Below are 57,155 nucleotides of genomic sequence, written 5' to 3' on the forward strand. Positions count from 1 at the left end.
GCGGGTTCCTCTGGAGGGTGGCGGCCGCCTTGTCGTCGAGCTCTCGGCGGACGAGGCAAGTGCCCTCGGTGAGGAACTGAAGAAAATCGTCGGTTGATCTCGATCTAAGACAGAAGTGGTGGAGCCGGGCCCTATTTGAGCTTGCTCGGGGAGCATGACACCTGCGATGGCCCGCGCGACCGACGACGAACACGGCCCTGGCCGCCGGACCGCCTCACGGCGGCTCGCGCCAGGGCCGCGGTGTTCTCCCCGGTGTTCTCCACTAGGCCGGGCCTGATGACTGGAGTTACCCCTATGCCCATCTCCCCCTACCTGCTCCTGCCTCGCGTTCCGTACGCGCAGGGGCTCTCCGCCGCGTCCCACGGGGGCGCGGAGCCCGCCGCCGGGGAGGAAGCCGGAGCGGTGCTCCCCGGCGACGCCGAACTGCTGGCCGTCCCCTTCGCCGAGGACCTCGCGCCCGAGATCGAGCTGCCGGTGCCCGCGGCGGCGCTGCTCGCCCACCACAAGGCCAAGGGCGAGGCGGGCGAGATCGTCGAGGTTCCCGTCACGAACGGCGACGCCGTCGGCCGGGTGCTCCTCTACGGGGTCGGCGACGGCTCGGCGACCGCCCTGCGAAAGGCGGGCGCGGCGGTGGCGCGGCGCGGCAAGGGCAGGGACGCCATCAGGATCGTGCTCCCGGACGGGCCGGTGGCCGCGTTCGTGGAGGGCGCGTTGCTGGCCACGTACACCTTCAGGGTCGGCGAGGCGAAGTCCGCCCCGGTGACGCTCGAACTCGTCGGCGAGGGGGTCGGGAAGGAGGTCGCCGAGGCCGAGGTCGTCGCCCGGGCCGTGGCGCTCGCCAGGGACCTGGCCAACACGCCCTCCTCGGTGAAGACCCCCGCCTGGCTCGCCGAGCGCGCCGCCGAGCAGGGGGTCGCGGTGCGGGTGTGGGACGAGCAGGAACTGCGCTCCGGCGGGTTCGGCGGCATCCTCGCCGTCGGGCAGGGCTCGGCGAGCCCGCCCCGGCTGATCCAGCTCTCCTACGAGCCCGAGGACGCGACCGGCCACGTGGTCCTGGTCGGCAAGGGCATCACCTACGACACCGGCGGCATCTCGCTCAAGCCCACGAGCAACATGGTGTTCATGAAGACCGACATGGCCGGCGGAGCCGTCGTCATCGCGGTCCTGGGCGCGCTGGCCGCGCTCGGCGTGCGGGTGCGGGTCACCGGTCTCGTCGCCGCGGCCGAGAACGCCTTCTCCGGCACGGCCCAGCGCCCCTCCGACGTGATCACGCAGTACGGCGGCCGGACCGTGGAGGTGCTCAACACCGACGCCGAGGGGCGCCTGGTCCTGGCCGACGCGCTGGCCTACGCCGACGCGGAGCTGGACCCGGACGTCATGGTCGACATCGCCACGCTGACCGGGGCGATCGGCGTCGCCCTGGGCAAGGACCTCGGCGCGGTCTTCGCCTCCGACGACGAGCTGGCCGAGGCGCTGATCGGGGCGGGGCGGAGCAGTGGGGAGCGGCTCTGGCGGATGCCGCTGATCGACGACTACGTTCCCGCGCTCGACTCCTCCGTGGCCGACCTGGCCAACGTCGAGACAGGATCGACCTACGGCGCCGGCTCCGTCACCGCGGCGCTGTTCCTGCGCGAGTTCACCGGCAAGCGGCCGTGGGCGCACCTGGACATCGCGAACGTCGGCCGCAGCGGCGCGGACGAGGGCATCCTCAGCAAGGGGGCCACGGGATACGGCGTGCGCCTGCTGCTCGAATGGCTGTCGGGGCTCGACGACGGCGACCAGGACGGTGACCGGGGGGCGACGGCCGGAAAGCGGTGATCGGGGGGAGATGGCGACCGGGGAGACGGTGACCGGGGGAGACGGTGACCAGGGGGAGACGGTGACCAGGGAGGCGGTGACCGGCGCCGGGCCCGCGAGCCTGGCGCCCGCCCGGTGCGCGGGCCGCCGCCCGGCGCCCGCTACCTGTTCACCTGTTCGCCTCGGAGAGGCTGACGATGGCCTCCGCGGCCCGGAAGTGCTTGTTGCGGCCGAGGTCGCCGATGGTCTTGATACCGAACGCCTTGGCCAGATCCCTGGCGTCGCTCTCGCTGATCCCGGAGAGCGCGCTGACCGGGGCGTTGAGAAGCGCGCCGAGGTCGGTCCCCTCGTACTCCTTGTCGAGCAGCTTGTCCAGTTTGGCGGCAACCGTCATGGTGCACCCCTGTATATCGATGATCACGGAAAAGGGCCGCGTTGCGGCCTCACCGGCATCGTTTCCGGCCGATAGGGGGTCGACCCGCCTCTTTCGGGATCCTGGTGATCGCTTGCCGGAGCCGTGTGAACGGCATTGCCCGATCCTGGGGGCGTGTCGCGGACGGTGTCAGTCGGCGAGCTTGACGGCCGCCAGGATGCCGTCGCCCAGGGGCATCATCAGCGGGCGGAGCCGCTCGTCGGAGCGGACCAGCTTGCCCAGCTCCCTGATGGCGACCGTGTCGGGGTCACGCTGCACGGGGTCGGCCACCCTGTTGCCCCAGAGGGCGTTGTCGAAGACGACGATGCCGCCGACCCGCAGCAGCCGGACGGACTCGGCCAGGTAGTCGGCGTACTCGTGCATGGCGCCGTCGCAGAAGACGAGGTCGTAGCCGCCGTCGGAGAGGCGGGGGAGCACGTCGAGGGCGCGGCCGGTGATGAGGCGGATCCGGCCGCCGGAGAACCCGGCCTGGGCGAAGCTCTGCCTGGCCAGGCGCTGGTGCTCGGGCTCCACGTCCACGCTGGTGAGCGTGCCGTCCTGGCGCATCCCCCGGAGCAGCCACAGCCCCGAGACGCCGCAGCCGGTGCCGATCTCCACGACGGCGCGGGCGTTGATGGCGGTGGCGAGGAAGCAGAGAGCGGCGCCGCCACCGGGCAGGATCGGGGGCGCCCCCACCTCCGCGCCGCGCATGCGCGCGGCCCGCAGGATGTCGTCCTCCCTGTGGAACTCGTCGGCATAGGCCAGAGTGGCCTCCAACGGACTTGTCGGCGTCTCTGCCATCGGCCTCTCCTCCCGCTTTCTCCGTACACAGTCATATAGGCGCTGGGTCGCAGCCTAAGGGAGGCAGGCCCGATCGGGAACTCATGTCACCCCCGGTGCGTTGCACGGTTTAAGCGGCCTTTGCCGGTCCTGAAGGTAGTCAGTGCGCACGAAGGGGCGAAACCAGGCACTATGGCGATAGCGGTGGTCCCGGAGAGAGGAGTGCTGGTGGAGGAGTCCGACCACCAGGCCGAAGCTCCCGTGTCTGATTGGACACCTCCTACATGGGAGGAGGTGGTCCGGACGCACTCGGCGCGCGTCTACCGGCTGGCCTATCGGCTGACCGGCAACGTGCACGATGCGGAAGATCTCACACAGGAGGTCTTCGTCCGGGTCTTCAGGTCATTGTCGAACTACACGCCAGGCACTTTCGAGGGCTGGCTGCACCGCATCACCACCAACCTGTTCCTCGACATGGCGCGGCGCAAGCAGCGCATCAGGTTCGAGGGGCTCGCCGACGACGCCGCCGAGAGGCTGCGCGGGCGCGAGCCTTCTCCCGCACAGGTGTACGACGACACCCATCTGGAGCCCGACATCCAGGCGGCACTCGACGCCCTGGCGCCCGAGTTCCGCGCGGCCGTCGTTCTGTGTGACATCGAGGGGCTGTCCTACGAGGAGATCGCGGCGACGCTGGGCGTGAAGCTCGGCACGGTACGCAGCCGCATCCATCGCGGGCGGGCGCAGCTGCGTGAGGCGCTGGAGCATCGCGCGCCGCGGAACGATCAATTCCCCCCGAGCGTTACCCACGGGGAGGAATTCGCATGAGAAACCACAGTCATGACGAATGTCACGACGAGCCACTTGGCAAGGAGTGCGCATGAGTCACCTTGGAGAACGCGTTTCCGCGCTGGTCGACGGTGAGCTGAACCACCACGAGCGCGACCGTGCCCTGTCGCATCTGACCTTCTGCGCCCCCTGCAGGGCCGAGGTCGACGCCATGCGGGCGCTGAAGAGCCGGTTGCGCTCCCTCGACGGTCCCGCGATGCCGACGGACCTGACCATGTCCCTGCTGCGGATGGCGGAGCCCGGCGGCCCGCTGCCCCCGCGTGAGCGCCCCTTTCCGGCCTCACGCACCTTCGGCGGCGCGCCCATTCCGAGCATGCACAGCGTCGCTCCCCCCGACAACCGGCCCAGGGGCCGTGCCGGGGGCCCCCGCCGCGCGCGGAGGGCGGGATACGTCGCGGTGGGCGTCGCCTCGGCGGCCGTGGCGATCGGGACCCTGTTCGTGGTAGGCGGGACCGACCCCAACCCCCGTGTCGTGCCACCGGTCGACATGTTCGCCAACCAGCACAGGAACACCGTGCCCTACGGCGGTTCGGCGACGCCGATTCTCTCTCCCTCTCCGTGATCCGGCTGCCCGCCACGGTCATCCTGGCCGCCATGTTGCTGCTGGGGCTGGTGGCGGGCGGTCCGGCGCACGCCGTCCGGTCCCCGCACTCCGTGCCGCCGGACGACGTCGAGAGCGAGGACACCGGCCTGCACCTGCTCCGTGAGGCGGCGATCGCGGGCCGCTCCCGCGGATACTCCGGCACCCAGTACGTCACCGCCTGGGGCGCCTTGGGCGCCTCCTCCTCGGTGCTGGAGGTGCGCAACGTCCCGGGAAAGGGGCTGACGGTCCGCGCCGAGCCCTCGGGCTCCGTACGGCACGCCGACCCCGGCACCCCGGCGGGGGGCATGTCCAGCCCGTCGGAGGTGATGCTGGAGGTGCTGGCCCGCAACTACCGGGTCGTGGCCGCGGGGGAGGGCTTCGCCTGCGGGCGCCCCGCCCGCCTCGTGGACGTCCTGCGGGCCGACGGCACGGCCGCCGCCCGATACTGGCTCGACGAGTCCGGGGGCCCGGTGCTGCGCCGCGAGCTCATGGACGCCGGGGGCCGGGTCGTCAGCGCCGGGGCCTTCGTCGACCTGACGCTCGACCCGGTGCTGAGGGGGACGATGCCCGTGATGGCCGCCGGCGGCCTCGACCTGGCCGCGATCCCCCGGCTCGAGGCCGAGGGCTGGCGGTTCCCACGGGCCCTGCCGGGGCGTCTGGAACTGTTCGCCGCTCACGACACCCCTCCCGGATACTTGTATCTGGGCTACTCAGACGGCCTGTCGGTCGTGTCGGTTTTTGTCCAGTCTGGGATGCTTGACGAAGAACGTCTCCGCGGTTGGCATGCGGAGCAGCGCAAGGGGCATACGATCTGGGTTCGAGACCCAGCTGGGCAGGAGACGATCTGGGCGAGTGGGGGTCATGTCTACACCGTCTTTGCCGACGCGCCGGCTGACATGGTCGACGCCGCTGTCGCGGCGTTGCCGCACGAGCCCGTTCCCGATCTCTGGACGCGGCTCGGCCGAGGCGCGAGCCGTCTGCTCTCCTGGGTCAATCCCTTCGGATAAGGCCTGCTTTACACATCTCGTATGCCGCTCAGGGGAAGATTGCCGGGTTGACTCGGTGAGTGGCCGCCCGCGAGGCAAGGAGTGGTGAGTATTCGATGACCGACGATGCCCGTACTTCCCATGAGGCGAACGATGCTGAGGGGCGTACGCCGTCGGACTTCACCGACGGCGGACACGGCACTCCCGAGTCCCGTCGGGCCGACTCCCCCGGCCCCGAGTTCTCCCGCCCGGAGTTCCTGCCCGCGGGGGAGGGGCCCATCCCGGCCGAGCGTCCCCGCGACGACGGCTGGAGCCAGCTGGGCGCCCCGCCCGCCCGGTGGGGCGGGCGCCAGGACCAGCCCGAGCTGATCCGCCACGACGACAGATACGACGGCGGGTACGACGACAGGGACGTGCCGCCCGGCGAGGGCGGCCAGGATCCCGGCCTCGCGGGCGAGCGCTGGGGCGACCCCTCGGGCAGGCCCAGGCACGACACGGCGGTCTTCGCCTCCCAGTCCGCTCCGCCCCCGCCGCCCGCCCAGGCGTTCGGCATGGGACCGGGCTGGGCGCCGCCTCCCGGCAGCCTGGCGGGGCCGGGGAGTTTCGGCGGCCCGCCGCCCGCACCCGCGCCCGTCCGGCGCGGGCCGCGCACCGGCATGCTGGTGGCCCTCGCCCTGGTGATCGCGCTGCTGGCCTCCACGCTGGGCAGCGTCGGCACCTACCTCCTGACCAAGCCGTCGGGCTCGGGGCGCGACCCCTCCTTCAGCCTGGGAGGGGCGCCGACGGGCTCCAACGTCCGGCCCCCGGACTCCGTCGCGGGCGTGGCCTCCAAGGTCCTGCCCAGCGTGGTGTCGCTGGCCGTCGAGGGCGGGGCGAGTTCCAGCACCGGCTCCGGCTTCCTGATCAAGGGCGGCTACGTGGTGACCAACAACCACGTGGTGGCCAACGCGCAGCCGAGCGGCCAGATCCAGATCCAGTTCAACAACCGCAAGTCCACCTCCGCCACCGTCGTGGGCACCGACCCCGAGTCGGACCTGGCCGTGGTCAAGCCGGCCGAGACCTTCGGCGCCCCCGAGATCACCCTCGGCAACTCCGACAACGTGGTCGTGGGCGATCCGGTCATCGCCATCGGATCGCCGCTGGGCCTGACCGGCACCGTCACCTCCGGGATCGTGAGCTCGCTCAACCGTCCCGTCCAGGCGGGCGAGGAGAACAGCTCCGAGGCGACCTGGCTCAGCGCCGTGCAGACCGACGCCGCCATCAACCCCGGCAACTCGGGGGGCCCGCTGGTCAACGTCAACGGCGAGGTCATCGGCGTCAACTCGGCGATCGCCACGCTCGGCAGGTCGGTCGGTGGCCAGAGCGGCAGCATCGGCCTCGGGTTCGCCATCCCGGTGAACCACGCCCGGCGGGTCGCCCAGGAGCTGATCACCACGGGCAAGGCCAAGAAGTCACGCATCGGCGTCGCCATCGACCCGACGTACCAGGGCGTCGGGGTGCGCATCGCCACCGAGTCCAGGCAGGGCACCGAGCCGGTCGAGCCGAACGGCCCGGCCGCCCAGGCGGGTCTCAAGCCCGGAGACGTCATCCTGGAGGTCGAGGGCGTCGTGCTCCAGGACGGCAACGAGCTGATCGCCATGATCCGCAACCGGGCCCCCGGCGAGAAGCTCTCGATCAAGTACCAGCGCGGCGGTCAGGAGAACACCGCGATGGTGACCGTCGGCGCCGCTCCCGATCTGCCCTCTCCCAAACCCTCCTGAGCGTGAGGGCGGGGCGCGTGCTCACCAGCGGGGGCATTAGTGTGGAACCTCTCCGGTGTACGGCCGGAGAGGAGCTTCTGGCATCCTCCCGGTAGGAGATCACCGTGTTCGGACTCGGCTGGCCTGAGATCGTGGCGCTGGTGGTGATCGCCCTTCTCGTCTTCGGCCCGGAGAAGCTTCCCCAGGCCGCCTCGCAGGCGGGCAAGACGCTGCGCAACCTGCGCCGGATGGCCAACAACGCGAGAGACGACCTGCGGACGGGCCTCGGGCCCGAGTTCGCCGACTTCGACCCGGCCGACCTCAACCCGAAGAACTTCGTCCGCAAGCACCTCACCGCCGACCTCGAGGACGACTGGAACGCCACCTCGGCGACCACCGCCACCGCCGAGCCGGCCGCCCACGCGATGAGCGGCGCCGACGAGCTGGGCTATGGCGAGATTCCCCCGTACGACTCCGACGCGACCTGATTTGCGGGTTTTGCGTAGTTTTTACGTTCCATCTGGCTGACAGAGCTCACGCATGACGACGGCGGCGCCCCGGTGAAGGGGGCGCCGCCGTCGTGTCGTGCGGGTGGGCTCGCTCAGCCGGTCGGACGAAGCTCAGCCGGTCGGGTGGGTTCGGGCCCCGGTCGGACGAAGCTCAGCCGGTCGGATGAGGCTCAGCCGGTCGGGTGGGTTCAGCCGCGCCGGGTGGGCGAGATGCCGAGCTGGAGGCCCTTGATGCTGTTCGACCTCTTGCTCAGTGAGGCGGCGATGCGGCTCAGCTCGGTCGCGGCGGGGGCGTCCGGGTCGGTCAGCACCAGCGGCTTGCCCTCGTCGCCGCCCTCGCGCAGGCGCATGTCGATGGGCACCTGGCCCAGGAGCGGCACGCGGGCGCCGAGGGTGCGGGTCAGCGCGTCGGCCACGGTCTGGCCGCCGCCCTCGCCGAAGACCGAGATCCGCTCGTCGCAGTGCGGGCAGGGCAGCCACGACATGTTCTCGATGACACCGGCGATCTGCTGGTGGGTCTGGACGGCGATCGATCCGGCGCGCTCGGCGACCTCGGCGGCGGCCTGCTGCGGGGTGGTCACCACCAGGAGCTCCGCCGACGGCATCCGCTGCGCCACGGAGATCGCGATGTCGCCGGTGCCCGGGGGCAGGTCCATCAGCAGCACGTCCAGGTCGCCCCAGTAGACGTCGGCGAGGAACTGGTGCAGGGCCCGGTCGAGCATCGGACCGCGCCACACGACCGGGGTGTTGCCCTCCGGCTTGAACATGCCGACCGAGATGACCTTGATGTCATGCGCCACCGGCGGCATGATCATGTCCTCGACCTTGGTGGGGCGCTCGGAGACGCCGAGCATGCGGGGCACGCTGTGACCGTAGATGTCGGCGTCGACGACGCCGACCTTCAGGCCGCTCGCGGCCATCGCGGCGGCGAGGTTGACGGTGACGGACGACTTGCCGACGCCGCCCTTGCCGGAGGCGACCGCGAAGACGCGGGTCAGCGAGCCGGGCTGGGCGAAGGGGATCTCCTTCTCGGGCCCCTTGTTGCCGCGCAGCTTGGTCTGCAGCGTCTTGCGCTGCTCGGTGCTCATGACGTCCATCTCGACGGAGACGCCGGTCACACCGTCGATCTTGGAGACCGCGCCGGTGACGTCGCGGGTGATGGTGTCCTTCATCGGACAACCCGACACCGTCAGGAAGATCGCGACACGTACGGCCCCCTCGGGGGAGATGTCGACGCTCTTGACCATGTCGAGTTCGGTGATCGGCCGACGGATCTCAGGGTCGTTGACGGTCGCGAGGGCGGCCATCACCAGTTCCGGGGTAGGTGCCATCGAAGTGTCGGCAATCACGCCACCCTGGGGCGACGGGGGATGCCGTCCCTCCTTGTCTGTTATCGATGAGGCGTCTCACCGGCGGGACCTGCCCGTCGTGGCGCCCATATGGCTTGGCAGGAGGCCGATCCCGTCAGGGAACGGTCGGAGTCGTGAGCCCATGGTATGAAACCCGAGGACACCAGGAGGAATTCCGAATCCGGTGATGATCACTGAATTCGGACAATTCGCTGTGTAGATGCGCGTGCAACGTTCTAAGGTTACTCCGTGACCCTCACGGCGGGCGAGTCAAGAGAGAGTGTCGGCTCGGCGGAGCTGATGGTCTGGCGCATGCTCCAGCGGGCCCAGGTTCGCATCACCCGGGCGCTGGAGGCCGACCTGCTGGTCGAGCACGACCTGGCCCTGGCCTCGTACGAGGTCCTGTCGCAGCTGTCCGAGGCGCCCGAGCGGCGGCTGAGGATGAACGACCTGGCCGACCGGGTGCTGCTCTCGCGCAGCGGCCTGACCCGGCTCATCGACCGCCTCCAGCGCGACGGCCTGGTCGAGCGCGAGGCCTGCGCCAGCGACGCGCGCGGCCTGTTCGCGGTCCTGACGGACGCGGGCGCCGCGCGGCTGGCCGAGGCCGGTCCCACCTACCTGCGCGGGGTCCGCGCCCAGTTCCTGGACATGCTCGACGCCGACGAGCTGAGGCAGTGCGCGGCGATGCTCGACAAGCTCTTCCCCGACCCCCGTACCGACACAGACCCGTACTGATCCGTAGGGCCCGTCCCGGGCTCTTCACGGCTCTTCCGGGCGTCCTGAGGGCTCCGCCTGTCGGTCGTCGAACGCGCCCCTGCTCTCTTTGTCGCGATACGCCGTGACATGCCGTGACATGCTCCGGCCGTTCTGACCCCTTCTTCGGACAAGACTGTCGGGCGCCATGTCACATGCCAGCGCCAGAGTGATGTCGAACGCATAAAGGATCTTGCCGGATATACGGACACTCATTGAGATTGCGGATATTCACGACTAATGCGGAGGCTCGATGCCGAAGTTACGAGCAGCCCTCACCGCCCTCATCGTGGTCGCGGCGGGTGTCACCCCGGCCCACGCGGCCGCCCAACCCTCTCTCACCGTCGAGCGGGGACGGACCCAGCCGGTCTTCTCGTACGCCGACGCCGTCCGTGAGCACGTCTACGTCGAGTCGAGCATCGACAGCGACTCCGACGGGAAGCTGGACCGGGTCCGTGTGGACATCATCAGGCCGAAGGAGTCCGGCCCCGGGCTCAAGGTGCCGGTGATCATCGACGAGAGCCCGTACTACGACAACTCCGGTAGGGGGAACGAGGCCGAGCGGAAGGTCTACGACGCGGCCGGGAACGTCACGAAGTTCCCGCTGTACTACGACAACTACTTCGTGCCGCGCGGCTACGCCGTCCTCAACGTCGACATGATCGGGACCACCAGGTCCGACGGCTGCCCCGACGTCGGCGGGCGGGCCGACGTGCTGGGCGGCAAGGCCGTCATCGACTGGCTGAACGGCCGCGCCACCGCCTACCGCCCCGACGGCACGCCCGCGGTCGCGGACTGGACCACCGGCAAGTCCGCGATGATCGGCAAGTCGTACGACGGCACGCTGGCCAACGCCGTGGCGGCGACCGGGGTGCGGGGGCTGGAGACGATCGTCCCCATCTCGGCGATCAGCTCCTGGTACAAGTACCAGCGCTCCAACGGGGTGATCTACAACTACGACTACATGTCGTGGCTGGGCAACTACGTCGACAGCGACCCCACGGCCAAGTGCGCGGCCACGTGGGCGCGCCTGGACGCCCAGGACGGCGACGACACCGGTAACTACAACGACTTCTGGGCCGAGCGCGACTACATCGCGGGCTCGCTGGCCGACGTCTCCAAGGTGCGCGCCAGCGTCTTCGCCGTGCACACGGTCAACGACCTCAACGTCATGCCCGACAACTTCTCCAAGTGGTGGAAGGCCCTGGCCGACCGGAACGTGCCCCGCAAGATCTGGGTCGGGCAGTACCAGCACGTGGACCCCTTCGACTTCGAGGGGCGCCGCGACCTCTGGGTCGACACGCTGCACCGCTGGTTCGACCACTGGCTGCTCGGCGTGCGGAACGGCATCATGTACGAGCCCCGCGCGGACGTGCAGAGCAGCCTCGACCGCTGGACCACCCAGTACGACTGGCCCGCCCCGCTCGCCCTGAAGGTGCCCTTCCGTCCCGCGGCCGACGGCTCGTTCGGCCTCGTACCGGCGAGGAGGGGACAGACCGCCACGTTCACCGACATCCGCCAGTCGGAGGAGGCGATGGTGGCCGACGTCGGCACGGCCAAGCCGGGGAGGGTGGCGTTCACCACCGGCGAGCTGCCGCTGGACCTGCGCCTGTCCGGCACGCCCGTGGTGGACCTGCGCGTCGCGCTCGACAAGCCCACCTCGAACCTGACCGCGCTCCTCGTCGACTTCGGCGAGGACACCCGGATCGACTGGCGGCGCGGCCAGGGCATCACCACGGTCACCGAGGAGAGCTGCCACGGCGAGAGCACGGCCTCCGACGACGCCTGCTACCGGCAGGTCGTCACCAACCGGGCCACCCGCCCGCTGGAGATCGTCGCCCGGGGCTGGATCGACGTGCAGAACCGCGACTCGCTCAGGACGTCCTCGCCGCTGCCCGCGGGCACCTACGGCAGGGTCAGCTGGGAGACGCTGCCGCAGGACTACGTCTTCAAGAAGGGACACAGGCTGGCCCTCGTGATCGCGGGGACCGACTCGACCTACAGCGACGAGACGGCCACCGGCGCGAACGTCACCGTCGACCTGGCCGGGAGCAAGGTGCTCCTCCCGCTGGCGCTCAGCACCCTGCGGAGCGACGACGTGCCGAAGGACACGACCAGGTGGAGGGGCCCGCAGCAGCTGGACCTGCCGGAGCCGGAGAACACGTTCTTCTGATCCGGGAAAACCTCTGACCCCCATGGGGTCCGCGGGGTGTGAGCGGGGCGGACGCCCGGCTCACACCCCGTTCCGCGTCACGGCGTGCTCAGCCCGTGTGTCCGCCGGGCACGAAACAGGGAGGCTTGGGACACCCGGCTCACACCTCCGTGGACTCCTGGGGCTCCTGGAGGTCCTCCTGCAGGCGTTGCAGCTCCGAGCGGATGTAGTCGCGGGTCGCCACCTCGCCGAGCGCCATCCGCAGGGCGGCGATCTCCCGGGTGAGGTAGTCCAGGTCGGCCTGGTTCCGCTCCGCGGCCCGGCGGTCGTGCTCGTTCTGGACCCGGTCGCGGTCGTCCTGCCGGTTCTGGGCGAGCAGGATCAGCGGCGCCGCGTACGAGGCCTGGAGCGACAGGATCAGCGTCAGGAAGATGAACGGGTAGGGGTCGAACTTCAGGGACTGGGGGGCGAGGACGTTCCACAGGACCCAGACGGCGACGAAACCCGTCATGTAGACCAGGAACCTGGCGGTGCCGAGGAAGCGGGCGATCCGCTCCGACAGCCGTCCGAACGCCTCCGGGTCGTAGTGGGGGCGCAACCGCGGGCCGGGCTGCCTGGGCTGGTCGAGACGGTCAGGCATTCTCGCCCTCTCTGGGACGGTGGTCGTCGCGCTCGCGCCAGTCGTCCGGCAGCAGGTGGTCGAGCACGTCGTCCACGGTGACGGCGCCGACCAGCCGGCCCGCCTCGTTCACCACGGGAGCCGCGACGAGGTTGTAGTTGGCCAGGTAGGAGGTCACCTGGTTCAGGCTGAACCCCGGTCTGATCGGGTCCAGGGAGGTGTCCAGGATGCCGCCGAGCAGGGTCGAGGGCGGCTCGCGCAGCAGCCGCTGGAAGTGGGCCAGGCCGAGGAAGCGGCCGGTGGGCGTCTCGACGGGCGGCCGGGCCACGTAGACCTGCGCGGCCACCGCCGGGGTGAGGTCGCGCTGGCGGATGCTGGCCAGCGCCTCGGCGACCGTCGCGTTCGGGGGCAGGACCACCGGCTCGCTCGTCATCATCCCGCCCGCGGTGTTCTCCGGGTAGATCAGCAGCCGCCTGACCGGCGCGGCCTCCTCGGGCTCCATCAGCGCCATCAGCGCCTCGGCCTGCTCGGCGGGAAGGTCCTGGAGCAGGTCGGCCGCGTCGTCGGGGTTCATCTCCTCCAGCACGTCCGCGGCCCGCTCGGGGGCGAGCCTGCTCAGGATGCCGATCTGGTCCCGTTCGGGAAGCTCCTCCAGCACGTCCGCGAGCCGTACGTCGTCGAGGGCCGCCGCCACCTCGACCCGCCGCTTGTCGGGCAGCTCGTGCAGGGCCCCGGCCAGGTCGGCGGCGCGCATCGACTCGAAGGCGACCAGCAGGTTGGCCGCGCCCTGGTCCTTCTGGACGGCGCCGAAGCCGCGGACCTCGTCCCAGTCGACGATCTTGGTCGCGCCGCGCCTGCGCAGCCCCATGCCGGGGGGACTGCCGACCACCGCGACCCTGGTGATCAGCCACTCGGAGCGCCTCGTCTCCTCCATGGCCAGGTCCAGGACCGTCATCCGCTCGCCGTCGACCTCCACGCGGAGGTCGAGCAGCTCGGTGATGGCCAGGGTCTCGGTCGCCCGCTGCTCGAACCTGCGCATGTTGAGCTGGCCGCTGAAGACGACGGCACCGGCCTTGACGGACCGTACCCGGGTGATCGGCAGGAAGACCCTGCGCCGGGGCTGCACCTCGACGACCAGCCCGTGCACGTGCGGCAGCGCGCTGCCGGCGATGGCCACCACCACGTCGCGGACCCGGCCGATCTGGTCCCCGGCGGGGTCGAAGACCGGGGTTCCGGCGAGACGCGCGATGAAGATCCTCACATCTGAAGCGTAGGCCGCATCTCGGGCCGACCGGCCGCTGCCACGCTCCCCGGCTCACAATCCGGAACCGGGTTGCTGTCCGATCTCCCGACATGCCAGCATCAAACGTGCTTAACGGTAATTACGGAAACGGTGGGTCATGAGACGTGCAGGACTGCTGATCGCGCTCGCGTCGTCCCTGTGCTTCGCCTTCTCGGGGCCCATGGCCAAATACCTGGGCGCGGCGGGGCTGGCCCCGCTGGAGGCGGTCTGGATCCGCATGGCGGGCGCCGGGCTGCTGCTCGTCGGCATCCTCGCGGTCGCCCGGCCCTCGGCCCTGCGCATCCCCCGCTCGCGGCTGCCGTTCCTGCTGGCGTACGCGATGATCGCGGTCGCCGGTGTGCAGGCGCTGTTCTTCGCGGCGATCACCCGGCTGCCGGTCGGCGTCACCCTGCTGATCGAGTACACCTCGCCGGTGCTGGTGGTGCTCTGGGTGCGGTTCGTCCGGCGGGTACGGCTGCCCCGGGCGGCCTTCACCGGTGCCGTCGTCGCCGTGATCGGGCTCGGCATCGTGGTGGAGGTCTGGTCGGGGCTCGCCCTCGACCCGCTGGGCCTGTTGCTCGCCTTCGCCGCCATGACGGGCTGCGCCGGGTACTTCCTGCTCAGTGACAGCTTCGGCGACGACATCGACCCGCTCGGCCTGATCGCCTGGGGCCTGCTCGGCGCCGCCGTGGCGCTCCTGCCGATCTCCCGGCCGTGGAACATCCCCTGGGGGGCGATCAGCGGTACGGCCACCCCCGGGGGCGGCCTCACGTTGCCGGTCGTCGGGGCGCTGGTCTGGCTGATCGTGGTCGCCACGGCCGCCGCCTACATCCTCGGCGTCCTCGCGATCCGCCGCCTGTCGGCCGCCATCGGCGCCACGGTCGCCTCGCTGGAGGTCATCGCCGGGGCGGTGGTCGCCTGGATCCTGCTGGGCGAGGCACTCGGGCCCTTCCAGATCGCGGGCGGCGCGATCGTCCTGGCCGGCGCCTACCTGGCCCAGCGGGCCACGGCCGCGCTGCCCGCGCCCGCACCCGCGCGCGAGACCGGGGAACCGGCCCCCGTGGGCTGAACCAGGCCGGACCGGGCCAGGCCGGGTTAACTGCGCCGAGCCGGGCCGAGCCGAGCCGGGCCGAGCCGGGGTGGGCCGGGTGGGCGCCGCGGGACGGTCCCGGCGGCCGGTGGGGCCGCGCCGGGCGGCCCGCGGGCAGGCGGGTTCATGGTCAGGCGGTGCCGCGGTCAGGCGGGCTCGCGTGGGACGAGCCGTATCACCTTGGAAGCCGCCGCCCAGCGTTCCAGGAGCCTCGTGCCGTCGGGAGCGTTGAGCCGCTCCTTGGCGAGCGCGGCCACCGCGTCGGGGGCCCTCGCCTGGTCGACCACCTCCACGGAGGCCTCGAAGGCCACCAGGCGCCCGCCGTTGTCCTTGCTGCGCAGCGTCACCCGTACCTCCCCCGCCTCGGCCAGCCCCGGCAGCGGCTGCTCGCCCCCGCCGGTGACCAGGTAGATCGCGCCGTCGTGCCAGGTGTGCCAGGCCAGCCGGGGCCGGTCCAGCGACAGCCACAGGACGCTCGACTTCTTCGCGCCCTCCTCGATCACGCCCATGAGACGAATGTACGGCCTGTGCCTCCACGAATGGTGGTACAGGCCGTACACGCCGCCGCGTCAGCGTCGCGAGATCTTCCAGGCCGCGGGGAGCAGCCCGGCCGCGATGACGATCTTGAGGGCGTCACCCAGCAGGAACGGCACCACGCCCAGCGCCAGGCCGGTGGCGAGGTCCACCTGGGCGACGGCGATGAGGACCGGCAGGCCGAAGGAGTAGATCACCAGGTTGCCGAGGACCATCGTGCCGATCGTGCGCGGGACGGTGCGGTCACCGCCGCGCTCGGCGAGCTTGCCGACGACGGCCGCCGCGGCGATGAAGCCGATGACGTACCCGAAGGACGCCCCGCCGAAGCCGGAGGCGCCGTCGGCGAACCACGGCACGCCCGCGACGCCGGCCAGCATGTAGAGCGCCATGCTCAGCACCGCGCGGTTCATGCCGAGGGCGGCGCCGACCAGCACGACCGCGAAGGTCTGGCCGCTGACCGGCACCGGCGAGCCGGGCAGCGGGAAGCTGAGCTGCGCCGCCAGGCCCGTGAGGGCGGCGCCGCCGACCACGAGCGCGACGTCGCGGACGCGGGAGGCCGGGATGAGGTCCGACAGTACGGCGGGCCTGACCACCGAAGAAGCGTTTGCCATGATGGGTGTCTCCTTTGGCAGATTATTGATACCCATTCTTCTGACATCTCCGGTAAGGGTCCTACGAGATCACCGCCAAGAACAAGGTGGGGTCTTTGTGCGGACGCCATAACGTCCGTCCGGCCTGTCACCCGTCCCCCGGCGGGCGTTAGCGTGTCCCCATGCGTTCCCGACGATCGTGTCTCGCGGTGCCCGGCAGCAACCCCAGATTCCTGGAGAAGGCACAGGGGCTCCCCGCGGACGAGGTCTTCCTCGACCTGGAGGATTCCGTCGCGCCGCTCGCCAAGGAGGGCGCGCGCAAGAACATCGTGGCCGCCCTGCGCGAGGGCGACTGGTCGGGCAGGACCAGGGTCGTCCGGGTCAACGACCTCGGCACCCAGTGGACCTACCGGGACGTCATCGAGGTCGTGGAGGGCGCGGGGGAGTTCGTCGACTGCCTCATGCTGCCCAAGGTGGAGGACGCGGCCCAGGTGATGTGGCTCGACACGCTGCTCACCCAGATCGAGAGGGCGAACGGCCTCCCGGTCGGCCGGATCGGCATCGAGGCCCAGATCGAGAACGCCAGGGGCCTGGTCAACGTGGACGCCATCGGCGGCGCGTCCCCGCGCCTGGAGACGCTCGTGTTCGGCCCGGCCGACTTCATGGCCTCGATCAACATGCGGACCCTGGTGGTCGGGGAGCAGCCGCCCGGCTACACCGAGGGCGACGCCTACCACTACATCCTGATGCGGATCCTGATGGCCGCCAGGACACACGACCTGCAGGCCGTCGACGGCCCGTACCTCGCGATCAAGGACCTCGACGGCTTCCGCCGCGTGGCGGGGCGGGCCGCGGCGCTCGGGTTCGACGGGAAGTGGGTGCTGCACCCCTCCCAGATCGAGGTCGCGAACGAGGTGTTCTCGCCGTCGCAGGAGGACTATGACCACGCCGAGCTGATCCTCGACGCGTACGAGTACTACACGACGGTCGAGCGGCGCGGCGCGGTCATGCTCGGCGACGAGATGATCGACGAGGCGTCCAGGAAGATGGCGCTGGTGGTCGCGGCGAAGGGCCGGGCCGCCGGACTGCGGCGCGCCACGGCCTTCACCCCGCCTACAGCTTGATCCCGATGGTGGTGAAGAACCAGAACGACGAGGTCAGCCAGAGGCCGGTCAGGGCGACGAAGGTCAGCCCGCCGAGGACCGGGAGGGTCCAGCCGGGCAGGCCCCGCTTGGGCAGCGACAGCATCTTCGCGGTGAAGACACCGTAGAAGAAGCAGCCGAGCAGCGAGTGGATCATCACGCGCGGCACGTCGAACTGGGTGCCGAGCGCGTACAGGCAGTGGAGCGCCACCGGGATCGTCAGGATGAACGCCACCCGCCCCGACCAGCGGTGCAGGGTCCCGATCCACGGCACGTCCAGCTTGATCCGGCCCCACATGACCAGGGCCGAGAAGAGCTGGACCAGTGCCAGCAGGAACGCGCCGGTGGTGAGCCAGGCCTTCATGGCCAGCGCCCCGGAGAACCCGGCCAGGCCGATCGCGTACCCGGTGGGCGCGTGGACCCGCCCGTAGACGCCCAGCCCGACCGCGACCAGCCCGCCGACGACGAGCGGGACGAGGAGCGGCGCGAGGTTGTTCGGCTGCCGGTGCTGGGCCGGTGTGATCTGCGTGTCACTCATCAGAACCCCTCGATGAACTCGTCGACGTCCTGCGGATCGACTTCCACGCCGTTCACGACGGCGTTCTCTCCCGGCTCGGGGATCGGCACCTCGGCGACCTTGTCGCCCACGAGGGTCAGGCCGACCCTGGTGCCGTCGTCGAGGTAGATCCATCCGGCGCGGACGTTCGCGCCGCGCACGAGCGCGGTCGCCCGGTAGAGGCCGGAGGGCTTCTTGACGGTCGGAGCCTTGAAGCTCCACTTCCCGCCGTCGAAGCCGAGGCTCCCCGCGGCCCTGCCGCCGGCGAGCTGGGCGGTGAGCGAGGCGCCGTGGCGCCCGGACAAGGTGACCTTGCCGTCTGCGGCCTTGCCCTTCATCCAGGCCTCGATCTTGCCGTCGCAGAAGTAGCCGACCGCCTTGCCGTTCCTGATGGAGATGGCGATCAGCCCGCCGTTGCCGGTGACGCGTCCCGCGTAGTCGGCCTTGACGGGGGTGGGCTTGGCCGTCTTGACGGCCTCCGGCTCCGGGGTCGCCTCCGGGGTGGCGATCGGTTCCGGCGTCGCCTCCGTGGTGGCCTGGGCCACCGGGGCGGGTGCGTCGTCCTGCGCGTTGACGGTCTGTGTGGCGGGTGAGGTGGTGGCGCTGGCCACACCGAGGGCGACGGCCATCACCGCTCCCGCCGCCAGTGTGTATACGGGCCCCAGCCGTGTCATATCTGCTCCCTGGGGTGGTGGGTTGTAAGTCAGGTGTACATGCCGTCGTTCCGGGAGTCTGTGAACTAATCCGCACACGGGCGGACCAACCCGGATTCTTGCTGGGGCTTCCTGCCGGAGGTGGGCCGCTGCCGACCGTGGTGGTTCGCGACTCTAGGCGGAGCGAGGCGTCATTCATGGAGAATTCAGAGGAAAAGCCGTGACCGACAGCCGGAGACGGAGTGTCCCGCGACGCCGGGTACGTCCCGCGTCACCGGCGTGACGCGAACGTGACGTCAAGGGGAACGTCTCCTGCCGCCGAGTGATCGTCCGAGGTCATGAAGATCGCCCAAGGAGGCGGACGATCACCCGGAGGCGAGGGCCAGGGCGAGGGCAAGGGCCAGGGCCGCGGCGGGACCAGGGCCAGGACGGGGGCCAGGCCAGGACGGCGCGGCCGGTGACACGCCCGGGCGGGCGGCCGCGCACGTGAGCCGAAGGCCGTACGCCCGAGCCGAAGGCCGTACGTCCGAGCCGAAGGCCGTACGTCCGAGCCGAAGGCCGTACGTCCGAGCCGAAGGCCGTACGTCCGAGCCGAAGGCCGTACGTCCGAGCCGAAGGCCGTACGTCCGAGCCGAAGGCCGTACGTCCGAGCCGAAGGCCACACGCCCGAGTCGACGGCCGCCGGGGTGATCGTGCGGCCGGCCGGCGGCAGGGTTCCCGCGACGGGGGATTCAGGGGGTCTTCCCGTGGCTGGTGTTTTTGAAATTTAAAGGATAAAAGCTGACAATTCCGGCGCTCAGTTGATAAATCTGACTAGAGAGGTCTCGTCATCGCGGCCCGGACGTGTTGCTCTTGATTGTGTACGGACGGCGGCCGGGTATCCGGCCGTGGGAGGTGATCGTTTCCGGAGAACGGGGTAGTAGTAGGGTCGCGTGCGATTTGCCGCATCCGTAGGGGTTGCGGCCTGCTGTTACGGAGACGACTGGAACGGTCCGGGGTGGTGACCCCGGGCTGGAACGGGCTTCCTGCGAGGAGGTGCTGAGCGTGGCCTCGGGCCCTCACGACCCGCGCTCGCGAGAGTGGCCGGCGGACGACGACGGCGTTGACGACGATGCTGTGCGCGAAGGCGGGTCCCAGGAGTCCCACCCGTCCCCGCCGACGATCCAGCACTCGCCGCCGGGCCCCTCCGACGACGGGCCACGAGGACTCCCCATGGCCTCGCCGTGGATGCTCCCGCCGTTCGCGGCGCCCACCCCCGACGACAGCGAGCCGCCCCAGGCCCGCCCCGAGGGCCTCGGAGGCGAGCGCCGCCGCCCGTACACCCGCCCCTACGGCCCCGCGCCCCAGCCTCCCGCGGCCCGGCCCGCGGAACCGCCGACCCCGCAGGGACCTCCCGCCGACCCCGTCGCCGCGGCTCCCCCGCCCGAGGAGGAGAGAGCCGCGGGACAGGGGCGCCACGCCACGCCCGAGCGAGGGCGGCCGCGCCTGGTGGACCGGCCGGACCTCCTCGTCGCCTCCGGCCCGGCGCCCGAGCGCAGGGGCAGGCGAAGGGCGGAGCGCCCCGATCTCCTGGTCGCCGCGGCGCCGCCCCGCGAACCGGGAGGGGACGGGCGGACGGAGCCCGCCCCCCAGGACCGGATCAGGGTCGAGCCGAGCATCGCCGCGACGCCGGAACCGGCGCCCGGACCGGAGCCAGGGCCCGGGTCCGGACCGGACGCCGGTCATGGCCCCGGACAGGTGCCCGGCTCCGACCGCGAGTGGCCCGCCGACCGCGAGTGGCCCGCCGACCGCGAGTGGCCCGCCGACCGCGAGTGGCCCGCCGAGCGAGAGCGGCCCGCCGAGCACGAGCGGTCCGTCGAGCAAGAGTGGCCCGCCGAGCACGAGCGGGCCTCCGTGCCGGTCGAGGACGACTTCGAGCCCGTACGCCGGGTGGGACGCCCGCCCGGCGGCAGGCCCGCCAGGCCCGACCTGCTCGTCGCGCAGGGCCCGCCAGGCAGGCGGGGGCCGAACGGCGGGCGGCACCACCGCCCGGCCACCGCGCCCTCCGCCGTGCGCCGCTCCACCCCGACCAGGCGCAGGCGCGGCCGGGGCCTGGTGATCCCGTTCCTGATGGTCATGGTCCTCACCGTCGCGGTCGGCGGCGGACTGGTCCTGTGGGGCTGGGTGAGCAGCCCGTTCGCCACCGGTCTCCGGCTGGTCGGCGACGAGGTGATCTCGGGCGACGACAACTTCGTGCCGCGGGCCGGTGTCGGCGGCAACGGGTCCAACCAGGTGCTCAACGCGGTGGCCTCGGTGGGCTCCGTCATGGTCGCGGTCGGCAGCGACACCACCAGCCCGGTTCCCCGGCCGCTGTTCCTGGTCTCTCCCGACGGCGGCACGAACTGGCAGCTGGGCAAGGTGACCGGCCCGGCGGGGCAGGAGACGGGGCCGACCACGGTGGGCCGGGTGGCGGGCGGCGACGGCCTCTGGCTGGCCGCGGGAAACGACCCCCTCGGCTCCGGGCACGGCCTGTGGACCAGCTCCGACGGCTACGGCTGGACCGCCGCGGACCCCGGCGAGCTGGGCGCCTTCGCGCGCGGGGACAAGATCATGGATCTGGCCAGGACCGACTCCGGGTTCGTCGCGGTCGGCGCGACCGTCCTGGACGACGGCACCACCGGGGCCGTCGCCTGGGTCTCCCCGGACGGGCGCGCCTGGAACCGGGTGGAGACCCGGGAGATCGGCATGCCGGACAAGGTGCGCGGCATCAAGGCGGTCGTCGCCAAGGGGGACGCCGTCGTCGCGCTGGCCGACCCGGCCCAGGGGCAGTCCACCTCGGTCATCCTGCGCTCGGCCGACGGGGGCAGGAGCTGGCAGCGGACCGGTGCCGCGCTCAACGACGTCATCCCGGAGCCGGGCGCGCTGGCCGTGGCCTCCGGAGGCTTCGTGCTCGTACCGACCCAGCAGCGCAGCGACAAGGGCGAGGTCCGCGTCTACTGCTCGCCCGAGGGCGCCGACTGGAAGGCCTGCGGCGCCATCACCGGCCTGGGGCCCGAGGGCACGGGTGTCAAGCGCCTCGCCTCCTCCTCGGCGGGGGTGGCCGCGGTCGTCGAGTCGGGCTTCGAGCGCTACACCGTCCACACCAGTGAGGACGGCCGCGACTGGAGCAAGACCACCGACCTGGGCGAGGTACCGGGCTCGCTGCGGGCACTCGCGCTGTCCGACGACGGCACGCTCGTCGTCGGCGGCGACGAGCGCGCCGCCGACGTGGACAACCGGGTGGTCCTCATCACCGCGCCCAAGGGCGGCGAGCCGAGGCCGGTGTCCCTGGGAGGGATCCAGGGCCTGGCCAGAGCCGCCCGCGAGACGGCGAGGGTGGCGGCGGGGGACGGCCGGTTCGTCGCGGTGGGCGCCGTCTCCGGCGACGCCGGGATCTGGAGCAGCGCCAGCGGCGAGAACTGGAAGGCCGGCGGCCCGGCGCAGCTCTTCGGCGGCCCCAGGCGGCAGGCGCTCGCCGACGTGGCGCACGGCAGGCGGGGCTGGCTGGCCGCGGGCAGCACGATGACCGACGCCTCCTCCACCGAGCCGCTGATGCTCACCTCCTCCGACGGCCAGAGCTGGCGCAGGGTGCCGGTGCTCGGCCCCCTCGCCCCGGCGGGCGACCATGACTTCCTCGCCCCGCACGCGGTGGCGGCGGGGCCGTCCGGCTACGTCATGGCGGGCGAGGACCGCGGGCCCGCCGCCACCGTGCCCGTCCTGTGGTTCTCCGCCGACCTCAAGCGCTACTCCAGGGCGGCCAAGCTTCCCGCGGGCGGTACGGGGGTGCGGCTGCACGACGTCTCGGCGACCTCGTCCGGATACGTGGCGGTCGGCGGCACCGGCACGGCCGAGCGCGAGACCGGGGTGGTCTGGGTGTCGGCCGACGGGGTCAACTGGACCGCGCGCAAGCCGGTCCTGCCCCCGGGGGCGACGTCCGCGGGCCTGCGGCACGTGGTCCTGTACGGCGGGTACGTCGTCGCGGCGGGCACGGCCAGGACCGAGGACGGCACGAGGGCCTTCGGCGCGGTGTCGGACGACAACGGGGCGAGCTGGGAGTTCTCCTGGTTCCCCGCGGACCGGGCGTCCGCCGTCCAGGATCTCGCCGCGACGCCGGAGGGCGTGGTGGCCGTCGGCTGGCACGGGGCGCCGGGGGCCGGCGACAGCGCGGCCTGGACCTCCGAGGACGGGCTGAAGTGGCAGCGCCACACCCCGAGCAAGGGCAGCCTGGACGGCGACGGCGCGCAGTGGCTCGGAGCGGTGGCGGTCTCCGGCGGCCAGGTCGTGGCCCTGGGCCGCTCCACCACCTACAGCGCGGACCACCTCACCCTGTGGCGCTCCACGCTCACCTCCTCGCGCTGACCGGGACCGCACCCCGGCCCCGCCACCCGACTCCGCGGCCGGATCGCGCGCCCGGGTTCCATGGCGGGGCTTCCACGGCGGGGGTTCCACGACCGGGGAGCCCCCGGCGGGGATTCCGGCATCGGGATCCCATGGCGCTCACCCCGGCGCTCACCCCGGCGCGATGACCGCCCACTCGACCAGCGCGTCCAGCAGGCCGGGGGTGAGGGGGAGGCGCGCAAGCTCCTCGGGGGAGAACCAGCGAGCGTCCGCGGCGTCGTCCCCGGCGGAGAGCGTGCCGCCGGAGACCTCGGCGAGATAGTCGCGGATCTCGTAGACGGCGCCGCCGGGACCGGGCCGGTCGACGGTCCCGGCCAGGGGGCCGGGCACGACCTTCAGGCCGGTCTCCTCGAGGACCTCCCTGGCGACCGCCTCGGGGTCGGACTCGCCGGGCTCGACCCGTCCCCCGGGGATGGACCACAGTCCCTCGCCGGGCGGCCGGCCACGGCGGACCAGAAGCATCCGCCCCGAGCCGTCGAGGATGATCGCTCCGACACAATTTACGCGCACGTGAACAATATTACGTTGTGATAACGACCGGGCCTCTTGACGGATGGGCCGCCGAAGAAGCAGCGTGGGTAGGCGTGAAAGCCGCCCCTAAGTGCCCACGGTGTTTCGGCCCGCTTCGTCCGCCGAGTGCTTGGTCAAGCTCCTGGAGATGCGGTCCCCACGGCGACGTCCTGCCGTTCCAGCCCCCCAGACATCCCTCCACCGCCGCCGTGGAGGCCGTCACCCGAGGTTCCCGCGTCCCCGCCTGGGTTCCCTGGCCGCTGCCCACGGGGTGGCTGGTCACGGGGTTCGGCGAGGTGGGCGACGAGCGCAGCGACGTGCGGGCCACCGTGGTCGCGGTCTCCGGTCCCTCGCTGACCCACGGCCCCGCCGACCTGCTGATCATCGCCGAGGAGCCCGGGGTAGGGCTCGGCGCGGCGTTCGCGGGGCTGGAGGGCGCCGATCCCGGGTCCGGGTTCGACAAGGGCCCGCCGCACGCCAAGGTCGACGTCAGGGGCCATCCGGCCGCCCTGTGGTGCGTCACCGCGGCCCCCGACCGGGCCGTCTACGCGGGTGAGGCGCTGGGAAACTGGCTCTGGGCGGTCGTGTGGCCCGCCGAGGCCGGATACCTGATCACCCTGGCCGAGCTGTCCCTGCGCGACCTGCGCGACCACGACCAGACCCTCGACCTGCCCTTCGGGGCGTTCTGCCCGCGCCTGGACGTCCCGGCCCCCTGACACCGCCCGCGCGCCCGCGTCCCCGCCCGGGCCGTCGCCGCCCTCCCCGCCCTCTCCTTCTCCGGAGCCTTGACCCTTCCGTCCGGACCGGGGGGCGGGGGGAGGCAGTAAAGTTCGGAAGCGTGACAGCGCGTATCGAGCGAGTGGTGACCGAGGGCGTCGTCGATGTCGACGGCGTCGAGCACAAGGTCGAGAACAACACGTGGATCCTGGGTGACGACGAGGATGTCATCGTCATCGACGCCGCGCGCGACGCGGAGAAGATCCTGGAGAAGGTCGGCGAGCGGGAGGTGCTGGCGATCATCTGCACCCACGGCCTGCCCGACCACGTGGGCGCGGCCATCGAGGTCGCGGCCAGAGACGAGGCGGTGGTCGCACTCCACCCGAAGGACCGGCCGCTGTGGCGGCTGACCTGGCCCGACACCTGGCCGGACATCGACATGGAGGACGAGGGCCTGTTCGAGGTCGGCGGCGTCCAGCTGGAGGTCATGTCCACCCCGGGCATCTCCCACGGCGGCGTCTCGCTGTACTGCGAGGCCCTGGACGCGGTCTTCACCGGCAAGACCCTCCAGGCCGACGGTCCCGGCAAGATCGGCGGGGAGTATCCCGCGCTGGCCGACCAGCTGACCGCCATCGGCGGGCGGCTGTTCACCCTGCCCCACCGCACCCGGGTGCTGCCCGCGCACGGTGAGGAGACGACCGTCGGCGACCTGGAGCCCCAGTTCGACGCCTGGCTCTCCGGCTCGCTGACCCGCGACGCCGCCGACGCGCCGGAAGAGGAGGGTCCGCTGACCGACGGCACCCGCGCGGCGGGAATCCGGCTGAATCCCCGGAACGATCTGCTGTAAATGGATCAACTTCCCCTGGAGGGCATGCCGCGGCGGCTCTACTCCTGCACGCCGTCGCGGCTGAACAACTGGCTCGACTGCCCCCGCCGCTACCGGTTCACCTACATGGACCGGCCCACGCCGCAGAAGGGCCCGCCCTGGGCCCACAACAGCGTGGGGGCCAGCGTGCACAACGCCCTGGCCGCCTGGTGGCGCGAGCCGTACGAGCGGCGCACGCCCGAGGTCGCGGAGAGCCTGCTCACCAGGGGATGGATCAACGAGGGGTTCCGCGACGCCGAGCAGTCGCTGACCTGGCGCGACCGGGCAGGGCGGATGGTCTCCGGATACGTGGCGAGCCTCGACCCGTCCGCCGAGCCGGTCGGCGTCGAGCGCACGGTCGCCACCCGCACCTCCGTCGTGGCGCTCTCCGGCCGGGTGGACCGGCTCGACCGGCGTGGCGAGGAGCTGGTCGTGGTCGACTACAAGACCGGCCGCCGCCCGCTGAGCACCGACGACGCCCGCTCCTCGCTCGCGCTGGCGGTCTACGCGATCGCCTCCTCCCGGATGATGCGCCGCCCCTGCCACCGGGTCGAGCTGCACCACCTGCCGACCGCCTCGATCGTGGAGTGGGAGCACACCGACGAGTCGCTGGCCCGCCACCTGGGCCACGCCGAGGAGATCGCCGTCGAGGCCTCCGAGGCCGACGAGCGCTACAAGGAGTGGTCGGCCACGACCCGGCCCAAGGGGGCCGCCCCGCCCAAGGCGCGCGGCGGCGGCGACCGCACCCCGCCCGCGGTGCCTCCGGAGATCGACGCGGTCTTCCCGCCCCGTACGGGCCCGCTGTGCTCGTGGTGCGACTTCCGCCGCCACTGCCCCGAGGGCCAGGCCGTCGGCGACGACCGCGAGCCCTGGGCCGCCCTCGCCGACTGAGCCGCGAGACCCGCCCGCCACCCGTGCCAGGCCCGGACGGGCCGGCCGGCCGCCGATCGTGTGGCACCCGCCGTCACCGGGGCCGCGTCCCGAGAGCGTGCCGTCGCTGGGACAGGGGTCGTTCGCGAGAGCGTGCCGCCGGTGTCTGTCGTCAGGAGCGGTGGGACGGCCAGCGGCGCGGGTCGGTCAGCCCCCTGAGCCCTCCCGCCATGTCGTAGCCCGCCGCGCCGAGACGCTCGCGCGAGGCGGCGAGCATCCCGCGGGTGGCGGGCATGAACGCCCGGTCGTGGACGGGTTCGGGAAGCGTGTCCATGACCAGCCGGAACGCTCTCATCCCCGCCGTCACCGCACCCGGCGGCACCTCGGGCAGCACGCCGTACATCCGCCTGGCCCAGCCGGGCAGCGAGTAGTAGCAGAGCGCCCCGAAGGGGAAGTAGGCGGGTTTGCCGGGGGTGAGGGCACGCAGCCCGGCGGGCAGGCGAGGCCACATCAGGAAGCGGACCGTGGACACCGCCTCGGGGGTGGCCCTCAGCAGCGGGCGGACCGAGGCGAAGTAGTCGTCCAGCTCCGCGAGGGAGCCGGGCACGTCCTCGGCGTGCAGGCCGACGTAGGTGGCGCTGCGGCGCTGCTCCGCCAGGTAGCGGTCGGCCTGGCGGTCGTCGAGCCCCAGGCCCGACCGCCGCGCCACGGCCAGGTAGGAGGAGACCTCCGCGCAGTGCACCCAGAGCAGCAGCTCCGGGTCGTCCACCCGGCGGACCCGGCCGGTGCCGGGGTCGTCGAAGCGCAGCCGCCGATGGATCTCCCGGACGCGGCGGCCGATCTCGTCGGCCTCGGCGGGACTGCCGAAGGTGACCCTGCCCACGAAGTCCGCCGTACGGCGGAGCCTCCCGAACGGATCCCGCCGGAAGTCGGAGTTCTGCCAGACCCCGCGCATCGCGAGCGGGTGCAGGGCCTGGAGCATGAGACCGCCGACCCCGCCGATCCACATGGAGCGGTCGATGTGCACCAGCCACGTCGCGGTGTGCGGAGGCTGGACGACGATGTCCCCTATGTCTCCAATATCCCTGATGTCCCCGGTGTTCCCGATTCTCGCCATGGTCGGCACATGGTTACACGGCGCCGGAGGACCCGTCCAACGGGGGTCCTCCAGCTGACCGGCCCTCCCGCATCGACCCCCGCGCGCGGCCGGTGGGCCAGGAGCCCCGGAGACGTCCGACGGGCCCCTCCCGCGATCAGCTCCTCAGACGGCTCTCGGCGGCGTTCCAGAAACGGATGAGGGCCGCGGCGGTGGTCTCCGGGGCCTCCACCGCCGGGGAGTGGGCCGAGCCGGGGACGACCACGCAGTCGGCGTCCAGGCGGCGGGCCATCTCCGACTGCATGTGCGGAGGCCAGCCGTCGTCGTGCTCGCCGTACAGGACCAGGGTGTCGATCTCGACCTGGGTGAGCTCGTCGCACCGGTCCGGCGCGGAGAGCACCTCCTCGGTCATGGTGACCATGCCGATCGGCGAGTTGGCGAACAGCCGCTTGCGCAGGAAGGCGATGATCTCGTCGGACACCCCCGAGGCCAGGGCCTCGGGCTCCATCCGGGTGTGCCACAGGTGTTCCAGGCCGACGTCGGGCAACTCCGAGATCATGAAGCGGCCCGCGCGCTCGCGGGGCCCGACGATCGCCGCGGGCCCTGAGCTCATGAGCGTGTAGGACACGAACCGGGTGCGGCCGTCGATGACCGCCTCCCGGGTGACCAGGCCGCCGAACGAGTGGCCGACCAGGTGGATCGGGCCGCCGTGGCCGATCACCTGGGCCAGCACGTCGACGTCGTTGCCGAGCGCGGCGCAGGTGTAGGCGCTCCTGTCGTCAGGGCCGCTCGTCTCGAACTGGCCGCGCATGTCGACCGCGACGACCTGACGGCCCGACTGCGCGAGCGTCTGCAGGACCGCGATGAAGTCTTCCTTGCTGCCGGTCAGGCCGGGAACCAGCAGGGCGGGCCACCGCTCGGGGATGCCGCTGACGGGCAGGGCCTCCAGTACGGCGAAGGTGCCCACCGCCGTCTCGATCTGGCGAGAGCGGACGCCAGGAGGCAGGGTCAGAAAACGCGGCGTACTCACGTGGCCCCACGATACCTCTCTTGGTGACATCGCTCCGTGCGTCCGGGAGGGGCCGGGAGCGTGAAAAGGGGCGCCACCGACATGGTCGCGCCCCTTCTCATGGTGACACTTGCTAGTTGGGGCGACGCGTTCCCCGCTGCTGCTGACCCCCGCGCACCGGCGGGCGGCGGCGGCTCTGTACGCGTTCCGAGGCCGCCGAGGGGGCGATCTCGTCGTCCTCCGACGCCAGGTCCGGCGACTGGAAGATCACCGCGAACGGGCTCGGCGGAATGATCTTCTCAGGCTGCGGCCGGGGCCTGGGGGCCTCCGCCACGGGCTCGTCGTCCCAGCGCTCCGCCATGGTGTCGTCGTCCTCTCCGGGATCCGTGAACTCCGCCACCCGCTCCTCGGCCCACGAGGGGGCCGCGGGGGCCTCCGGGACCGCGGGAATCTCCGGGGTCGCCGGGATGTCCGCCACCTGCTCGCGCCTGCCACGGCGCTGCCGGCGAACCGGCTCCTCCGCCCGGGGCTCGGCGTGAACCGGAGCCACCGGGGCCACCAGGGACTCCTGGGCCTCCGGGGCCCCTGGGGTCTCCGCCGTGCCGACGAGGCTCACCTCGGGGTTCAGCCCGGCCTTGCGAGCCCGTCCCCTGCGGGGCGCGGCCTCGGCGGACTGCTCGTCACGGGCGTCCCTGCGGGGTGCCATGTTCGTCTCCACCTCGGCGATCTCGACGACAGGGGGCTGAACCTCCTCGGCCACGACCGGCGCGGTGATCTCCTCGCCGCTACGGCCTCCGCGGGTGCGGCGACGCTCGCGGGACGTGCGCGCGGGGCGCTCGCGGCGCTCCTCGCGATCGTCGTCGCGTCCCCTGCGGGAGTCGTCGTCACGTCCCCTGCGGGGAGAGCGGGAGCGGATGCGGCCCGTCTCGCCGAGATCCTCGACCTCCTCGGCGGCCAGGCCCGCCCGGGAGCGGTTGGCGCGCGGCAGCACGCCCTTGGTGCCCTCGGGGATGCCCAGGTCGCTGAAGACGTGCGGGGAGGTCGAGTAGGTCTCGACCGGCTCGGGGAAGGGAAGCGAGAGCGCGTTGTTGATCACCTTCCAGCGAGTGAGGTCCTCCCATTCGACGAAGGTCACCGCCACGCCCGTCTTGCCGGCCCGGCCGGTGCGGCCGATCCGGTGGACGTAGGCCTTCTCGTCCTGCGGGCAGTCGTAGTTGACGACGTGGGTGACGTCGTCGACGTCGATGCCGCGCGCCGCGACGTCGGTCGCGACCAGCACGTCGATCTTGCCGTTGCGGAAGGCCCGCAGGGCCTGCTCGCGCTGGCCCTGGCCGAGGTCGCCGTGCACGGCCGCGGCGGCGAAGCCGCGCTCCTTGAGCTGCTCGACGACCATGTCGCAGGCGCGTTTGGTCTCACAGAAGATCATCGTGAGCCCGCGGCCCTCGCACTGCAGCAGGCGGCCGACGATCTCGATCTTGTCCATCCGGTGCGTGCGCCAGACGAACTGCGTCGTCTGCGGGGTCGCCTCGGCCTCGATGTCGTTGTTCTCGGCCCGCACGTGGGTGGGACGGGTGAGGTAACGCCTGGACAGGGCGACGATCTCGCCCGGCAGGGTCGCGGAGAACAGCATCGTCTGCCGCTCCGCGGGGATGAGCTTGATGATGCGCTCGATGTCGGGCAGGAAGCCCAGGTCGAGCATCCGGTCGGCCTCGTCCAGGACGAGCGTCCCGATCTGGCTGAGGTCGAGGTGCTTCTGCTTGACCAGGTCGAGCAGGCGGCCCGGGGTGCCGACGATGACGTCGACGCCCTGCTTGAGCGCCTCGATCTGGGGTTCGTAGGCGCGCCCGCCGTACACGGTGAGGATCCGCGAGCCGAGCTTGCCGGCCGCCGTCACGAGGTCCTCGGTGACCTGGACGGCGAGCTCGCGGGTCGGCACGACGACCAGCCCGCGGGGCTTCTTGCGGTTCTTCCTCGGCTTGCCGACACGCTGGAGCATCGCCACGCCGAAGGCGTAGGTCTTGCCGGTGCCGGTGCGCGCCTGGCCGATGATGTCCTGGCCGTTGAGGGCCAGGGGGAGTGCCATTTCCTGGATCGGGAACGGCGCGATGATGCCCTCGGTCTCAAGGGCATCGGCGATCTCTGGGGTGACTCCGAGGTCTCGGAACGTCGTCAGCTTGGCCTGCCTAAATCTCCGTTGAAGGCAGGCCTGCCGGGACCACGGGCAGAAAACGTGTTCCCCGTGCCGGGTCCTCGCGGAAGGTCCAGCCCTCTCATGTCATCAGCGACCGCTGCGGCGTCACGCCGAACAAGTTTGGGGGCGTCCGGGCGTGGATATCCCGGATTAACACGGTGCGGTCGCACTTTCACAGAGCAGTGTACTCGATACCACAACGGAGAACCGATTTCTTCGTATTCCCGGTGAATCACGAGGCCCCTCAGCTCGTAGGCTGCGTCCATGAACGATTCCCCTCCCGGCGTCTCCGACCTGCTCGGCGTCCTCGCCTACGCCGAGCTGACCGCCTTCCTCAGGCTCGCCGAGGACGCCACCCGGTACGCCCCCTCGCTGACCGATCAGGCGGCTCTCGGCGGTCTCGCGGCGGCCGAGTACGCGCACTTCGAGTTGCTCCGCGACCGGCTCGCCTCCCTCGGGGTGGATCCCGAGAAGGCGATGGAGCCGTTCACCGGGCCGCTGGACGACTGGCACGCCCTGACCTTCCCCGGAGACTGGCTGGAGGCTCTGGTCAAGGCGTACGTCGGCACGGGGATCGCGCTCGACTTCTACCGCGAGGCGGCCACCGGCGTGGACGACCGGACGCGGGACCTCGTCGACGAGGTCCTCGCGGACGAGGGACGGTCGCAGTTCGCCGTCGAGCGGGTCCGCGCGGCGCTCCAGGAGGACCCCAAGCAGTCCGGTCGGCTGGCGCTGTGGGCCAGGCGCCTGGTGGGGGAGGCGTTGAGCCAGGGACAGCACGTGGCCGCCGCCAGGCCCGAGCTCGCGGCCCTGCTGGTGGAGGCGGTCGGGGAGGACATCAGCCGGATGTTCGCCCGCCTGACCGAGAAGCACGGCCAGCGGATGGCCGCCCTGGGCCTGACCCCGGGTCCCTGACGGGGAGGCCGTCTCCACCGGCTCTCCGGCCCTCACAGACCCCTTTCCCGCCCGGCCCCCCTTCGGACTCCTCTGCGGAGGCACGCGGCGCGGGCGACGTGCCGGGTGCCGGTCCGCCGCGGCGGCGAACCGGTGCTCTCCGCCCCGTCACGTGGGAGAGTCCGCTTCGCCTTTGGCGTGAACGCCGGAGCAGTACGGACGAATCCGGTAGCGTGCGAGACATGAGGGCCTCGCGCCGCTATGGCAGTTCCTTGACGAGATGTGGGCCGAACCGCTGGACTTCGCGTCCCGTGCTGCGCAGGGGAGGCGCGGGCTGCCCGGCCATCAGCCGGGGGCGGGAGCATCTCCGCCGCGTCAGACGCCCGCGCTGCTGCGGGCTCGGCGAGCGGGACGAGTGCTCGGGCACCTGAGGCACGGGCGCGGCGAGCCCGGGGGCGCGCTCGCGCCGGATCCGCGGACCGCGCCATGCCGTGAGGGACGGCCTGGCGCGAGCCCGGAATCCCTCAGAGCGTGCCGCCGAAGCCGACGGGACGCGCCTCCTCCTCGCCGATCTCGATGAAGCCGAGTGAGGCGACCGGAACGATGATCTTGCGACCGTTGACGTCGGTGATGGTGAAGACACCGCTGCTGGACGCGAGGGCGGCACTGATCTCGCCCTCGAGCTGCTCGGCCGTGAGGTCGGTCTCCACTACGAGTTCACGGTGTACGGAACGTACGCCGATCTTGATTTCCATCGTGCTCCCTTTTCGATGAGGGTTGCTCGTCCCATGGTCACCCCAACGGGGATCCGACGCGCCGGTTGATCGCGCCAAGCGAACAGGCGATCGCGCCAGGCGAACGGGTGCCCGCGGGCGAACGGGGGTCGAGCGGCCGGGGTGGCCGACGGGGGCGGGAGGGGAAACGGCCCGAGCCGGTGCCAAGGGCCCGGGGGCGGCCCGGAGTCGCTCAGTGGTCGGCGACGGTGCGGGGGAAGCCGGAGATGCCGCGCCACGACAGGCGGGCGATGAGCTGGGTGGCCGCGTCCTTGGGGATGGAGCCGTTGCTGCTGATCCAGTAGCGGGCGCTGACCTCGGCCATGCCGACGAGCCCGACGCCGAGCAGGCGCGCCTCGTCGCTGGAGCAGCCGGTGTCCTCCTGGATGACCTGACTGATCATCTCGGCGCTCTCGCGGAGGTTGCGCTCCATGCGCTGGCGGACCGGGGCGACGTTACGGAGGTCCGACTCGAACACCAGCCGGAACGCCTCACCCTGGCTGGAGACGAAGTCGAAGAAGGCGCCGATCGCGGCCTGGACGCGCTGCTTGTTGTCCGTGGTGGAGGCGAGGGCGTCGCGGCAGCGGGCGATCATGTCGTCCACGTGCAGGTCGAGCAGGGCCAGGTAGAGCTCCTGCTTGCCGGGGAAGTGCTGGTAGAGGACGGGCTTGCTGACCCCCGCCCGCTCGGCGATCTCGTCCATCGCGGCCGCGTGGTAGCCGTTCTCCACGAACACCTCCTGCGCCGCGCTGAGCAGCTGGCGGCGGCGGGCCGTCCGGGGCAGCCGGGTGCCCCGGGGCTTGGCGTCCGGGGTTGCGGTCACGTGGTCTCCTCGTGTCAAGCTCCTGGCGTTTGGGGCCATCCTACGCGTGGGTAACCGGGGTCAGCGATAATCGTCCTCGTCGAGCTCGACGGTGCGCCGCTGCTCGAAGGCGTCCGCGGGATCGGCCTCCAGGGGGATGGATTCGGGCCACTCCGACCCCTCCTCGCGCGCCGCGCGGCTCTGCTCGGCGGCGTCGGCGGGATCGACCTCGATCGGGAGGTCGACGGGCGCGTCGGAGCCGTTCTCGCGTACCGGCCGGTGTTGCTCGGCCGCGTCGGCCTCGGGCGTCTCGATGGAGAGCTCCTCGGGAAGGTCGTCAACCGCTTCCCCGTTCGATCTGTCGCCGCGCGCGTTCATATGTATGACATCCCCTGTCGTCATCCGGGCTTCGGCACGTTCCCTCTCCTGACCCGGCCCCTGCAAACGTCGGGCGATGCCCAGCGTACGGCCTCGGGTGCCACGCGCTGAGAAAGACGCGGCGTCGGATCACATGTGGCGACACCTGCCGCGTTGACGGTGTTTCGCATCTGTCCGGCGACGTTCGTGAACATGAGTGCGACATATGAGGCGAAGGCCCGGTGGAGGGGGACATGCCGGAAAGCCGGGAGTGTTCCGTGACGCCCGGGGCGGGAGGGGAGCGGGGGCCTGAGGGGGCCGGGGCGGGCGGAGGGCTCCCGCGCCGGGCCCCGGAAATGACGGAGCGGGGGCGCCGCGGTCGGAAAACCGCGGCGCTCCCGCCCGTGATTCGTGAGAAATGATAATTCGCACTGTGTTGAGAGTCGGAATCCCGGGAATTTATCCCCGGCTTTCCGTGCTCACCGTCCGGATCGACGTTCTTCCGTGGAATTACGCCGTCCTGGTGAACGCGGTACTCCTACTTCTCCGTAACGGTTCCGGAACCGGTGTGAGACGCGGTTCCAACCGTTTTCTGCCTCGTATTCCGATCCCGTGTCAAACGAGGATCAGGACGCGCTGGACGCGTTGGCCGCGGCCGGAACCACGCCGCCGTTGTCTGCGGCGCCCACGAGCGGCACGAGGCGCTCGGAACGGGTCTTGTTGTCCAGGCGGTTGCGGTTGCAGTTGTCCTGGTCGAGCGTCAGCCTGAAGCGGTGGTGAGTACGACGGTAGTGGTGGTTGCGACGGCAGCAGCCGCCGCCGCCCCAGGTCGTGAAGGTGCCGGCGGTGACCGCGGTGGTCATCGCGTTGGCGCTGGTGACGGTGGTCGCCGCGCCCATGGCGACGACCCCGCCGGCCAGTGCCGTGCTGATCGCGAGCCCTGCGAGGACACTCTTGAACTCGGGCATTGCGTTTCCCCCTTGAAAGGATCGATTTACCAATTTTTGGCATTTCCCGTATGAGTCGGAAATTGCCAGAGATGGCTAGAGATGGCCGGTGTTGAGCCATCCCTGGTTGTCATAGTTTCCTTGTATGTCTGCCGACAAACGGAGATCGGAGGCTTTTACTCTACTCTTAGCTATTTATCGTCGACGTTGGATGCTTATTGATGGCTTTAAAGTGAAATGTATTTAATGTCTGATTTGTCTTCGAGAGCGAAAAGGGCGCGGGTGTCGGAAGGAGGCGGACCGGTGCCGCGTCCGATGTGCCGTGGCCCGTGTCGCCGCGCGGTCTCGGCTCCGGGCGCCGCGGTCCAGGGTGTCCAGGGGGCTTCCCTGGGGTGACCCGCCGCCGTACCCACCCCGGGGGGGCCCGGGGGCGGCCCCGGGGCGGCGGGTCGGAGGAGGGCCGGGTGCCGGAAGCGGGACGCGACACACGAGGGCCCCGCGGCTCGAAAGCCGCGGGGCCCCGCTGTGACTTCGTGAATTGAGAAATCGCACTGTGTTGAGGATCAGGTTCCCGCTGTCGCCGTTCCGCCGATCTTTCCGGGTGGGAAATCCGGCCGTGGCGAACGCGTGGACCCTGTCTCTCCGTCACGGTCTCGAAGCCGCGGGAAATCGTGGATCCGGCCGTGAGTGATCTGATCCTTCGACCGCGCCGCGCCCTTTGCGGGGTGTGCGGTCTCGGTCCGGTGACTAGCCGGTGACGCCTCCGCCGAGGAGCGGCACGATGCGGTCGCTGCGGTTGTCGTTGATCAGCTCGTTGTCGTTGTTGTTGTGGTTGTTGATGATCAGCCTGAAGCGCTTGCGGCTGTGGTGACGGTGGCAGTGGCCGCCGCCGCCGCAGCAGCAGCGACGCCCGCCGTAGCCACCGCAGGTCGGGAAGGCTGCGGCGGTGACCGTGGTGGTCATCGCGTTGGCGCTCATGACAGTGGTCGCCGCGCCCATGGTGACGACCCCGCCGGCCACTGCCGTGCTGATCGCGAGCCCTGCGATGACGCTCTTGAACTTGGGCATTGCGTTTCCCCCTTGAAAGGACTAATTACCCCTGTTTTTGACATCTTCCGTATAAACCGGAAATTGTCAGAGATGGCCGGTGATGGGCCATCCCTGGTTGTCATAGTTTCCTCACATGTCTGCGGACAAACAGAGATCGACGGCTTTTGCACTCCTCTTAGCTATTTATCGTCGATGTTGGATGCTTATTGGTCGCTTTGAAGTGAAATGTATTTAATGTCGGATTTGTTCTTCGGGGGCGGGGGTGTGGGGCGGAGTGTCGCCGGCCGGAGGGCCGGTGCGGCCCCGTGTGCCGGTGCCGGGGCGGGAGGGAGCCGGGGTGGCCGGAGCGGGGCGGCGGCGGGAAAGGCGGCGCGGGGACCGGGGAGCGCGCGAAGGCCCCGCGGTCCGGAAACCGCGGGGCCTCGCTGTGACTTCGTGAATTGAGAACTCGCACTGTGGTGAGGGTCAGGTTTCCGCTGTCACCGTTCGGCAGGCTTCCCTGGGTGAGAAGCGCCGCTGCGGCGAACGCGAGGGTCCTGTCCCTCCATCACGGTTCCGAGGCCGCGAGAATCGCGGATCGAGCCGTGAGTGGTCCCGTCCTCTGGCGGTACCGCGCCTCCGCTGGGGACGCGCGATCCCGGGCCCTGCGGACTATTCGGCGCCGAGGGTCAGGGGACGGACACGGTCGTTGCGGCTGTCGTTCCGCAGGTAGTTGTCATTGTTGTTGTGGTTGTTGATGATCAGCTTGAAGCGGTGGTGGCTACGGCGGTGATGGCGGTGGCCTCCGCAGCAGCGTCCGCACCCGCGACGCCAGCCACAGCCGCCGCCGCCCCAGGTCGGGAAGGCCGCGGTGGTGATCGCGGTGGTCATCGCGCTGGCGCTCGTGACGGTGGTCGCTGCGCCCATACCGACGACTCCGCCGGCCAGTGCCGTGCTGATCGCGAGTCCTGCGATGACGCTCTTGAACTTGGGCATGCGTTTCCCCCTTGAAAGGATCGGTTACCCCGATTTTTCGACGTTTCCCGTATAAACCGGAATTGCCGGAGATGGCTGGTGATGAGCCATCCCTGCTTGTCATGATTTCCACCCATGTCTGGCGAGAAACGGGAATCGAGGGGTTTTGCCCTCCTCTTATCTATTTATGACCGGTGTTGAACTCTTATTAGTTGTTTTGAAAGGAAATGTCTCTAATGTCGTATTTGTTCGTCGGAGGCGGGCGGGCCTGGCCGCCGGGGCGGCGCCCGGTGGTCGCGGGCGAGGCCGAAGCGCCATCGAATTAATGCCGATAAATCGTGTAATAAAAGACATCTGGCGAAAACGGCCTTATGCGTCTTTTGCGGTAACCGGAGGCTGTCTCCCGGCATGACAGGGGCCGAACTATCGTGGAAGGGCAGTAGAACGACAGGAGGACGCGTGGTGAGCAGCCCAATCCCCATCTGGCAGGGCGAGATGATCGACCTCGGCGAACAGCGGGTCCACGTGCGGTCGACGCCGCGAGGGCCCGCCGAGACCGCCGTGTACGTGCACGGCCTCGCGGGTTCCGCGACCAACTGGACCGACCTGATGAGCGAGCTGTCCGGAGTGGTGACGGGACACGCCGTCGACCTGCCCGGCGCCGGATACTCACCGGAGCCGCCCGACGGCGACTACTCAGTCGACGCCCACGCCCGGACCGTCACCGCCCTGATCGAGCGGGTCTCCGACACCCCCGTGCACCTGTTCGGCAACTCCCTGGGCGGCGCCGTCTCGGTGCGGGTCGCCGCCACACGTCCCGACCTGGTCCGCTCGCTGACCCTGATCTCACCGGCCATGCCCGACCTCCTGCCCCGGTACGGCCCGGCACGGGTGGCGCTGTCCACCGTGCCCCGGATCGGCGAGTGGGCGGCGGGCCGGCTGACGCTCGTGCCCGCCGAGCGCAGGCTCGGCGTCACGCTCGCCATGTGCTACGCCGACACGGGCCGGATCCACCCGGACCGGCTCAGGGAGGCGGCCGACGAGTTGCGCCGCAGGGACGGCCTGCCGTACGCGGTGGACGCGCTGATCAACTCGGCCCGGGGCATCGTCGCCGAGTACTTCAGGCGCGGGGAGACCAACCTGTGGCGGCAGGCGGCCATGGTGACCGCGCCCACGCTGGTCGTCCACGGCCGCCACGACCGCCTCGTCAACCCCCGGATGGCCGCCCGCGCCGTCCGTACGTTCTCGAACGTGCGGTTGATGCTGCTGCCCGACGCCGGGCACGTGGCCCAGATGGAGTTCCCCGAGCGGGTGGCCCGCGCGGCCCGGCTCCTGATCGCCGAGACGGTCCTCGCGCCGGTTGGGGAATGACCGGGGCACCGGGTTAGGTTGTGAGGGGAGCGTGCTGTGCCAGCCGCATCAAGAACCCCTGAAACGGGAGCAGAACTGTGTCGTTGCCACCGCTGGTAGAGCCGGCAGCCGAACTGACCGTCGACGAGGTGCGCCGTTACTCGCGCCACCTGATCATCCCGGACGTCGGCATGGCCGGGCAGAAGCGCCTGAAGAACGCCAAGGTGCTCTGTGTGGGCGCCGGAGGCCTGGGTTCCCCCGCGCTGCTCTATCTCGCGGCCGCGGGAGTGGGCACGCTCGGCGTCATCGACTTCGACGTGGTCGACGAGTCCAACCTGCAGCGGCAGGTCATCCACGGCCAGTCCGACGTCGGGCGCCCCAAGGCCGAGAGCGCCGCCGACAGCGTCAAGGAGATCAACCCGCTGGTCAAGGTGGTCGTCCACAACGAGGCGCTCACCACCGACAACGTGATGGAGATCTTCGCCGCCTACGACCTGATCGTGGACGGCACCGACAACTTCGCCACCCGCTACATGGTCAACGACGCGGCCGTCCTCCTCGGCAAGCCGTACGTCTGGGGCTCGATCTACCGCTTCGACGGCCAGGCCAGCGTCTTCTGGGCCGAGCACGGCCCCTGCTACCGCTGCCTCTACCCCGAGCCCCCGCCGCCCGGCATGGTCCCCTCGTGCGCCGAGGGCGGCGTGCTCGGCGTGCTGTGCGCGTCGATCGGCTCCATCCAGGTCAACGAGGCCATCAAGCTCCTCGCGGGCATCGGCGAGCCGCTGGTCGGCCGTCTGATGATCTACGACGCCCTGGAGATGAACTACCGCTCGGTCAAGGTCCGCAGGGACCCCGAGTGCGTGCTGTGCGGCAAGAACCCGACGGTCACCCAGCTGCTCGACGACTACGAGGCGTTCTGCGGCGCGGTCTCCGAGGAGGCCCAGGAGGCCGCCTCCGGCTCCACGATCACCGCGGCCGAGCTCAAGTCCTGGCAGGACAGGGGCGAGAACATCTACGTGATCGACGTCCGCGAGCCGAACGAGTACGAGATCGTGTCCATCCCCGGCGCCGTGCTCATCCCCAAGGGCGAGTTCCTCAACGGCTCCGCGCTGGAGAAGCTGCCGCAGGACAAGAAGATCGTCCTGCACTGCAAGTCCGGTGCCCGCTCCGCCGAGGTCCTCGCGGTCGTCAAGAGCGCCGGCTTCTCCGACGCCGTCCACGTGGGCGGCGGCGTGCTCAGCTGGATCAAGACGGTCGACCCGAGCCTGCCCGCCTACTAGACCCGATCCTGCCCGCCGGGGCCCCGCGCCCTCCTCGCCGGGGCCCCGCGCCCTCCTCGCCGGGGGCCCGGCGCGACCCGCGCCCCGTGGAAGCATCCGCTCCGCGGGGCGCTCGCCGTTCGAAGGGTTCGAAGGGTTCGAAGGGGTCGCACAGGAGCCCCACCGAGGGCCCGCAGGGGTTCCGCGGGGTTCCGCCGAGGTCACCAAGTGCTCTCCACACTGACGGATCTGGACGGAACGGCGGATGACACCCGCCACACCGCATTAAGGTCGGGATCGTGAATGAAGTCCCACGTCAGCGGCGGCCTCCGTGGCCGACGCTGGTCGTGGCCTCCGCCCTGACACTGCTCTGCGCGATCGTGGCGGGGGTGGCGAGCAGTGCCGCGGCGACGGAGCTCACCAGGGGGCCGACCCAGGCGGAGCTCGACCGGGCCGCCCTCGACGAGGTGGCCAGGCGCTGGCAGGCCTGGCCCGCCGGGCGCGTCTTCCCCGCGACCGTCCCCTACGCGGCGGAGCAGGGCGGCGAGGAGAAGGCCCGCCGGGTGGGCATCTCGCCGGAGACCCGCTGTGACGGCGCGGTCGACGCCGGGTTGCGCAAGGCGCTGCGGCGGGCGGGGTGCCTGGGCGTCCTGCGGGCCACCTACATCGACGCGCTCCAGGGGATCGTGGTAACCGTCGGCGTCGCGGCCTTCGCGGACGAGCTCGGCGCCACCAGGGCCAGGGCGGCGCTGCCCAAGGGGGGCGCTCCCTCGCCCGGCCTCCGGGCGCTGGCCTTCCGCGGCACCGTCACCGACCGGTTCGTCTCCGCCGGGCGCCAGGCGGGTCTCGTCAGGCAGGCGGGCCCGTACGTGGTGATGGCCACGGTCGGCCAGACCGACGGCCGGCCCGCCAGGGCGGTCGGCGAGCAGCGGCCGACCCTGTTCGCGTTCACCGGGGACATCGCCGATCGCATCCTCGCCGACCTTTCCATGCCCGCCCGCCCCGACTGCGTCTCCACGGAGTGGCGATGCTGACCACGCCGACCACGCCGAGGCGTCTCCCCGCGGCCACCGGACCGCCCGCGAGGGCGGGGCTGATGGCGCTTTTGGCGGTGAGGCTCCTGGTGACACTGAGGGCAGTGGTCTCGCTGAGGGCACTGACGTCACTGACGTCACTGACGTCACTGAGGGCACTGGGGAACGCGGTGACGCGGACGATTCCGGTGCTGCTGGCGGCGGTGGCGGTGCCGGTGGTCCTGGCCCCGGTTCCGGCCGCGCGGGCCGACGACGTCAGGGACAGCCAGCGGGAGGTGCTGCGCACCCTCGACCTGCCCGCCGCCTGGCGGATCTCCGAGGGCAGGGGCGTGACCGTGGCCGTGCTCGACTCCGGGGTGGACCGCGACCACCGCGACCTGGTCGGCTCGGTGACCGAGGGCAAGGACTTCACGACCGGGGCGAACCCGCCGGGGGTGAGCCCCCTGCGGCTGCACGGCACGTACATGGCGTCGCTGATCGCCGGGCACGGGCACGGGCCGGGCGGTGCCGACGGGGTGATCGGCGTCGCGCCCCGCGCGAGGGTGCTGTCGGTACGGGTCATCCTGGAGGACGAGGAGCCGGGGTTCCGGGAGTTCAACACCGCCGAGCGTTACGAGAACGTGGTGGCCAGGGGCATCAGGCACGCGGTGGACCGCGGCGCGGACGTGATCAACATGTCGATCTCCAAGGAGCTGGCGACCAAGGAGGAGCGGTCGGCGATCCGCTACGCGATCTCCAAGGGGGTCGTGCTCGTCGCGGCGGCGGGCAACGAGGGCGCCGAGGAGCCGGACGCCAGCGGTTACGCCCCCTACTCCTATCCGGCGGCCTTCCCCGGGGTGGTCTCGGTCGCCGCGACGGACCGCGGGCTGCGCCGGGCCTCGTTCTCCAACCGGAACCCCTCGGTCCTGGTGGCCGCGCCGGGGGTGGACATCCTCGGCGCCGGCCCGGGGGACGAGTACTGGGTCGGCCGGGGCACCTCTCAGGCGACCGCCCTGGTGTCGGGGGTCGTTGCCCTCATTAAGGCCAAATATCCAAAAATGTCGCCCGCGCTGGTCGTGCAGGCGATCACCGTGGGAGCCACCCGGCGGCCCACCGGCGGCTACGACACCGGGACGGGCTTCGGCGTCGTCAACGCGACCCGGGCCCTCGCCGCCGCCGCCAGGATCTCCCGGCACACCCTCACCGCCGAGGGGGCGGGGGGCGCCGGGGGGCATGACCCCGCCCGCCCGCTGGGCCTGGCCGTCGAGCCGGTGCGGGTCGTCCACCGCGACCGCGACCGGATCACCCTGTACGGCGGCGTGGCCGTGGCCGCCGGGCTCGGCGCGGTCGTCTCCCTGATCGCGCTCGCGGTGTTCGTCGGCCGTACGCGCTCGTCGGGGGCCTTCGAGAAACCCGGGCCCGATCCGGTCACGGCACCCTGGCCGTGAGCCTGGCCGTGAGCCCGGCCGTGAGCCCGGCCGTGAACTCGGTCGTGGGCCGACTGTGAGCCTGGCTGTGAGCCGGCCGTGAACTTGGCTGTGGCCGGCCGTGAGCCTGATTGTGGCCCGGCTGTGGCCCGGCTGTGAGCCGGCTGTGAGCCTGGCTGTGAGCCGGTCGTGGGCCCGGCTGTGAGCCTGGCTGTGAGCTTGGCCGTGGGCCCGGCTGTGAGCGCCCGGCGGTGCCGGACGGCTCCCGAGCCCGGCCCCGACCTCTGGTTCCGGCCTGGGGAGTGTCGCGAAAATACCCGCCGCCGATAGGGCGGAGGGGTCCTTCGACGTAGCATCGGAGTATGTCGCAGCAAGGGCGGTCCCAGGAGCCGGAGCGGCCTCTGGGAACCCCCGCCCCCCGCGCTCGCGGCGGCTGGCCGCCGTCAGGCTCCCGGGTGGGCGGCATCGGCGGGTCCGGCGCCGGCCGGATCCGGCGGGAGCCCGCGCCGGGATCCTCCGTCAGGCGGGCTCGCGTGCGATCCTGGCCGGCCGCGGGCCGCGACCGCGCGGCGGTCAAGCGGGCCGAGATCGCGACCCTCGAACAGGGCATCCGCTTCCGTACGATCTTCCTCATCCTGATGGGCACGATCCTGGCCATCGCCGCCACCAACGTGCTGACCGGTACGGTCGGGCTGGTGCGCGAGACGAGCTCGCGCCCGCTGACCGCCGCCGAGCAGGCCCGCTACATCCAGGACGACATCGCCAGGCGCTGGCACACCTGGACCGCCGACCTGGTCTTCCCCGTCGAGCTGCAGTACATCGGCCTCGGCAGGGTCCAGCAGTACGCCCGCAGGGTCGGTCTCGCCCCCGAGGTGGCCTGCGCGGCCGGAACGGACGCGCCGGTGGGTTCGGTGCTCTCCGAGTACGGCTGCCGCACCCTGCTGCGGGCCACCTACGTCGACCAGACGTCCTCGTTCGTCTTCACCGTGGGCATCGCCGTGCTCGACGACGAGGAGCGGCGGATCGCCGCCTCCGCGCAGCTGGCCGTGGACGATCGGGTGGGGGTGCGCCCGGTGGCCTTCCCCGGCACGGCGACCGAGCTGTTCGGGGCCGCGCAACGCCAGCGCAACGCCTGGGTGGGCGTCGGCCCCTACATCGTCTTCTCCACCGCCGGATACACCGACGGCCGCACCCGGCAGTCGGTCGCCCCCGAGGAGATCCTGCACAGCGAGCTGTGGCCCGCGGCCCAGGCGGTCGCGGGGCGCATCGCCCGCGCCCTGGGCGACGAGCCCAGCGCCGTGCCCCAGTGCACCCAGGGGAACGTGTGCTGAGGCGGCGGTTCTGGGCGGCGGGGGCGCTGGTCGCGCTCTCGGTGGCGGGTCCGGTCCCGGTCGCCGCCCCGACGACGGCCGTCCCGGCACTCGCCGGGCCCGCGTCGACCACGCCGCCGGAGGTCGCACCGCCGGAGGCCACATTGCCCGAGGCCACATTGCCCGAGGCGCCGCCCGAGGTCGTGCCACCGGAGGCCACGCCGCCGCCTGGGATCGCGCCACCGGAGGCCGTGCCGTCGGAGTCGGCGCCGCCCGGGGCGGCGCCTCCCGAGGGCGCCGCGGACGTGCGCGAGGACCAGCGCTGGGTGCTGGAGATGCTCAACACCGAGGAGGCGTGGAAGGTCACCAGGGGGTCGGGCGTCATCGTGGCGCTGGTCGACAGCGGGGTGGACGACCAGGTCGCCGAGCTGCGGGGGCGGGTGATCTCCGGGCCCGACATGGGGTCGATCAGGTTCGACAGGGACACCCCGGACGCCGGGCGGCACGGCACCGCGATGGCCTCGCTCATCGCCGGGGCGGGCAGGGGCGAGGAGGGCCTTCTCGGCGTCGCGCCCGAGGCCAGGATCCTCTCGCTGCCGCTGATCGTCGAGGAGCGGCCCGAGGACGGGACCGCCCTGCCCCAGGAGGACCTGCGCTCGCGCGACGACAGCCCCCTGGCCCGCGCGATCCGTTACGCCGCCGACCACGGGGCCAAGGTCGTCAGCATGTCGCTGGGTGCCTACGGACCGCACAGGAGCGAGCGGGAGGCGGTCTCCTACGCGCTGTCCAGGGGAGTGGTGCTCGTCGCCGCCGTGGGCAACGACGGCGACTCCCAGTACGCCATGGACAACGCCACCTCCTTCTGGAACTTCCCCGCCGGATACTCCGGGGTCATCGGGGTGGGCGCGGTGGACGACCTGGGCAAGCCGGCCATGTTCAGCAGCGACAACCTGTCGGTCCTGGTCTCGGCGCCGGGCGTCGACGTGCCGGTGGTCATGCCCGGCGGGAAGTACGGATCCTCGGAGGGGACCAGCTCGGCGACCGCGCTGGTGGCCGGGGTCGCCGCCCTCATAAAGGCAAAATATCCCGATATATCGCCGCAGATGGTGTCGCAGGCCCTCACCTCCACGGCGACAGCGGGGCCCGCCACCGGCTACGACGACCACATCGGGTTCGGCGTCGTCGACGCCGCGGCGGCCCTGGCCAAGGCGGGCAGGCTGGTGTCCGGCGCGGCGGTGGTCCCGGTGCCCGACGGCAAGCGCTTCGGCGACGGCACCCTGCCCACCGAGCCCACCAGGCCCGGCCCGGAGCCCGCGCGCCTGTGGCTGTACGGCGTGGGCCTCGTGGGCGGGCTGCTGGCGTTCGCGGGGGCCGTGGCGATGCTCAACCGGCACTCCGGCAGGGAGGGACCGATGACGGCGGTCTTCGAGCCGGTCCGGCGCGGGAGATCGCGAAGGTAACCGTAATTCGACTGCAATTCGAACGCGTTTTGGACACCGTTCGGATGCGGTAGCCCGGATGTCTGGATTCACCTCCCGGAAAACCTGGAACGTTCGCTAGTCTCGCGCGTTATGGGGTACGAGTTGCGCGTGGAGCGCCCTGCGCCTCTCGCCTTCGCGGAACTCGCGACTGTGCTGGGGCAGGCGGGGTTCGAATTCAGGGGATCGCAGGAGTCGGGGGAGATCCTGGCCCGCCACAATGGCGCGGTTCATGCGATAGCGCTGTGGAACGGCCGGCTTTCCGGCACCCCCGGGTCCGACTGGCAGGTGGCCCAGCTGGCGCGGGTGTCCGCCCTGCTGGGAGCGCGCCTGGTGGGCGAGGACGGCGAGTCCTACGCCATCCGGGGCGGCCTGGTCGAGCAGCTGAACGGCTCGGCGGCCTACGAGTTCGGCAAGCTCGACGAGATCCTCTCCGCCGGACCGACCGTATGGAGCCAGTAGGCCACCCCACCCCGTACGCCGAGCGGGTCCTCGACCTGGTCGAGCGCATCCCGCCGGGAATGGTGATGTCCTACGGCGACATCGCCGAGTACCTGGGAGAGGGAGGCCCGCGCCAGGTCGGCAGGGTCATGTCCACCTGGGGCGGGGGAGTGCCCTGGTGGCGCGTCGTGCACGCCGACGGCACCCCGCCGCCCGGTCACGAGCAGCGGTGCCTGGCGAGCTGGCGCGAGGAGCGGACCCCGCTGAGGGGTGCCCGCGCCGACATGCGGGCGGCCAGGTGGGACGGGAACCCGTAGGTCGTGCGGCGGGCGTGGGGAGGCCCCACCGGACGGGCGGGACCTCGCAGGTCTTGCGGCGGTGCGAGGGAAACCCGCCGGACGGCAGGCCGTGGCTCGTGCGAAGGGGGCGGAGAAAACCCGCCGGGCGGAACGGGGAGCCGTAGATCTTGCGGTGGGAATGAGGGAGACCCGCCGGATGGGACGGGAACCCGTGGATCGTGCGGTGGGCGTGAGGAAAACCCGCCAGATCACAAATGCCTGTAAATCCCGCAAGCCCGTAAATCACGGCGTAACCGGCCCTGCCGCGGCGCACTACCATGGCCTAGGACAGCGCTCTGTCCGAAAGGCGGTGCTTTCCCCATGGCCACCGGTGCCACTCCCGCACGATCCAGCGGCGACCCCGTCGCTGATCGTCTGCGGGCTGTCCAGGATCTCTGCGACCGGGGAGAACCACTCGACTCGATCATGGCCGCGGTGCTGGCGGACGGGCTGAAACCGGCTGAGCGGCGCCGCTTCGACGCCGACGCGCTGGCCGGCCCCCTGGGATTCCGGCTGGAGGTCGCGGCCAAGCGAGGTGCCGCCAAACGCCGCGAGTTCGTCACGCTCCTGAAGCCGTACGTGACCGGTGTCGACGCGAACGTCAAGCGCGACCTCCCGGTCGCCCGCAGGATCGCCTTCCACCTGATCGAGCATCGCGGGATCGACGACCTCGCCGACGGCGACGCGCTGCAGAAGCTCGTGACCGCCGCGGCCGAGCCGTCCAAGCGCGTCCGCAAGAGCCTCCGCTGGTACGCGGACCTGCCGCTCCAGGACGAGCTGCCCGAGTCCCTGTACCGCCTGCGGGCGGCCGACCTCATCCCGATGACCCAGATCGAGGACATCTCCTGGTCGGGCGGGCGGCTGCACATCAGCGGCCACGCCTACCTGGCCGGGCTGTCCGTGCGAAGCCGCCGCTTCAACCGGGCGAGCGTGGTGCTGCGCGGCCCGCGCTGGCTGCCGCCGGTGCGGCTCCGCACCCGCAGGACCTTCCACCCCGAGGCGACCCACGGCGCGGAGGAGGCGGGCTGCAACTACGACTGGTCCGGCTTCACCGCCGAGATGAGCCCGTGGCCGCTGCGCTGGCGTTCGGCCGTACGGGCCGTGGTGCGCGGGGGCAAGCGGCTGCTGCGCCGCCGCGCGACCGTGCAGGACACCACCACCTGGCGTACCGAGATCGTGATCTGGAGCCGGGGCGCCCGCGCCGACGGTCTCCTGCGCGGTCCCTCCACCGGCCGCACCGAGCGCCCGGCCGGGCTGGACCTCGGCAAGGGCTGGTGGATCCGTCCCGTCTGGACCTCCGACCGCGCCCTGCAGATCGTGCTGCAGCCCACCCGGGCCGAGCTGGCCGGTGTGCGGCTGGACGGCGAGCGCCTGGAGGTCGAGGTCTTCCTGCCGGGCAAGGGCGTGAACAGGGGGCAGGCCCGCCTGGACGGCCACCGGATCGCCGCCGACTTCACCCCCGTCGAGGGCGGCACCACCGTCGTCGTGCCGCTCGCGACGGCGTCCCTGCTGCAGGAGCGCGACGGCGGACGGCTCTGGATCGAGCCCAAGGGCGACCCCGCGGCCTCCGTCATGATCGGGAAGGCCCAGGAGAGCCGTACGGTCGTCGGCGACCGGGAGATCACCGTGCTGCGCGACCGGCGCGACCGCGTGAGCGTCTCCGCGCACCGCATCCGCCCGGTCGTCGACGCGGCGAGCTGGGACGAGCGGGGCGTGCTCACGCTGGAGGGCTCCTACCCGGGCTCCGGCGAGGCCGCGCTGACCCTCAAGCACCGCAGCGGGCTGATCCACGCCGTCCCCCTGGAGCGCGAGGGTTCCCGCTTCACGGTCAGGGTCGCGCCCGCCGCGATGCCCCGCTTCGACGACACGGCCCCGCTGAGCAGCGGCACCTGGAGCATGGCGGTCCGCGACGCGGCCGGGCAGATCGTCCCGGTCCGCGTCGACCACGCCATCCTCGACGGGCTGGACGAGGACACGAAGATCCTCGACGGCCGCGAGTACCGCCTGATCTCCACCCGCTTCGACATCCCGGTGCTGTCCGTCGCCGAGCACCTCCCCGACGACGAGAAGGGCGCCGGCGGCCTGTTCGCCCTGCGCCGGCACTTCTACCCCGCCGAGCGGACCCGCGAGCTGAACGACGCGACCGTCTACGTCGCCTACGACGGGCGGCAGTACGAGGGCAGCGTCCGCGCGGTCTACGAGGAGCGGGTGCGGCGCGGCGACGCCGGTGAGCACATCTGGATCGTCAAGGACGGCGCGTTCGTGCCTCCGGGCCCCGAGAGGCTCGGTTTCGGCACGGGCGCGGGCCCGACCGTGGTGCGCGCGGGCAGCCGCGAGCACTACGCGGCGCTGGCCCGCTCGCGCTACATCGTGACCAACGGCTTCCTGCCGCCGTGGTTCCGCTCCCGCGAGGACCAGGTCGTCGTGCAGACCTGGCACGGCACCCCGGTCAAGCGCCTGGGCAACGACCTGCCGCACATGACCCGCGACCCCAAGCCGCCGGCCTGGCACCGGCAGGCCGTCGAGGTGCGCGGCTGGGACCTGCTGGTCTCCCAGAGCCCGTGGGCGACCCGCGTGCTGCGCAAGGCGTTCGGCTACCAGGGCGAGGTCCTGGAGAGCGGATACCCGCGCAACGACGTGCTCGTCGCCCCCGACCGCGACGAGCTGGCCGCGGCGGTGCGCGCGCGGCTCGGCATCGCCGCGGACGCCAAGGTGGTGCTCTACGCGCCGACCTACCGCGACTACGACCGCAAGAACGCCTCGATCCGCCTGGACCTGGCCGAGGCGCACCGGGTGCTCGGTCCCGGCCACGAGTTCCTGATCCGGGGTCACTCGATGCAGGCGGCGCCGAACGTGCGCGCCGGGCTCGGGCGTGACGTCACGACATATCCGGATATCACGGATCTGCTGTTGATCACGGACGTGCTGATCACGGACTACTCGTCGGTCATGTTCGACTTCGCGGCGACCGGCAGGCCGATGCTCTTCTTCACCCACGACCTGCAGCGCTACTCGTCCAAGCGGGGCGTCTACCTCGACCTGGCCGCCGAGGCCCCCGGGCCGCTGCTGTCCACCGGGGCGGAGGTCATCAAGGCCCTGCGGTCGATCGACGAGGTGGTCGCCGCCCACGCCGAGAAGTACGACCTCTTCCAGCGCACCTACGCGCCCCGCGACGACGGCAAGGCGACGGCGAGGCTCGTCGACCACGTCTTCCCGACCTGATTCGTCCCGCCTGACCGTCTCGCGAGGGTCAGGGTGATCCGACCGGCTCCGGGGGCCGTTTCCAGTCACTGGAAACGGCCCCCGAAGCCGTTTTGAGGCTCGTTCCCCGGTTCGCTCCCGGTCGTCTCGTGATCCTTGACCGGTTCCTCGGGTGGCTCGTCCCGCCTGTGAATTCTCCCTGAATACCCCTTTTTGGGGTTCCCGTGCAGGTCCGCAGGGTGCTTCGGGCTTCGGATCTTCCGGAAACCGCGCGCCGCCGGTCGTGTCCGGTGAAGAATCCGCCATGCCGTACCCGCCGACTCGGCACGATCATCGTCCGGGATCTGGTGGAATGGCGAGTTGTGAGTGGTCAGGACTGGCGGCTGATACGTCGTGAGGGTGCGGGGAGGGCTGTTGCCCCTGTGCTCGACGAGCACCAGCGGGCGGTGGTGGCCCATGGGAGCGGCCCTCTCCTCGTGCTCGCGGGGCCCGGCACCGGCAAGACCACCACGATCGTCGAGACCGTCGTCGACAGGATCGAGCGCCGGGGCGTCGACCCCGAGCGGGTGCTCGTCCTCACCTTCAGCCGCAAGGCCGCCGAGGAGCTGCGCGAGCGCATCACGGCCCGGATGCGCCGCACCACCCGCACCCCCCTCGCCCTCACCTTCCACAGCTACGCCTACGCGCTGCTGCGCCGCGAGGCCGTGCTCGCCGGAGGGCTGCCGCCGCGCCTGCTGACCGGTCCCGAGCAGCTCCTGGAGATCCGCCGCCTGCTGCACGGCGAGCTGGAGGACGGCGCCGCGCACTGGCCCGACGACATGCACGAGGCGCTCAAGACGCGCGGCTTCGCCTCCGAGCTCCGCGACTTCCTGGCCCGCGCCGCCGAGCGCGGCCTGGACGGGCCCGAGCTGCGGGAGCTGGGCCGCCGCCACGGCCGCGCCGACTGGGTGGCCGCCGGGGCGTTCGCCGACCGCTACCAGGCCAGGTTCGACCTCGACCTCGAACCGGTGCTCGACTACGCGGAGCTGATCCGCGCGGCGGGGGCCCTGCTGTCCGACCCCGAGGTGCGGACCCGCGAGCGGTCGGCGTACGACGCCGTCTTCGTCGACGAGTACCAGGACACCGACCCCGCGCAGGAGTTCCTGCTCCAGCAGCTGGCGGGGGAGGGCCGCGACCTGGTCGCGGTCGGCGACCCCGACCAGTCGATCTACGGTTTCCGCGGCGCCGACGTCCGCGGGATCATGAACTTCCCCGACCGGTTCCGCGACGCCGGAGGCGCGAAGGCCCCCGTCGTCGCGCTGCGCGTCTGCCGCCGCAGCGGTCAGGACCTGCTGAGGGCCACCCGCCGCGTCACCGCCCGCCTGCCCGCCACCCCCGGCGGCGCCGCGCACCGCGACCTGCGCGCCCTGCCGGACGCCGAGCCCGGCGACGTACGGGTGCTGGTGGCCGACGGCGCCACCCAGGAGGCGGCGATCGTGGCCGACACGCTCCGCAGGGCGCACCTGCTGGACGGCGTCCCCTGGTCGCGGATGGCCGTCCTGGTGCGGTCGGCGACGCGCCAGGTGCCGCTGCTGCGCCGCGCCCTGGTCACCGCCGGGGTGCCGGTCGTGGTCGGCGGCGGTGAGGTGCCGCTGTTCCAGGAGCCGGGCGTACGGCCGCTGATCAGGCTCATCCAGGTGGCGCTGCACCCGGAGACCCTCGACGAGGGGGTGGCGGAGGAACTGCTGACCGGGGCGCTCGGCGGCACCGACATGATCGGGGTGCGCCGCCTGCGCCGCGCCCTGCGGATCGCCGAGCACGAGGCGCTCGCCGACCCCGGCGAGCAGGAGGTGCCGGACGGTCCCGGCGAGCGCGGCGCGGACGGCGCGGACGGCGTGGACGACGTGGACGACGTGGTGGGACCCGTCGCCGAGCGCGAGAGCCCCGGCCCGCGTTCCTCGGGCGAGCTGATGGTCGCGGCGCTGAAGGACGCGCGGGAGCTGGTCAGGGTGGAGCCGCACGTGGCGCAGCCCGCCGAGCGGCTCGCCGGTCTCATCTCCGCCGCCACCGAGGCCGTACGGCAGGGCGGCACCGCCGAGGACGTGCTGTGGGCCGTCTGGCAGGCCACCGGCCTGGCCAGGAAGTGGACCGACGTCAGCCTCAGGGGCGGCGTCCGGGGCACCATGGCCGACCGCGACCTCGACGCCGTCGTGGCGCTGTTCGACCACACCGCCAGGTTCGTCGACCGGCTCCCGCACGCCGGGGTGGACGTGTTCGTCGAGGACCTGGTCGCCCAGGAGATCCCCGGCGACTCCCTCGCCGACCGGGCCCCCGACGGCGACACGGTCCACATCCTCACCGCGCACCGCTCCAAGGGCCTGGAGTGGGACGTGGTGGTCGTCGCGGGGGTCCAGGAGGGCGCCTGGCCGGACCTGCGGCTGCGCGGGTCCATCCTGAGCACCGACGACATGGTCGCCAGGGCCGAGGGCTCCGAGCACGAGAACCCGGCGGCCGTCTCCGCCGCCCTCGCCTCCCAGCTGCTGGCCGAGGAGCGCCGCCTGTTCTACGTGGCCGCCACCAGGGCCAGGAAGAGGCTCATCGTCACCGCCGTGGGCGGCGACGACACCGAGGAGCGGCCCTCCCGCTTCCTCACCGAGCTGGTCCCCGGCTCGGCCGAGGACGTGGGCGTCGACGAGCGGTCCCGCTGGCTCAGCATGTCCGCGCTCGTGGCCGACCTGCGCTCGGCGGTCGCCGACTCCACCAGGCCGGAGCCGCTGCGCAGGTCCGCCGCCGAGCACCTGGCCAGGCTCGCCGCCTCCGGGGTGCCCGGCGCCCACCCCAACGAGTGGTACGCCCTCACCCCCATCTCCGACGACCGCCCGCTCAGCTGGCCCGACGACATCGTGCGCGTCTCGCCCTCGGCGGTGGAGAGCTTCAGCAAGTGCGGCCTGCGCTGGCTGCTGGAGACCTCCGTGGGCGCGGGCGGCACCGACGTGGCCCGCGGCCTGGGCACGGTCGTGCACGCGCTCGCCGTCCTCGCCGCGGCGGGCATGCCCACCGAGGAGACCCTCGGCAAGCGCCTGGACGACGTCTGGCACGAGCTCGACTTCGGCGGCGTCTGGTACAACCGCAAGCAGCGCAGGGTCGCCGAGGAGATGATCTCCAAGTTCGTCCGCTGGCACGAGGAGAACCCCCGGGAGCTGGTCGGCCTGGAGGAGGCGTTCACGGCGATGGTCTCCGAGGGCGTGCAGATCAAGGGCCGGGTCGACCGGGTCGAGCGCGACGGCGACGGCCGGGCCGTGATCATCGACATCAAGACCGGCAAGAACGGCCCCAAGGACGCCGACCTCGAACGCCACCCCCAGCTCGGCGTCTACCAGCTCGCCGCGCTGCTGGGCGCCTTCCAGCGGCACGGCATGACCGAGCCCGGCGGCGCGGCCCTGGTCCAGGTGGGCGACGCGGCGGGCAAGAAGGCCGCCAAGGAGCAGACGCAGCCTCCGCTGGCGGACGACCCCGACCCCGGCTGGGCCCGCGACATGGTCGACACCGTCGCCATCGGCATGTCGGGGCCGTTCTTCCAGGCCAAGGTGAACGACGGCTGCCGCACCTGCGCCGTGCGGGCGAGCTGCCCGGTCAGCAAGAACGGAGATCAGGTGTGCTGAGCCGCACGACCCCGGGGGACGCTACGTGCTGAGCCCGGTCCAGCTGGCCGCCAAGCTGGGCATCCTGCCGCCGACCCCCGAGCAGGCCGCCGTGATCGAGGCCGGCCTCGAACCGATGGTCGTGATGGCCGGAGCCGGATCCGGCAAGAGCGAGACCATGGCCGGGCGCGTCGTCTGGCTGGTCGCCAACGGGCTGGTCCGCCCCGAGCAGGTGCTCGGCCTGACCTTCACCAGGAAGGCCGCCGGAGAGCTGGCCGCGCGCGTGCGCGAGCGGCTCAACGGCCTGGTCGAGACCAAGCAGGTGCCCGCCGACCTGATGGAGGGCGAGCCGACCATCTCGACGTACCACGCCTACGCGGCCCGCCTGGTCACCGACCACGCCCTGCGCGAGGCGCTGGAGCCGACCATGCGCCTGGTCTCCCCGGCCGTCTCCTGGCAGCTCGCGGGGCGGGTGGTCAGCGCGTACGACGGGCCGATGGAGCAGGTCGAGTGGAGCCCGGCGACCGTCACCCGGGCGGTGCTGGAGCTGGCCGGTGAGCTGGCCGAGCACCTGCGCACCCCGCAGGACGTGCGCGACGTCGGCGCCTGGCTCGCCCAGCGGTACGCCGAGCTGCCCGGCACGCCGATCAAGGACCAGCGCAGGCCGCTCGCCGTCCAGCGGGCCAGGGAGCAGCTGCTGCCGCTGGTCGAGGCGTACGCCCGGCTCAAGAGGGGCCGGGAGGTCGTCGACCACGGCGACCAGATGGCGCTGGCGGCCCGGATCGCCGCCAAGCACGCCGACGTCGGCGAGATCGAGCGCGGGCGGTTCGCCGTGGTCCTCCTGGACGAGTACCAGGACACCAGCCACGCCCAGCTCGTGCTGCTGCGCGCGTTGTTCGGCGGGGGCCACCCGGTGACGGCCGTGGGCGACCCCTGCCAGTCCATCTACGGCTGGCGCGGCGCCTCCTCGGGCAACCTGACCCGCTTCCCCCGCGACTTCAGGACCGCCTCAGGAGAGCTCGCCCCGATCAGCCGCCTGTCGGTCAGCTTCCGCAACGGCGACGCCGTGCTGGACGTCGCGGCCCGGCTCCAGCTGCCGCTGCGGATGGAGGCCAGGGAGGTGCCGGTCCTGGTGCCCGGCGGCAACCGGGTCGACCGCGGCCGGGTGGTGTGCGCCTTCCACGAGACCGCCGACGACGAGGCGGAGTGGATCGCCTCGGGGATCGCCAGGGTGCTGGGCGCGGAGAGCGCGCCAGACGGAATGCCCTGGGGCGAGGGCGAGCGCAAGCGCGCCAAGCAGAGCGCCTGGGGCGGCCCGCAGTGTCTCCAGCCGCACGACGTGGCGATCCTGGCGCGCAAGCGCTCGCAGTTCCCCGCGCTGCGCAGGGCGCTGGAGGCGCGCGGCATCCCGGTCGAGATCGTCGGCCTGGGCGGCCTGCTCACCGTGCCCGAGGTGGCCGACATCGTCTCCACCCTGCGCGTCATCTACGACCCGAGCGCCGGGGACGCCCTGGTGCGGCTGCTGTCGGGCCCGCGCTGGCGGATCGGCCCGGCCGACCTCAAGGAGCTGGGCGAGCGGGCCCGCGAGCTGAACCGGGAGACCCGCGAGGGCTCCTCGCCGGTGGCCGACCCGCTGGACCAGGTCGTGGCGGACATGGCCGAGGAGCGCGGCAGCCTGGTCGACGCCCTCGACGAGCTGCCCGACCGTCCCGCGTGGCAGGACCTGTTCTCCCCCCTGGCCGCGGTGAGGCTGGTGGCCATGGCCCAGGAGCTGCGCCTCCTGCGCGCCCACACCGGCCAGCCATTGCCCGACCTGATCCTGGAGATCGAGCGCAGGCTCGGCCTGGACATCGAGGTGGCGGCCAGGGGGACGGCCGTCGGCCCGTTCGCCGCCCGCGCCGACCTCGACGCCTTCCTGGACGCCGCCGCCCGGTTCGCCGGAGACTCCGAGGACCCGACGCTGGGCGCGTTCCTGGCGTTCCTGAAGGCGGCCGACGAGGAGGAGAACGGGCTGGACGCCGGGCGGGTGGGCGAGAGCAACAGCGTGAAGCTGATGACCGTGCACGCCTCCAAGGGCCTGGAGTGGCCGGTCGTCGTGGTGCCCGGCCTGTCCCAGGCGCTGTCCAAGGCCGGGACGCTCACCGTCGGCACCATGTTCCCCGCCCGCTCCACGACCAGCCCGAAGTGGACGGAGAACCCCCGCAAGCTGCCCTACCCGCTGCGCGGCGACGCCTCGGACCTGCCGGAGCTGGTCGGGCTCTCCAAGGATGAACTGGCCGACTTCGACGAGCGCTGCCGCGACCGCGACCTGCTGGAGGAGCGCCGCCTGGCGTACGTCGCCGTCACCCGCGCCCACTACCTGCTGATCGCCTCCGGCTACCGCTGGGGGACCGCGGCCAAGCCGCTGGAGCCGTCCGACTTCCTGGTGGAGATCCGCGAGACCTGCGGCCGGGTGGCCTTCTGGGCCCCGGAGGTGGAGGAGGGGGCGACCAACCCGCTCCTCGCCGAGCCCGCCGAGTCCGTCTGGCCGATCGCCCCGGAGGACGTCCGCTACGCGGCGGTCCTCGACGGCGCCACCATGGTCGAGGCGGCCCTCGCCGCGTTGGCGGGGGGCGCGGCCTCCGGTTCCGCGCCCTCGTACGAGGACGTCCCCTTCCCCGAATTCCCCGAGACTCCGAGGGGCGGGGCGCCTGCCTCCGGTGAACCCGGGGAGGCGGACGTGCCCTTCCCGGACGACGAGAGCGTGCCCTTCCCCGGCGATCCGTGGGACGAGTCCTTCCCGTCGGATCCGGAGGACGAGGACGTGCCCTTCCCCGCCGGCCCGGAGGACACGGACGCCTTTCCGGGAGTGCCCGAAGCCGTGGCCGGCGGCCCGAGGGCCGTACCCGAATCGGGGGCGATGCCCAAAACGGTGTCCGAGCCGGTGTCCGAGCCGGTGTCCGAGCCGGTGTCCGAGCCGGTGTCCGGGACCGAGCCGACAGCGGTGCCGGAAACGGGAGCGGCGCCCGAGCCCGAAGCCGACTCCGAGCCCTGGGCCGACTCCGAGCCTTGGGCCGGGTTCGAGTCCGGGGCCGGGGAAGAGGGCGCGCGGCGGACGGCACCGGTGGCCGACCTGCGGGGATGGGACCGGGAGCGGGCGAAGGCGTGGGAGCGCGACATCGAGCTCCTGCTCAGGGAGCGGGAGCTGAACCGGCGGCGCGGCAGCGGCCGGGTGGAGCTGCCGACCCACCTGACCGTCTCCTCCCTTGTCACCCTGGCCTCCGACGCCAAGGCGCTGGCCCGGCAGATCCGCCGCCCGGTGCCCAAGAAGCCCGCCCCCCTGGCCCGCAGGGGCACCTCCTTCCACCGCTGGCTGGAGGGGCGCTGGGGCCAGCAGCGGCTGATGGACGAGTTCGAGCTGCCCGGCGCGTCCGACGACTTCGAGGAGACCGACGCCCACCTCGACGAGCTGCGCGCCCGCTTCGAGGAGAGCGAGTGGGCGGGCAGGGAACCGTTCGACGTCGAGGTCCCCTTCGAAACCATGATCGCCGACCGGGTGATCCGGGGCCGGATGGACGCGGTCTTCCAGGTCTCCGACGACCGCTACGAGGTCGTCGACTGGAAGACCGGCCGCCGCCCGAACGGCAGGAAGGCCGAGGCCGCGGCCGCCGTCCAGCTCGCCGCCTACCGGCTGGCCTGGTCCCACCTGGCAGCCGTCCCCCTCGACCAGGTGAGCGCGGCCTTCCACTACGTCCTGCTCAACGAGACGGTCCGCCCCGTCAACCTCCTCGACGAGCGCGGCCTCGTCACCCTCGTCGAGTCGGTGCCGGCCCTCCGCTGACCCGGCGCACGGCTTCCGGACCGTGGATCAGCTCAGGGGCAGGGGGCGGCGCGGCACGGGCGCGGTGTGGATGAGGGACGTGGTCGTGTGACCGTACGGGGTGAACAGGTCGAGGATCGGTTCGAGTTCCGCGACCGTCCGCAGGTGCATCGTGAAGTAGAAGCAGTCGTCGCCCGTCATCCGGTAGCACTCGACGATCTGGGGGACCTCCTTGGCGATCTTGGCGATGCGCCGCAGCTCGCGGATCGCCGGGCGGATCCTGACCATCACGGTGACGGGGAAGCCCAGAGCCCGCGGGTCGACCTCGGCGCGATAGCCGGTGATCACGCCTGACTCCTCCAGCCGCCGCACCCGGTCGGCCACCGCGGGCGCCGACAGGCCGACCCGGCGGCCCAGCTCGGCGAAGCTCACCCTGGCGTCGGCCTGCAGCTCGGTGAGGATACGAAGGTCGAGGGCGTCGATTCCCTTGGGTTCGTACGCCCGCTCGGGGCTGACCCTTCGATTCGCCATTCTCCTAAATTAGGGGCTGCTCGACGATGGGACCATGCCGCTCAAAGGGCCTCGCGCCCTTCTTTCCGCGGTGCCCCCGTGGTCCTATTTCATGGGGAGTGCCGTCTTCCACTATCTCGGCCCGGCCTTCGCCGTGCTCCTGTTCGCCAGGCTCGCGCCGCTCGGGGTGGCGGGCCTGAGGATCTGGAGCGCCGCGCTCGTTCTCGCGCTCTGGCGTCGGCCCTGGCGGGTCCTCGCCCGCCTCGACACCGAGGGCCGGTACACGATCGTCGCCTGGGGCGCGGTGCTCGCGGGCATGAACGTGTGTTTCTACCTGGCGATAGCCCGCCTTCCGCTCGGTACCGTCGCCGCCATCGAGTTCCTGCCCGTCATCGCGCTGGCCGCGCTCGGCGCCCGTACGATCCGCAACCTCGCGGCGCTCGTGGCGGCCGTCGGCGGTGTCTACGTGCTGGCCGACGTCCGGCTGGCCGGGGAACCGCTGGGTTTCGTGTTCGCCTTCGCCAACGCGGCGCTGTTCGCCGCGTACATCGTGCTGGCCCACCGCACGGCCAGGTCCCCGCGTGGCGCGGGCGGCATCGACGGGCTCGCCGCCGCCATGCTCCTCGCCTCGGTGTTCGTCACGCCGGTGGCCCTGTGGCAGGCCGCCCCCGCGCTGACCGACCCGGTCGCGCTCGCCGCCGGGATCGGGGTCGGGATCTGCTCGTCGGTGATCCCGTACGTCTTCGACCAGCTCGCCATGGCCCGCATGGCCCGTTCCACGTACGCGCTGCTGGTGGCGCTGCTTCCCGCCACGGCCACGGTGATCGGCGTCGTGGTGCTCGGGCAGTTCCCCACGCCCGTCGAACTCGCCGGGGTCGCGCTCGTCGTGCTGGCGGTCGTCCTCCACCGCGAGCTCCGAACCGGCTCCCCCGAAGAGGCCGACACGCCCGAGGAAGCCGGTTCGCCCGGGAAGGCCGGTTCACCGACAGCACCGTCCGCAACGACGCAGATCACCTGAGCTGTGGAGAAACCGGTGCAACTCCTGATCGGGGAGGACAGGAAGGAGAGCGCTGTCAGTAATCAAGGAAGCCGTGGGCGGTCACGATGCGGGTGGAGGCGTTCGGCCGTACCCCGGTGATGCGCTCGGCCAGGCGCCGTGCGGCGGCAAGCCCGCCTTCCGAGTTGCCGTGAACCAGGCCGAGTTCGATCCGGTCGGACAGGTAGGCCGCTTGGGCGTCTTCCGCGGGATGGGGAATCAGCGGGTCGAACGACAGGGCCTTGCGGCCGTCCGCGTAGTGGACGAAGTCCGCGACGCTGTTGACGTTGACGAAGACGCTTGCCGTGATCGTTCCGGCGGACAAGGGCCGCAACACCTCGTCCAGCGTGCCGGCGTAGCCGTTCAACTCGCTCAGAATGGTGCCGCCTTCGGCTGGATGGGCGCGGATGAGACCCTCCTCGATCTCGCCTTCCTCGTCGTCACCGTCGAACACTTCGATACCGAGGCGGGTCAACGCCTCGTGCGGGGTGAGGCCGCGGACATGCGTCGCGCAGAACGCATCGTCATCAAGCCAGCTGTAGACGCTCAC

Annotated in this window: 49 protein-coding genes (1 of these 49 cut by a window edge); 28 read left to right on the top strand and 21 right to left on the bottom strand. The window is 71.8% G+C overall.

Annotated elements, in window-relative coordinates:
* Both AC5L38_RS19470 and AC5L38_RS19475 read left to right on the top strand, forming a co-directional pair.
* Positions 1-97 carry the 3' portion of a DUF3117 domain-containing protein gene (locus tag AC5L38_RS19470; RefSeq protein ID WP_084195322.1) on the top strand. Its footprint begins 71 nt before the window's first position, so the window shows 97 of its 168 coding nt (coding positions 72-168); the start codon falls outside the window, past its left edge; its stop codon occupies positions 95-97.
* 197 nt (positions 98-294) lie between these two features.
* Complete coding sequence (locus tag AC5L38_RS19475; protein WP_495244215.1) at positions 295-1,818, top strand: leucyl aminopeptidase; 1,524 nt, start codon at positions 295-297, stop codon at positions 1,816-1,818.
* 148 nt (positions 1,819-1,966) lie between these two features.
* On the opposite strand, the gene AC5L38_RS19480 is transcribed toward AC5L38_RS19475, so the two are convergent.
* Both AC5L38_RS19480 and AC5L38_RS19485 read right to left on the bottom strand, forming a co-directional pair.
* Positions 1,967-2,191, bottom strand: coding sequence for a hypothetical protein (locus tag AC5L38_RS19480; RefSeq protein WP_495244216.1), 225 nt, complete (start codon positions 2,189-2,191; stop codon positions 1,967-1,969).
* A gap of 168 nt (positions 2,192-2,359) precedes the next feature.
* A complete protein-coding gene (locus AC5L38_RS19485) occupies positions 2,360-3,010 on the bottom strand; it encodes an O-methyltransferase (RefSeq protein ID WP_362685333.1) in 651 nt (216 codons plus the stop codon).
* 171 nt (positions 3,011-3,181) lie between these two features.
* On the opposite strand from AC5L38_RS19485, the gene sigE reads away from it, so the two are divergent.
* The 5 genes from sigE (at position 3,182) to AC5L38_RS19510 (ending at position 7,631) form a co-directional block, all read left to right on the top strand.
* Entirely contained in the window at positions 3,182-3,814 is a 633-nt protein-coding gene (sigE, locus tag AC5L38_RS19490; RefSeq protein WP_329085768.1) for an RNA polymerase sigma factor SigE, read from the top strand.
* 52 nt (positions 3,815-3,866) lie between these two features.
* Positions 3,867-4,397: an anti-sigma factor family protein gene (locus tag AC5L38_RS19495; RefSeq protein WP_350972032.1), complete on the top strand. Its 531-nt coding sequence runs from the start codon at positions 3,867-3,869 to the stop codon at positions 4,395-4,397.
* Positions 4,394-5,425, top strand: a complete 1,032-nt coding sequence (locus AC5L38_RS19500) for a sigma-E factor regulatory protein RseB domain-containing protein (RefSeq protein WP_495244217.1) — start codon at positions 4,394-4,396, stop codon at positions 5,423-5,425. The genes AC5L38_RS19495 and AC5L38_RS19500 overlap by 4 nt, the downstream gene beginning before the upstream one ends.
* 95 nt (positions 5,426-5,520) lie before the next feature.
* A complete protein-coding gene (locus AC5L38_RS19505) occupies positions 5,521-7,164 on the top strand; it encodes a S1C family serine protease (protein ID WP_495244218.1) in 1,644 nt (547 codons plus the stop codon).
* A 104-nt stretch (positions 7,165-7,268) separates the two neighbouring features.
* Positions 7,269-7,631 carry a sec-independent translocase gene (locus AC5L38_RS19510; RefSeq protein WP_495244219.1) on the top strand — a complete coding sequence of 121 codons (363 nt, stop codon included), beginning with the start codon at positions 7,269-7,271 and terminating at the stop codon, positions 7,629-7,631.
* Between the two features lie 209 nt (positions 7,632-7,840).
* On the opposite strand, the gene AC5L38_RS19515 is transcribed toward AC5L38_RS19510, so the two are convergent.
* A complete protein-coding gene (locus AC5L38_RS19515; RefSeq protein WP_495244220.1) occupies positions 7,841-8,983 on the bottom strand; it encodes an Mrp/NBP35 family ATP-binding protein in 1,143 nt (380 codons plus the stop codon).
* A gap of 267 nt (positions 8,984-9,250) precedes the next feature.
* On the opposite strand from AC5L38_RS19515, the gene AC5L38_RS19520 reads away from it, so the two are divergent.
* Both AC5L38_RS19520 and AC5L38_RS19525 read left to right on the top strand, forming a co-directional pair.
* Positions 9,251-9,736, top strand: a complete 486-nt coding sequence (locus tag AC5L38_RS19520) for a MarR family winged helix-turn-helix transcriptional regulator (protein ID WP_495244221.1) — start codon at positions 9,251-9,253, stop codon at positions 9,734-9,736.
* Positions 9,737-10,007: 271 nt separating this feature from the next.
* Positions 10,008-11,927, top strand: coding sequence for a Xaa-Pro dipeptidyl-peptidase (locus AC5L38_RS19525; protein ID WP_495244222.1), 1,920 nt, complete (start codon positions 10,008-10,010; stop codon positions 11,925-11,927).
* Between the two features lie 139 nt (positions 11,928-12,066).
* Here the strand turns inward: AC5L38_RS19525 and AC5L38_RS19530 are convergent, their stop codons facing one another.
* Both AC5L38_RS19530 and AC5L38_RS19535 read right to left on the bottom strand, forming a co-directional pair.
* A complete protein-coding gene (locus AC5L38_RS19530; RefSeq protein ID WP_495244223.1) occupies positions 12,067-12,546 on the bottom strand; it encodes a DUF1003 domain-containing protein in 480 nt (159 codons plus the stop codon).
* Entirely contained in the window at positions 12,539-13,786 is a 1,248-nt protein-coding gene (locus tag AC5L38_RS19535; protein ID WP_495244224.1) for a magnesium transporter MgtE N-terminal domain-containing protein, read from the bottom strand. The genes AC5L38_RS19530 and AC5L38_RS19535 overlap by 8 nt, the downstream gene beginning before the upstream one ends.
* 139 nt (positions 13,787-13,925) lie before the next feature.
* Here AC5L38_RS19535 and AC5L38_RS19540 point away from each other — a divergent pair, with 139 nt between their 5' ends.
* Positions 13,926-14,876: an EamA family transporter gene (locus AC5L38_RS19540; protein WP_495244225.1), complete on the top strand. Its 951-nt coding sequence runs from the start codon at positions 13,926-13,928 to the stop codon at positions 14,874-14,876.
* Between the two features lie 167 nt (positions 14,877-15,043).
* Here the strand turns inward: AC5L38_RS19540 and AC5L38_RS19545 are convergent, their stop codons facing one another.
* Positions 15,044-15,406, bottom strand: a complete 363-nt coding sequence (locus AC5L38_RS19545; RefSeq protein ID WP_495244226.1) for a hypothetical protein — start codon at positions 15,404-15,406, stop codon at positions 15,044-15,046.
* A gap of 60 nt (positions 15,407-15,466) precedes the next feature.
* Positions 15,467-16,042 (bottom strand): biotin transporter BioY, encoded by a 576-nt coding sequence (locus AC5L38_RS19550; protein ID WP_495244227.1) that lies wholly within the window; start codon positions 16,040-16,042, stop codon positions 15,467-15,469.
* A gap of 161 nt (positions 16,043-16,203) precedes the next feature.
* Here AC5L38_RS19550 and AC5L38_RS19555 point away from each other — a divergent pair, with 161 nt between their 5' ends.
* On the top strand, positions 16,204-17,145 hold the full coding sequence (locus AC5L38_RS19555; RefSeq protein ID WP_495244228.1) for an HpcH/HpaI aldolase/citrate lyase family protein: 942 nt from the start codon (positions 16,204-16,206) through the stop codon (positions 17,143-17,145).
* Here AC5L38_RS19555 and AC5L38_RS19560 read toward each other — a convergent pair.
* Positions 17,135-17,701, bottom strand: a complete 567-nt coding sequence (locus AC5L38_RS19560; RefSeq protein ID WP_495244229.1) for a DUF6529 family protein — start codon at positions 17,699-17,701, stop codon at positions 17,135-17,137. The genes AC5L38_RS19555 and AC5L38_RS19560 overlap by 11 nt on opposite strands.
* The gene (locus AC5L38_RS19565) at positions 17,701-18,393 is read right to left on the bottom strand and encodes a hypothetical protein (RefSeq protein WP_495244230.1); all 693 of its coding nucleotides are present in this window, start codon (positions 18,391-18,393) and stop codon (positions 17,701-17,703) included. The genes AC5L38_RS19560 and AC5L38_RS19565 overlap by 1 nt, the downstream gene beginning before the upstream one ends.
* Positions 18,394-19,584: 1,191 nt before the next feature.
* Between AC5L38_RS19565 and AC5L38_RS19570 the strand changes: the two genes are divergently transcribed.
* A complete protein-coding gene (locus tag AC5L38_RS19570) occupies positions 19,585-22,749 on the top strand; it encodes a beta propeller repeat protein (RefSeq protein ID WP_495244231.1) in 3,165 nt (1,054 codons plus the stop codon).
* 150 nt (positions 22,750-22,899) lie between these two features.
* On the opposite strand, the gene AC5L38_RS19575 is transcribed toward AC5L38_RS19570, so the two are convergent.
* Positions 22,900-23,298 (bottom strand): NUDIX hydrolase, encoded by a 399-nt coding sequence (locus AC5L38_RS19575; protein WP_495244232.1) that lies wholly within the window; start codon positions 23,296-23,298, stop codon positions 22,900-22,902.
* Positions 23,299-23,372: 74 nt separating this feature from the next.
* Between AC5L38_RS19575 and AC5L38_RS19580 the strand changes: the two genes are divergently transcribed.
* From AC5L38_RS19580 to AC5L38_RS19590, 3 genes are all read left to right on the top strand, one after another.
* Positions 23,373-24,014: a DUF6758 family protein gene (locus AC5L38_RS19580; protein ID WP_495244233.1), complete on the top strand. Its 642-nt coding sequence runs from the start codon at positions 23,373-23,375 to the stop codon at positions 24,012-24,014.
* Positions 24,015-24,136: 122 nt separating this feature from the next.
* A complete protein-coding gene (locus AC5L38_RS19585; protein ID WP_495244234.1) occupies positions 24,137-24,862 on the top strand; it encodes an MBL fold metallo-hydrolase in 726 nt (241 codons plus the stop codon).
* Complete coding sequence (locus tag AC5L38_RS19590) at positions 24,863-25,771, top strand: RecB family exonuclease (RefSeq protein ID WP_495244235.1); 909 nt, start codon at positions 24,863-24,865, stop codon at positions 25,769-25,771. It abuts the gene before it with no gap.
* Between the two features lie 151 nt (positions 25,772-25,922).
* On the opposite strand, the gene AC5L38_RS19595 is transcribed toward AC5L38_RS19590, so the two are convergent.
* From AC5L38_RS19595 to AC5L38_RS19605, 3 genes are all read right to left on the bottom strand, one after another.
* Positions 25,923-26,867: an oxygenase MpaB family protein gene (locus AC5L38_RS19595; protein ID WP_495244236.1), complete on the bottom strand. Its 945-nt coding sequence runs from the start codon at positions 26,865-26,867 to the stop codon at positions 25,923-25,925.
* A gap of 136 nt (positions 26,868-27,003) precedes the next feature.
* Positions 27,004-27,876 carry an alpha/beta fold hydrolase gene (locus AC5L38_RS19600; protein WP_495244237.1) on the bottom strand — a complete coding sequence of 291 codons (873 nt, stop codon included), beginning with the start codon at positions 27,874-27,876 and terminating at the stop codon, positions 27,004-27,006.
* Between the two features lie 112 nt (positions 27,877-27,988).
* A complete protein-coding gene (locus tag AC5L38_RS19605; protein ID WP_495244238.1) occupies positions 27,989-29,938 on the bottom strand; it encodes a DEAD/DEAH box helicase in 1,950 nt (649 codons plus the stop codon).
* Positions 29,939-30,310: 372 nt separating this feature from the next.
* On the opposite strand from AC5L38_RS19605, the gene AC5L38_RS19610 reads away from it, so the two are divergent.
* Complete coding sequence (locus AC5L38_RS19610) at positions 30,311-30,961, top strand: ferritin-like fold-containing protein (protein ID WP_495244239.1); 651 nt, start codon at positions 30,311-30,313, stop codon at positions 30,959-30,961.
* A 503-nt stretch (positions 30,962-31,464) separates the two neighbouring features.
* Here AC5L38_RS19610 and AC5L38_RS19615 read toward each other — a convergent pair.
* The 6 genes from AC5L38_RS19615 to AC5L38_RS19640 form a co-directional block, all read right to left on the bottom strand.
* The gene (locus AC5L38_RS19615; protein ID WP_495244240.1) at positions 31,465-31,695 is read right to left on the bottom strand and encodes a DUF3107 domain-containing protein; all 231 of its coding nucleotides are present in this window, start codon (positions 31,693-31,695) and stop codon (positions 31,465-31,467) included.
* A gap of 211 nt (positions 31,696-31,906) precedes the next feature.
* Positions 31,907-32,536 carry a TetR/AcrR family transcriptional regulator gene (locus tag AC5L38_RS19620; RefSeq protein WP_329085733.1) on the bottom strand — a complete coding sequence of 210 codons (630 nt, stop codon included), beginning with the start codon at positions 32,534-32,536 and terminating at the stop codon, positions 31,907-31,909.
* Between the two features lie 60 nt (positions 32,537-32,596).
* Positions 32,597-32,893, bottom strand: coding sequence for a hypothetical protein (locus AC5L38_RS19625; RefSeq protein WP_495244241.1), 297 nt, complete (start codon positions 32,891-32,893; stop codon positions 32,597-32,599).
* Positions 32,894-33,498: 605 nt separating this feature from the next.
* The gene (locus AC5L38_RS19630; protein WP_495244242.1) at positions 33,499-33,840 is read right to left on the bottom strand and encodes a hypothetical protein; all 342 of its coding nucleotides are present in this window, start codon (positions 33,838-33,840) and stop codon (positions 33,499-33,501) included.
* Between the two features lie 726 nt (positions 33,841-34,566).
* Complete coding sequence (locus AC5L38_RS19635) at positions 34,567-34,887, bottom strand: hypothetical protein (protein ID WP_495244243.1); 321 nt, start codon at positions 34,885-34,887, stop codon at positions 34,567-34,569.
* 633 nt (positions 34,888-35,520) lie between these two features.
* Positions 35,521-35,844, bottom strand: coding sequence for a hypothetical protein (locus tag AC5L38_RS19640; protein ID WP_495244244.1), 324 nt, complete (start codon positions 35,842-35,844; stop codon positions 35,521-35,523).
* A 441-nt stretch (positions 35,845-36,285) separates the two neighbouring features.
* On the opposite strand from AC5L38_RS19640, the gene AC5L38_RS19645 reads away from it, so the two are divergent.
* From AC5L38_RS19645 to AC5L38_RS19695, 11 genes are all read left to right on the top strand, one after another.
* Positions 36,286-37,194, top strand: coding sequence for an alpha/beta fold hydrolase (locus tag AC5L38_RS19645; protein WP_495244245.1), 909 nt, complete (start codon positions 36,286-36,288; stop codon positions 37,192-37,194).
* A 77-nt stretch (positions 37,195-37,271) separates the two neighbouring features.
* Positions 37,272-38,453 (top strand): adenylyltransferase/sulfurtransferase MoeZ, encoded by a 1,182-nt coding sequence (gene moeZ / locus AC5L38_RS19650; RefSeq protein ID WP_495244246.1) that lies wholly within the window; start codon positions 37,272-37,274, stop codon positions 38,451-38,453.
* Positions 38,454-38,731: 278 nt separating this feature from the next.
* On the top strand, positions 38,732-39,466 hold the full coding sequence (locus AC5L38_RS19655; RefSeq protein WP_495244247.1) for a hypothetical protein: 735 nt from the start codon (positions 38,732-38,734) through the stop codon (positions 39,464-39,466).
* Positions 39,460-40,893 carry a S8 family serine peptidase gene (locus AC5L38_RS19660; RefSeq protein ID WP_495244248.1) on the top strand — a complete coding sequence of 478 codons (1,434 nt, stop codon included), beginning with the start codon at positions 39,460-39,462 and terminating at the stop codon, positions 40,891-40,893. The genes AC5L38_RS19655 and AC5L38_RS19660 overlap by 7 nt, the downstream gene beginning before the upstream one ends.
* A gap of 512 nt (positions 40,894-41,405) precedes the next feature.
* Complete coding sequence (locus tag AC5L38_RS19665) at positions 41,406-42,203, top strand: hypothetical protein (RefSeq protein WP_495244249.1); 798 nt, start codon at positions 41,406-41,408, stop codon at positions 42,201-42,203.
* Entirely contained in the window at positions 42,197-43,642 is a 1,446-nt protein-coding gene (locus AC5L38_RS19670) for a S8 family peptidase (protein ID WP_495244250.1), read from the top strand. Before AC5L38_RS19665 ends, AC5L38_RS19670 begins: the two co-directional genes overlap by 7 nt.
* Positions 43,643-43,753: 111 nt before the next feature.
* Positions 43,754-44,122, top strand: coding sequence for a hypothetical protein (locus tag AC5L38_RS19675; protein WP_495244251.1), 369 nt, complete (start codon positions 43,754-43,756; stop codon positions 44,120-44,122).
* The gene (locus AC5L38_RS19680) at positions 44,110-44,418 is read left to right on the top strand and encodes an MGMT family protein (protein ID WP_495244252.1); all 309 of its coding nucleotides are present in this window, start codon (positions 44,110-44,112) and stop codon (positions 44,416-44,418) included. The genes AC5L38_RS19675 and AC5L38_RS19680 overlap by 13 nt, the downstream gene beginning before the upstream one ends.
* Before the next feature lie 342 nt (positions 44,419-44,760).
* Positions 44,761-47,661, top strand: coding sequence for a CDP-glycerol glycerophosphotransferase family protein (locus tag AC5L38_RS19685; protein ID WP_495244253.1), 2,901 nt, complete (start codon positions 44,761-44,763; stop codon positions 47,659-47,661).
* Between the two features lie 401 nt (positions 47,662-48,062).
* On the top strand, positions 48,063-51,281 hold the full coding sequence (locus AC5L38_RS19690; RefSeq protein ID WP_495244254.1) for an ATP-dependent helicase: 3,219 nt from the start codon (positions 48,063-48,065) through the stop codon (positions 51,279-51,281).
* Positions 51,282-51,306: 25 nt separating this feature from the next.
* Positions 51,307-55,080: a UvrD-helicase domain-containing protein gene (locus AC5L38_RS19695; RefSeq protein ID WP_495244255.1), complete on the top strand. Its 3,774-nt coding sequence runs from the start codon at positions 51,307-51,309 to the stop codon at positions 55,078-55,080.
* A 27-nt stretch (positions 55,081-55,107) separates the two neighbouring features.
* Here AC5L38_RS19695 and AC5L38_RS19700 read toward each other — a convergent pair whose 3' ends face one another.
* Complete coding sequence (locus AC5L38_RS19700; RefSeq protein ID WP_495244256.1) at positions 55,108-55,590, bottom strand: Lrp/AsnC family transcriptional regulator; 483 nt, start codon at positions 55,588-55,590, stop codon at positions 55,108-55,110.
* A 91-nt stretch (positions 55,591-55,681) separates the two neighbouring features.
* On the opposite strand from AC5L38_RS19700, the gene AC5L38_RS19705 reads away from it, so the two are divergent.
* A complete protein-coding gene (locus AC5L38_RS19705; protein ID WP_495244257.1) occupies positions 55,682-56,587 on the top strand; it encodes an EamA family transporter in 906 nt (301 codons plus the stop codon).
* A 55-nt stretch (positions 56,588-56,642) separates the two neighbouring features.
* On the opposite strand, the gene AC5L38_RS19710 is transcribed toward AC5L38_RS19705, so the two are convergent.
* Positions 56,643-57,155: a DUF6461 domain-containing protein gene (locus AC5L38_RS19710; RefSeq protein ID WP_495244258.1), complete on the bottom strand. Its 513-nt coding sequence runs from the start codon at positions 57,153-57,155 to the stop codon at positions 56,643-56,645.

The organism is Streptosporangium nanhuense (genome assembly GCF_059358815.1).

What these genes read in the sequence shown, in the direction of transcription:
- AC5L38_RS19475 (WP_495244215.1), top strand. Translation starts at nt 295, where the DNA reads ATGCCCATCTCCCCCTACCTGCTCCTGCCTCGCGTTCCGTACGCGCAG.
- AC5L38_RS19480 (WP_495244216.1), bottom strand. Translation starts at nt 2,191, where the DNA reads ATGACGGTTGCCGCCAAACTGGACAAGCTGCTCGACAAGGAGTACGAG.
- AC5L38_RS19485 (WP_362685333.1), bottom strand. Translation starts at nt 3,010, where the DNA reads ATGGCAGAGACGCCGACAAGTCCGTTGGAGGCCACTCTGGCCTATGCC.
- sigE (WP_329085768.1), top strand. Translation starts at nt 3,182, where the DNA reads ATGGCGATAGCGGTGGTCCCGGAGAGAGGAGTGCTGGTGGAGGAGTCC.
- AC5L38_RS19495 (WP_350972032.1), top strand. Translation starts at nt 3,867, where the DNA reads ATGAGTCACCTTGGAGAACGCGTTTCCGCGCTGGTCGACGGTGAGCTG.
- AC5L38_RS19505 (WP_495244218.1), top strand. Translation starts at nt 5,521, where the DNA reads ATGACCGACGATGCCCGTACTTCCCATGAGGCGAACGATGCTGAGGGG.
- AC5L38_RS19515 (WP_495244220.1), bottom strand. Translation starts at nt 8,983, where the DNA reads ATGGCACCTACCCCGGAACTGGTGATGGCCGCCCTCGCGACCGTCAAC.
- AC5L38_RS19525 (WP_495244222.1), top strand. Translation starts at nt 10,008, where the DNA reads ATGCCGAAGTTACGAGCAGCCCTCACCGCCCTCATCGTGGTCGCGGCG.
- AC5L38_RS19530 (WP_495244223.1), bottom strand. Translation starts at nt 12,546, where the DNA reads ATGCCTGACCGTCTCGACCAGCCCAGGCAGCCCGGCCCGCGGTTGCGC.
- AC5L38_RS19540 (WP_495244225.1), top strand. Translation starts at nt 13,926, where the DNA reads ATGAGACGTGCAGGACTGCTGATCGCGCTCGCGTCGTCCCTGTGCTTC.
- AC5L38_RS19545 (WP_495244226.1), bottom strand. Translation starts at nt 15,406, where the DNA reads ATGGGCGTGATCGAGGAGGGCGCGAAGAAGTCGAGCGTCCTGTGGCTG.
- AC5L38_RS19550 (WP_495244227.1), bottom strand. Translation starts at nt 16,042, where the DNA reads ATGGCAAACGCTTCTTCGGTGGTCAGGCCCGCCGTACTGTCGGACCTC.
- AC5L38_RS19555 (WP_495244228.1), top strand. Translation starts at nt 16,204, where the DNA reads ATGCGTTCCCGACGATCGTGTCTCGCGGTGCCCGGCAGCAACCCCAGA.
- AC5L38_RS19560 (WP_495244229.1), bottom strand. Translation starts at nt 17,701, where the DNA reads ATGAGTGACACGCAGATCACACCGGCCCAGCACCGGCAGCCGAACAAC.
- AC5L38_RS19565 (WP_495244230.1), bottom strand. Translation starts at nt 18,393, where the DNA reads ATGACACGGCTGGGGCCCGTATACACACTGGCGGCGGGAGCGGTGATG.
- AC5L38_RS19570 (WP_495244231.1), top strand. Translation starts at nt 19,585, where the DNA reads ATGGCCTCGCCGTGGATGCTCCCGCCGTTCGCGGCGCCCACCCCCGAC.
- AC5L38_RS19590 (WP_495244235.1), top strand. Translation starts at nt 24,863, where the DNA reads ATGGATCAACTTCCCCTGGAGGGCATGCCGCGGCGGCTCTACTCCTGC.
- AC5L38_RS19595 (WP_495244236.1), bottom strand. Translation starts at nt 26,867, where the DNA reads ATGGCGAGAATCGGGAACACCGGGGACATCAGGGATATTGGAGACATA.
- AC5L38_RS19605 (WP_495244238.1), bottom strand. Translation starts at nt 29,938, where the DNA reads ATGGCACTCCCCCTGGCCCTCAACGGCCAGGACATCATCGGCCAGGCG.
- AC5L38_RS19610 (WP_495244239.1), top strand. Translation starts at nt 30,311, where the DNA reads ATGAACGATTCCCCTCCCGGCGTCTCCGACCTGCTCGGCGTCCTCGCC.
- AC5L38_RS19615 (WP_495244240.1), bottom strand. Translation starts at nt 31,695, where the DNA reads ATGGAAATCAAGATCGGCGTACGTTCCGTACACCGTGAACTCGTAGTG.
- AC5L38_RS19625 (WP_495244241.1), bottom strand. Translation starts at nt 32,893, where the DNA reads ATGAACGCGCGCGGCGACAGATCGAACGGGGAAGCGGTTGACGACCTT.
- AC5L38_RS19630 (WP_495244242.1), bottom strand. Translation starts at nt 33,840, where the DNA reads ATGCCCGAGTTCAAGAGTGTCCTCGCAGGGCTCGCGATCAGCACGGCA.
- AC5L38_RS19635 (WP_495244243.1), bottom strand. Translation starts at nt 34,887, where the DNA reads ATGCCCAAGTTCAAGAGCGTCATCGCAGGGCTCGCGATCAGCACGGCA.
- AC5L38_RS19640 (WP_495244244.1), bottom strand. Translation starts at nt 35,844, where the DNA reads ATGCCCAAGTTCAAGAGCGTCATCGCAGGACTCGCGATCAGCACGGCA.
- AC5L38_RS19660 (WP_495244248.1), top strand. Translation starts at nt 39,460, where the DNA reads ATGCTGACCACGCCGACCACGCCGAGGCGTCTCCCCGCGGCCACCGGA.
- AC5L38_RS19675 (WP_495244251.1), top strand. Translation starts at nt 43,754, where the DNA reads ATGGGGTACGAGTTGCGCGTGGAGCGCCCTGCGCCTCTCGCCTTCGCG.
- AC5L38_RS19680 (WP_495244252.1), top strand. Translation starts at nt 44,110, where the DNA reads ATGGAGCCAGTAGGCCACCCCACCCCGTACGCCGAGCGGGTCCTCGAC.
- AC5L38_RS19685 (WP_495244253.1), top strand. Translation starts at nt 44,761, where the DNA reads ATGGCCACCGGTGCCACTCCCGCACGATCCAGCGGCGACCCCGTCGCT.
- AC5L38_RS19700 (WP_495244256.1), bottom strand. Translation starts at nt 55,590, where the DNA reads ATGGCGAATCGAAGGGTCAGCCCCGAGCGGGCGTACGAACCCAAGGGA.
- AC5L38_RS19705 (WP_495244257.1), top strand. Translation starts at nt 55,682, where the DNA reads ATGGGGAGTGCCGTCTTCCACTATCTCGGCCCGGCCTTCGCCGTGCTC.